Source organism: Sporosarcina koreensis (assembly GCF_042655825.1).
Lineage (GTDB): Bacteria > Bacillota > Bacilli > Bacillales_A > Planococcaceae > Sporosarcina > Sporosarcina koreensis.
In genome coordinates this window covers 55,770-113,440 of record NZ_JBHSNP010000008.1, presented here as the reverse complement: position 1 = coordinate 113,440, position 57,671 = coordinate 55,770, and the positions used below count along the sequence as shown (strand labels likewise).

The following is a 57,671-nucleotide window of genomic DNA, read 5'->3' as shown; positions in this document are numbered from 1 at the left end:
GTCCATCGACGAACAATCCCCTGATATCGCGGCGAGTGTCGATCAGGCGCTTGAGGCCCGCGAAGGGACAATGAGTGATGAAGAGCTTGAAGCGATTGGAGCAGGGGACCAAGGTTTGATGTTCGGTTATGCTTGCAATGAAACGCCGGAGCTTATGCCGATGCCGATCAGCTTATCCCATAAGTTGGCACGCAGGCTGGCGCAAGTTAGAAAAGATGATACGCTCGACTACTTGCGTCCGGATGGAAAAACGCAAGTGACGGTGGAGTATGATGAGGATAATAATCCGGTGCGGATTGATACGATCGTCATCTCGACTCAACACCATCCTGATATCACGTTGGAACAAATTCAACAAGACATTAAAGAACATGTCATCTACCCTGTCGTACCGGCAGAATTACTTGATGAAGAGACAAAATACTTCATTAACCCATCTGGCCGTTTCGTTATCGGCGGACCGCAAGGGGATGCAGGCTTGACAGGTCGGAAAATCATCGTTGACACATATGGCGGCTATGCACGTCATGGCGGCGGTGCATTCTCCGGAAAAGACGCGACAAAAGTTGACCGTTCAGCATCCTATGCTGCGCGTTACGTAGCGAAGAACATCGTAGCGGCTGGGCTCGCGGATCGTTGCGAAGTTCAATTGGCTTACGCAATCGGTGTTGCAAAACCGGTTTCAATTTCCATCGATACGTTCGGAACAGGCAAAGTCGAGGAAAGCAAACTCGTCGAAATCGTACGTGAGCTATTCGACTTACGTCCGGCAGGCATCATTAAAATGCTCGACCTGCGCCGCCCGATCTATAAGCAGACTGCAGCATACGGCCATTTCGGACGCACTGACGTCGAACTCCCTTGGGAACAGACGGACAAAGCGGAAGAATTGATTGCGAAAGCAGGATTGACTGTTTATGAGTAAATGAAAAGAAGCAGCACATCGATAAAAGATGTGTTGCTTTTTTTATGACTATAAAGATGAAACTACCCACTTAAAATTGCAAGGGCTCAATTATTTGCACACGGGTTCGATTATTCTATCAAGGGTTCCATTATTCCAACAAAGGCTCCATTAACCGTGCAAGGGCTCAATTATTGGGGAACTTTATGGGAATTCATAGCGTTTATTATAGTACTAGAAAAGTGAGGCAGGCGATTCAATAATGGCGATCAGCTTTTTAGTGTTGCTCGGATTTATCGGTTTAGTTGCTTGTGCCATCGTGGCAGGAATCATCATTTTGTTAGTTTCCAATAAATAAAGGTGCTGCCCAATTGAGCAGCACCCATTTTACTTAGTCCAGCTTCGTGTAGCAGCCGCTCGGGGTCATAAGCCAAAGTTGCTGTGTGGCACAGATCGCCACTTCGCATCTTCGTCTTATGCCTGTAGCAGCTAACCGCCACACTCCGCTTTTTACTTAGTCATTTCCTTATAAATCCGGCCCTTTTCAACATAACTGTTCAAGACGCGTTCCATCTCCGCCCGGTCGTCGTCATTCAATTCTCGGACCACTTTTGCAGGTGAACCGAGCGCAAGGCAGCCTGGGGGAATTTTCTTACCGGGCGGGACGAGGCTTCCCGCCCCGATGAATGCTCCTTCGCCGATTTCAGCTCCGTCCAAAATGATGGCACCCATTCCGATGAGCGCGCCTTTCCGGACGATGCAACTATGTAGAAGTGCTTTATGGCCGACTGTTACATCATCTTCAATCAATAAAGTCTTTCCCGGACTTTGATGCAGACAGCTTAAGTCCTGGATGCTGACCCGTTCTCCGATGATCGTCGGGGCGACATCTCCTCTGATGACCGTATTGAACCAGATGGAACTGTTTGCTCCGATTGTTACATCGCCTGTTATCGTTACATAATCCGCTACATAGACGGAAGGATCGATTTGCGGCGTTTTTCCGTTGTACGAATAAATCATGAAACGTCTCCTCTTTTCTAAAAATCATGTATAATTTATCGTAACACAAAACTTTCATTTACATATAGGGGAGGTGAGTCCATGTGGAAATGGGAAGCGGAAGGGCAGCCAAAAGCGGTTGTGGTAATTGTCCATAATGCTTACGAACATCATCGGCGTTATGCGTGGCTCATTCAAAAGCTGCGTACTGGCGGGTTCCATGTCGTCACCAGCGATTTGCCGGGACATGGTTCCGAAAGCGGAAGAAGAACCCATGATGAACCATTCGAGTCCTATGTGGACCATGTGAAGAAGATGATCGACATTGCACTCCAGGATAATCTGCCTTTATTCGTGCTTGGACATGGGCTTGGCGCCACGCTAGTCATGCATATATTACAGCGTGAAAAACTGGAATGCGCAGGCTTCATTTTCAGTTCCCCTTGGCTCTCCATGAAGCATCAGCCATCCAAGTTTTCGGGGGTGCTGACGAAGCTTTCAAGTTCCATGAAAGTGAACCATGACATTACAATTGAAATGCTGACGCGCAACTATGATATGTACGTAGAGTTCCAGAATGATCGAGACTATAGCTCCGTTATCGTTACATCTTGGTACCGGGAGCTGCTTGCCATGATGAAATCGATCATGAGTCATGAAGAAAGCATCTTTGACACCCCGATTCTTATGCATACAGGGGAACATGATAAAATTTCAGATGTCTCTTTTGCGAAGAGATGGCTGCTGAAACAGCGGCTATCCGAATTTCAATACAAGGAATGGAAAAGGCTGTACCATGATCTTTATCAAGAGCCTGAGCGGGAAGAAGTGTATTTGTATGTTGAATCATTCATGAACAATGTACTCCGATCGCTTGGCTATATTGTTTAACTCAAAACCATAAGGGGGAGTGGTTATTTTGACGACTATCGGGTTTGTAAGGCATGGCGTGACTGCGTGGAACAAGGAAGGCAGAGCGCAAGGCAGTTCGGATGTCCCTTTGGATGACGAAGGGATTGAAATGGCAGAGCGTGTCGCAGAGAGGTTATACAAAGAGCAATGGGATGTCATTTATACAAGCCATTTAATAAGGGCGAAAAAGACGGCAGAAATCATTGCGGCAAAAATGCCGGATATGGAGCTCATTGAAGATGCTCGGTTGCGTGAAATTAGCGGCGGACTTATTGAAGGGACGACCGAGGCGGAACGCATTGAGAAGTGGGGGGAGGATTGGAGACAGCAAGACATGGGATTTGAAACACATGAATCCATCGTTTCCCGCGGCATGGAGTCCATTGAGGACATCAAGAACAAGCATGCCGGAAAAAGAGTGTTGGTCGTCAGCCATGGCGGTTTAATCAAAAGGCTATTACAAGAACTGATCACTGATACGAAATATGATGCAAATCTGGACAACACCTCATTGACAATTGTCGAATTAAAAGACGATCAAAATTCATGTGAGCTTTTCAATTGCACTGCACATTTGCAAATGTCGGCAGAATCTTGATAAAAAATCTTTCAGGTTCTTTATGAAATAAACGATTCATACCTTGAGTAGTCTATACTATATACTTAACTAAACTGTAAGATCGGGGGCTTTCAATTGAACAAAGAAACAACTTCAGAAATCATGTCATGGATAAAAGCCATTGTCGTCGCTTGCGTACTCGTATTTGTCATTCGGCACTTCCTCTTCTCACCGGTTATTGTATCCGGTCAGTCAATGGAGCCGACATTTGAATCGGAAAATCGCGTAATCATTTCGAAAATCCATAAGCTGGATCATTTCGATCTTGTCGTCTTCCATGCACCCGGCCAGAAGGAAGATTATATTAAACGCGTAATCGGCTTGCCGGGAGACACTGTTGTCATGAAGGATGACAAGCTCTTCATTAACGGTAAAGAATATAAGGAAGACTATATCCAAGCGAATAAGGAACGGCTTTTTGAGAATCAGAAATTGACGGAGGACTTTGAAGTGACCGTGCCGGAAGGCCAGCTGTTCGTATTGGGCGATAATCGTAGGAACAGCACGGACAGCAGAGCGATCGGATGTATTGACCAGGAGTCTGTTGTCGGCAAGGTCGGTTTCAGGTTTTATCCATTCAACTCAATCGGCGTTCCTAAATAAATGATGATTAACTATTCTCCTTTCGGGTATTCCTATACAGACTACCGAAGAAGGAGCGATTGATTTGTCTAAAGAAAATAAAAACAAAGAGAGCAACAGCAACAAAGACAATACGAGAGCCCAATTGTCGGGAACCGAGTATACCGACGAACAGCGGCATACGAACGAAGTCGCCTCCACTGCATATAAAGGCAGCAAAAAGGAAAAAGTGGACATCCAGAACGATCGGCTCGAATCAGGCGGCTTTTAGTACCGAACCTCTGCAGAAATTGCAGAGGTTTTTTCATGGTGCCGACTCTACATAAAATCATTCGTATGGTAAATTAAGAACATCGTTACAAGAAGGAGCACCTATGCAATGACTGATTTTTTTACAAGAAAAAAGAATGAATTAAATATAGAATTGAACGACATACAGAAAAAAGCCGTTATGCAGACGGAAGGGCCGTTGCTTTTATTAGCATGTCCCGGATCCGGAAAAACAACGACGATGATCATGCGGATCGGCTATTTGATCGAGGAGAAGAATGCAAATCCAAAACGCATCAAGGCGATTACGTTCAGCCGGGCATCCGCACGCGATATGACAGAGCGATTCAAACGGTTTTTTCCGCAGCATTCCCCAGTCGATTTTTCGACCATCCATAGCCTCGCATTTACAATTACCCGCACCTATTTGCAGAAGACGGGAGTCACTTTCGAATTGATCGAAGGCGGAGGGAAAAGCAATCCGAAACAGTCCCTCACTAAAATGTTTTTGCTGAAACGCCTCTATAAAGAAGCGCTTCGTGAAGAGGGTACGGAAGACGAATTGACCTCGCTGTCGACATTTATCAGTTATCTTAAGAACAGGATGATCCCTTTGAACGAGTGGGAGCAAGTACAGGCGCCTTTTGACAAGGCGGGCAGCATTGCCTTGAACTACGAGCAATTCAAATCGAAGACGGAAGGGCATCTCCTTCTCGATTTTGATGATATGTTGTCCATCGCGGAGCAGGCGCTGCGAGTCGATGAACAGCTTGCCGAGCAGTTCCGCAAGCGCTTCGACTATATTCTCACAGATGAAAGCCAAGATACATCCCTTGTTCAACATCGAATTGTCGAGCACCTTGCAGCACACCACGGCAACCTATGTGTCGTGGCGGATGACGATCAGTCGATCTATACGTGGCGCGGGGCGGATCCAGAGTACTTGCTAAACTTCAAGCAAGTATATCCCGATGCGAAATTGCTTAGGATGGAGCAGAATTATAGGTCCTCAAAAGAAATCGTAGAAACCGCAGCCCATTTCATTACACGCAATAAACACAGATATAGAAAAGAGATGCGGACGGCAAATAAAGAGGCGGGACCGATTGTCATGAAACAATTCGAAGACCCGAAACGGCTTCTGGAATACATCACGTATGAATTATTGGATGAGCAAAACCTGGAGGAAGTCGCTGTTTTATTCAGAAATAACTCCTCTTCCACGATGTATGTCAATGAACTCCATCGAAGGGGAATCCCTTTTTACATGAAGGATGCGGATGACCGATTCTTTTCCCATTGGGTCGTTGAAGATATGTTGAATTTCATGCGGCTCAGCTTCAATGTGGAACGGAAGGACATATTCGCGAAGATCGCCATGAAAATGAATTTATTCATCTCTCGGGACATGCTGTCCAAATTCATGAATCAAACGACATCCGGGAATGTGTTTGAAGCATTCATCCAAACTGTGCAATTGAAAGGCAGCCAAATCGAAAAATTGGATACTTGCATCGATGTCTATAAACGAATCCCTGAAATGCGGCCCGCCCAAATCATCCGGATGATCCGCTATGAGCTCGAATACGAGGAAGCGTTGAAAAGCCGGGCCGCAAAATTCGGCTATCGGATCGATCAACTTCTTGGTATCCTGGATACACTCGAAGGGATCGCATCCCAAGTGAGGACGATGGTCGACTTTGCGAACCGATTGAAGGAATTGGAACAGGCGGTGCAACAGGCGAAATTCAATCCTCCTGCCAATGCATTGACATTGTCGACTTTCCATAGCGCCAAAGGGTTGGAATTCAGGCGCGTGTTCATGATCGACTTAGTGAAAGGGATCATCCCATCCGAAGAAGATGAAACGGAAACGATGTTGCTGGAAGAGGCTAGACGATTGTTTTACGTCGGGATGACAAGGGCGAAAGAACGGTTGGAATTGCTTTCCTACCGGGAGTCGAATGGGAAGTCCAAAGAGGATTCTAGATTTTTGAATGAAGTGCGAGGGATTTTAATGAAGCCGGAAGAAGAGCCGACTGAAAAACTGAAAAGAGCCGACTTGTCGACATTGCCGGATCCGGATGGCATCAGCGATAAATCAGAATTAGTCATCGGCATGCACGTCTTGCACCGTGTTTTTGGAAGAGGGATCATCAACGGAATCGGTGAAGAAGAGATCCGGATTCAATTCGGGGAAGCAGAAAAGCGGCTGGCACTTGAAACGATTTTATCTCGGCGTCTATTGAAAGAGGTTGAACTATGAAACAAGCCCTTTTTGTCGGTATTGCAGGAGCGCTCGGAGCGATTTGCCGAGTTGGGATTGGGAAGCTGTTTGTCGGATCGCCGGATTTTCCGATGGCGACATTGACTGTCAATCTGCTTGGGACATTCATCCTCTGCCTTCTTAGTGCCGGCGTCATTCAACGGCTGACCGCCGATCGGCAGCTTCAGACCGCGATTACGACAGGCTTTTTAGGTTCCTTTACGACGTTTTCCACGTTCAGTTTGGAAACGGTCACCCTCCTGCAAGACGGTCAAGTGATGCTTGCTATTGTTTATATTGCTGTGAGTATTATCGGCGGGTTTGTTATTGGACTGTTTGGTATGAAAATTGGCCGAAAGATGGTGAGCGCATGACAGTAGCTGAAGCGGTTGTCATCGGTTTAGGCGGATTCATTGGAGCGCTCCTACGATTTTTCATTTCCGCTAGGATGAATAAAGGGGAAGGCATTCCGGTCGGTACTTTGGCTGTCAACTTGACGGGCTCTTTGCTCATTGGCCTCCTCGTCGGATTGGATTTGCCGAAGCTATTGACAGTCTTTCTAGTGTCAGGTTTGATGGGCGCTTTGACGACTTTCTCAACACTAATGAAAGAATTGATTCAGTTATGGAAGAGCGGGCAAATAAAGGAAGCGACTCTCTATAGTATTTGGACATTCGGGTTCGGAGCCCTATTAGCTTATGTAGGTTTTGTCATCGGCCAATTTTGCTAATTTGCTGTTTGTTTGGGGAATCTCTTGACGGGAATAGAGTAGGAGACTACTGAAACCGAATGGAGGAAATGAACAAATGGATAGAAACCATTCTGTAGATGCAAACAGCAAAGACAATCAATTGGAGCATTATCGATCGATTGACAAGGGGAAGAAATTGACGACGAATCAGGGGCTGAAAGTTTCGGAGGATGAGCATTCCTTAAAAGCCGGATACAGGGGACCGACTCTTATTGAAGACTTCCACTTCCGTGAGAAGATCACTCATTTCGACCATGAGCGGATTCCAGAGCGGGTTGTTCATGCCCGGGGATTTGCCGCACATGGGGAGTTCGAGTTGTACGAGTCGATGAAAAAATATACGAAAGCCGCTTTCTTACAGGAAGCAGGTTCGAAGACTCCCGTTTTTACACGGTTTTCGACAGTGGCGGGAAGCCGCGGGTCCGGTGAGACGGTTAGGGATGTCCGTGGGTTTGCCGTGAAGTTCTACACGGAAGAAGGGAATTACGACCTCGTTGGCAACAACATGCCCGTGTTCTTCATCCAGGACGCCATCAAATTCCCTGATCTCATTCACGCTGTTAAGCCAGAGCCACATAATGAAATGCCGCAAGCCGCTTCCGCACACGACACATTTTGGGATTTCGTTGCGAATAACCAGGAATCGGCGCATATGATCATGTGGCATATGTCCGACCGAGCAATCCCAAGGAGCTTCCGGATGATGGAAGGCTTCGGCGTGCATACGTTCCGTTTCGTCAATGAAGAGGGACTTGCGCATTTCGTGAAATTCCACTGGAAGCCGAAACTCGGCGTACACTCGTTAGTTTGGGATGAAGCGCAAAAGATCAACGGAAAAGATCCCGACTTCCATCGAAGGGACTTATGGGAAGCGATCGAAAGAGGAGATTTTGTTGAATTTGAATTAGGCGTTCAGCTCATCGAAGAGAAAGATGAATTCATGTTCGACTTCGATATTTTAGATCCGACGAAAATTTGGCCAGAAGAGCAAGTGCCCGTCAAAATCATCGGTAAAATGACGTTGAACCGGAACGTCGACAATGTCTTTGCGGAAACCGAGCAAGTCGCGTTTCATCCTGGTAATGTCGTGCCGGGCATCGACTTTACAAACGATCCGTTATTGCAAGGGCGGTTATTCTCCTATACGGATACACAGTTGATCAGATTGGGAGGGCCGAATTTCCATGAACTCCCGATCAATCGTCCGGTTTGTCCATTCCATAATAACCAGCGCGACGGATACGGCAGGCAGACGATCAATGTCGGCCAAGTGAGCTATCATAAAAATTCATTGGCAGACAATACGCCATCCGTTTCATCGGAAGAGGAAGGCGGCTATGTCCATTACCAAGAAAAAATCGAAGGCCGAAAAATACAGGCGCGCAGTGAATCATTCGCGGACCATTTTTCACAGGCGAAGCTTTTCTGGAACAGTATGTCACTTACCGAGAAAAAGCATATCGTAGATGCCTTCAGTTTCGAAATCGGCAAAGTGAAGAGCATGAGTGTCAGACAGCAAGTCGTAGATATGTTTGCCAATGTGGATGTCGGGTTGGCAACGGCGGTTGCTGAAGCCGTAGGGGCTGAATTTCCGACAGATATAAAAGAATCACCTGTCACGGAATCATCTCCTGCCTTGAGCCAACTGAACACGACAATGCTTCCAGATACCCGCAAAGTTGCAATCCTGATCGGAAACGGATTCGACGGGAAGGAAGTGGAATCGCTAGTCTCCTCATGCTTGAATGCTGGAATGAGCGTCGACCTCGTCGGAGAGAAGTTCGGTGTCCTGTACGGTGAGGGTGATTTAATGGTTGAAATCGATGAAACCTTCTTGACTGTCCATCCGACATTGTATGATGCGATTTATGTAGTCGGAGGAGAAGCCGATAATATGAAGAAATTTACGATGGATATTGTCGATTTCATCAACGAGGCCTATAAGCATTACAAGACGATCGGCATTGCGTCCACAGGAAAAGTGTTTTTCGAGGCGTCTGACGCGGAAATGGGTGCAGGTATCATTATGAATGAAGGTTCCGATGTATTCGCGGGCGACTTTATCGATGCAGTTGCTGCACATCGTCATTGGAGCCGGAAAGTATACGGCTGGGAGGAGTAGGATCACTTAGCTGTCATGCCTGTCAATTTGACAGGTATGGCGGCTTTTTTGTTTTCGATTGGAAAATTGGTCGGATTGACTGTTGACTTATCCGGCAGGGCTGGTAATATACAATAATAATCATTCATAAGTGAAACGAATACGTAACGGAGAGTCGACATAGTAATCCTGTTGTGGGCAGCAAAAAGAGACTGAATGGATGGTGCAAATTCAGGCAGCAACAGGCATGAAGTACATCGGCACGGGTTTCTCCGATTTGAAATGAAGCGGTCGGCAGGCTATCCTGCCGTCAAACAGGGTGGTATCGCGGAGAGCTCCTTCGTCCCTTATCCAAGGGATGGAAGGAGCTTTTTCTGTTTATGATAAATACTAGGAGGAATGCATTATGTTTCATATAAAAGCGATTCATACGCCCGCAGTTTGGGAATCGGTTCTGCTCGTTTTCGGCATCGTGGCGATGATCAGCGTCAGTTTAATAAAATTCGAGTCCGTTCCTCATTTGCCAATTCTGTTTTCAATTTTATTGTTGATCGGTTACGGCCTTTTGAAAAGGATTCCTTACAAGAAACTTGAAAAAGGTTTGGTGGAAGGGGCCGGAGCCGGCATGGGGGCAGTCTTCCTCTTTTTCTTCATCGGCATTCTCATCAGCAGCTGGATGATGAGCGGGACGATTCCGTCGTTAATTTACGCAGGCTTTCATTTAATTACGCCTACATTCTTTTTTGCGATTGTCTTCGCCGTCACTGCAATCGTCGGCATCTCGATCGGAAGCTCGCTGACAACTGTGGCGACGGTCGGTGTGGCGTTCATCGGAATGGCGAGCGTCCTTGAGCTGTCGCTTCCGATTGCGGCGGGTGCTATCGTTTCGGGTGCATTCTTTGGCGATAAAATGTCGCCGTTGTCGGATACGACCAACCTTGCGTCGTCGATTGTGGGAGTCGATCTGTTCGAGCATATCCGCAATATGGGATGGACGACGGTTCCAGCTTTCGTTATATCATTGCTTTTGTTCGGTGTATTGTCGCCATCCGTGACGACAGGGGAGTTCGATAAGATTGCACTGTTTCAAGAAACGTTGCTGGAGACTGGGATGATCCATTGGTATACGGTCATTCCGCTTGTCGCTTTGTTTGTATTGACGATTGCAAAAGTGCCTGCTTTTCTAACGTTGGCAATCAGCTCGGCAGTGGCGGTCGTCCTTTCATTCCTTCATCAAAGCATTGGATTTTCGAAAGTGCTTGGCATATTGTTTAGCGGGTATGTTTCATCTACGGGTGTAGAGGACATTGATGCATTGCTGACGCGAGGCGGCATGGAAAGCATGATGTTTACAGTCGCTTTAGTGTTATTGGCGCTCAGCATGGGCGGGTTGTTGTTTACGTTGGGGATTGTCCAGAGTTTATTGGCACAGATCGAAATGCTGTTGAAGAAAGTGTCTTCCGTTATTTTTGCTTCCGCGATGACGGCGATTGGCATAAATGTTTTGATCGGCGAACAATATTTATCGATTTTATTGACAGGCCAAGCTTTCCAGACACAGTACGAAAAACTTGGCCTTGCGAATAAAAACCTGAGCCGTGTCATGGAAGATGCGGGAACGGTCGTGAACCCGCTCGTTCCGTGGAGTGTATGCGGCATTTTCATTACGAACGTGTTAGGCGTTTCAACAATTGCCTATTTGCCATTTGCATTCTTCTGCCTGCTATCCCCGATTTTGACGATTTTGTTCGGGTATATGGGGAAGACATTGACGCGCATTTCATAAGAAAATGAAACACCGAGGATACCGGTCCTCGGTGTTTTGTCATTTATCCAACTGAAATTCTTCTGTATAATTCGTCGCTTTCCGTAGTGCTTGTTCCTCCGTTGGAATCCGTACCGTCATCATCCAAATATTGAGGAGGGAAAATACAAAGGCGGTGAAAATAGCATTGAATAATAGCGGCAGCACGAGCAGTTCCGTGGCGACGATCATATAATTCGGATGACGGAGCCATTTATATGGACCTTTTCGGACGACTTGTGCATTCGGCAGGACGATGATTTTTGTATTCCAAAACTTGCCTAATGACGCAAGACACCAAATCCGCAGTATTTGTGCTGCTAAAAAGATCCCTAACCAAATTGGCCAGATTGCGGAAAGCTGGCGGTGAAAGAAGAAAACTTCCGAAATGAGCACAATAAAAAAGAATACATGCATCGCAACCATATAAGGATAATGGGATGCGCCTGCCTCAAACGCACCTTGGCTTTTCATCCATTTTTCGTTGCGATTTGCGATCATCAATTCGATGATCCGTTGCAATATGATGATGGAAAGGACAATCCCGATAATCATTGCAGACACCTCAATCCCATTTCAACAATAGCAATTCACCGCAAAACCCCGGTCCTAGCGCGGCCATTAATCCGTATTCGCCAGCAGTAGGTTCTGACTCCATGAATCGCTTGAGGACATAGAGGACTGTCGGGGAGGACATATTGCCGTGATTCCGAAGCACGTCCCTAGAAATATCGGTCATTGAACTGTCAAATCCTAACGAATCCTCATACGCCGTCAATACTTTTTTTCCACCGGGATGTGCAACGAAATGGGTGATATCGTCTTTATCAAGATGATAAGAATCAAGGAATTCATGTACAAATGGCCCGAGCCAATCGGTAATGATGGCCGGTATGCTTTTCGAGAAAATGACATAGAGACCATTGTTTTTAATATCCCATCCCATGACATCCTCGGAATTAGGCATCCATTTTGAAGTCGTGCCGATGATCGAGGGGACAGGGATGTTAACCGCAATTTCAGACTGATCCCCTGCAATGAGCGCACATGCAACACCGTCTGAGAATAGAGATACTCCGACAAGGTTGCTTTTCGAATAATCATCCTTTTGGAAGGTCAAACTGCAAAGCTCGATGGAGAGTACCAGCACATTCGCCTTGGGGAAGGCTTTGCAATACTCGAATGCCCGGCTCACTCCTGCTGCCCCTCCAGCGCAGCCTAATCCCCATATCGGAATACGCTTCACATCATCACGGAAAGGGAGCCTGTTCATGATGCGGGCCTCTATGCTGGGTGTGGCAATGCCTGAACTTGAAATGAAGAAAATGGCGTCGATTTCTGAAGGGTCGACGGTGTTCGTCAATGTGGTGGACTGTTGCAGGCATGCTTGTACAGCTTGAACACCGAAATCGATTGCGTGGCGGATATACAAGTCGTTCCGCTCTTCAAAACCATGGGCTTGCCCATACCACTCAAGTGGCATGCAAACATCCCGCTTCTCGATATCGCCGTTTTGAAAGACTTTCAACAGTCGTTCAATATCTTTGAATTTACGGCTGAAAAGAGAGCGGGTCAATTCAACAGCTTCCGCTTGCTTCACCTCATGGGGAGGCAGGAAGGTGCTGACGGAAAGGATTTTTGGCATGGATAGACCTCCGATATCTTTATTAATCTCTAACCTTTGCAGTCAGTTACTAAACATAGTTGAAGTTTGTTGGATGAAGAATGGGAGTTGCAATTATAGTAGTTTATGAATAGAGGGAAACGAATATGAAAGCCCGGCAAAAGAGCGGGCTTCAATCGGATGGAGAAAGTAGCATCCTGCATAAATGACGTAGTTTTTCCTTGAATTTTTCATTGCTTTCTTTTGATCGTTTCTTAGGGCCGCGGAGTCGCCCGCCCGCCATTCGGATTTTCTGTGCGGCATGTCTAGCGAATAAAAGCTGGTCAATATTTTCGTTCGTATACAGCCTGCCGTTCTGATCGATCGGGTGTCCTTGCTTTGCAAGAACCATGGCGGCCAATCCATAATCCTGTGTAACGACGATATCCCCTTTTTGCACTTTATTGACAAGAACAAAATCGACAGCATCCGCACCCTTGGAAACGATGATCGTCTCTGCCCCTTCGCGATGCATTTCATGGGCCGTGTCACAAATGAGCGTACAAGGAAAATTGAATTGCTTTGCAATGGAAATCGTTTCATTTACGACTGGACAGCCGTCTGCATCCACAAAAATCATAACCATGGCAAGACCTCTTTTCAATTGGAGTATGAAAGCGATGTTCTATCATCATACTGTACATCGACTGATGCCTCACTATATCATATTCATTCGTTTTCTTTTCATTCGAAGAGGGAATCGGAAAACGTCATAACTCGCATAAACAGTGAAAGAGGGCGGAAACCGCCCTCTTTTTTATACTTATCTAACAGTTATTCTTCCATTATCCGATTTCAATCGAATTTGGTGCAATTCAGCGCCGAAGCGGCTGCGTGAATTCCGTTCACCGTAAACATCGATCCGTCCATGTCCGGTTTTCGCTAAAATGGTCGCATTCGTTGCCTTCTTTGTTGTCGTAATTTCAATGCTGCCGTTATCCGTTTGAAAATCGATGTTGCGGTCCAAATGTTCACCGGCGAGGACAATCCGCCCATTGTCGGTAATGGCCGTAATCTCACCGTCGACTTGGTCGAACTCGATGCGCCCATTGTCCGATTCCGCGTAGATCGAATCGGCTTCGACATGTCTCATCGTCACCCGTCCATTATCCGTTTGTGCCTTCAACCGTTCAGTCTGAACCTTCGAGATTTCAATTCTTCCGTTATCGGTTTCTGCGTGAAGTGAAGTGGCTGCCAGTTCAGTTAATTCAATTCGCCCGTTATCCGTGCGCGCCTCGATATTTTTACCGATCAACTTCTCAGCATTAATACGGCCATTATCGGATTTCATTGAAATGGATTGATAGAGCTTTTTAGGGATGAACACGTTTAAAGCAACCTCCTTCGTATTGAAATTGAAGATGAATAACCAAAGTCCTTTCTTTTTCAATCTGATGCGCAAGGTATCTTCGAAAACGTCTGCAGAAAACTCCAGCTTGTCATTGACGTTGATCAGTTCAATTTTTGTCTCAGAGCTATCCGAAGGAAATACGGAAAGCTTCCCATGAAAAACTTCGATATCTACCTTCGTGAAGCTGTCGTCTTGGATCGTTACCACTTCACTTGAAGGGGATGTTGACAACCGGGTCCCTTGTGAGACTTGAAGGTCTTCAAATGGATACGCATCCAAGAGCTCAGTTGCAATTTTCTGAGGCGATCCCAGGGAAGCCGCAATTTCGATTTCCGTTTTTCCGTCATCCCGACCATTTGAAAAGTATTCACGGATATCTTGCAGAATATCGTTTCTTTCATCTGCAGGCAAACGTTTCAAAGCGTTTTCAAGCTCATTGATAAATTGGTTTTCAGTCATGGCGAACGCCCTCCTCGATTAATTTATTTACACCTTCCGTGAAATTGCGCCACTCTTCCAGCTGCTCATGCAAATAATCCCGCCCGGCATCTGTCAACTTGTAATACTTACGAGGGGGCCCTTCCGTCGATTCCTGCAAATAGGTCGTGAAATAGCCTTCCTTTGTTAACCGGCGCAACAGTGGATAAACAGATCCTTCAGAAATGGATATCTGATCAGAGATTTTTTGTACCAATTCATAACCATAGCGATCTTGTTTATCCAATAGAACTAGGACGCATAAATTTAATACGCCTTTTTTAAATTGAATATTCACCACTAGCCCTCCTTTTTCAGTACTGTGTAATGAATACTACTGTGTTAAGTGTAATATATCATATGGTATTATTCATTGCAAGGTACTGTGAGAAAAAATTTCCACGAAACTTTTTTATCGATCCGACGTATAAAAGGTAGACATCTATGTGAGGAGGAAATGAAATGGAAGGAAGCTATTTCGTTGGATGGGGAACACTTGCATTAATCAACGCGGGGATTGCGCAAGGGAAAAATAGAAGCGGGCTCAATTGGTTCCTTTTATCTTTGTTATTAGGTCCGGTCGCGACGTTCATTCTTGTAATGGTCGGTAAAAGATAACTTTTTCAATAATGATGATATATGGTAAACTATTTCTGTACTCGAAATAAATAGATTTGGGGGAATGGAAATGGCGGAAGTTAAGATCATCTTTGCAAACGATGAATTGATTAGCGGAAATGAAGCGCGGAAAAAATTTGTGGCGCAACAGAAGGCTGGCCATTGTTCAGTTTTGATCGAAGACACGCAGTATGTCGTCATCAAGGAAGCTGAAAAGGCGAATTTGGAAAAGGTCCGTTCGACAGCGGGCAACATTGCGCGTGACTTGGCTTCACAAAAAGTGGAGAAGGCAACAGTGCAGGCAGGCGTCTTAGGGAATGTGTTCGCCGGCTTAGACAAAGAAGAAGTCTACACAGCTTTCGCAGAAGGTTGGGATCTCGGATCCTATCAATTCCTCTCGTATAAATCTGAGACAGAGCGATTCAACACGGAATTGCAAGTCGATGAAAGCGATGTGCAGGCAGCTGTTCAAACAGGAAAAATCCGTGCAGCGGCAACCGCTTTCTCTCGTGACTTAATGAATGAATTGTCAGACGTCCTAAACCCCGAAACGTATCCGGAAGTATTGAAGGAAAAGTTCGAAGGGAAAAACGTTGAAATAACGGTTCACGGCAAAGAGCAGCTTGAAGAGATGGAAATGAACGGCCTTATGACAGTTTGCCGTGGAAGTAAATACAACCCATCATTTGTGGAAATCCGCTATGAAGGGGATACTTCTAAACCACTAGTAGCCCTTGTAGGAAAAGGGGTTACATTCGATACTGGCGGCATCAGCCTGAAAAGCGGCAAAGATTTAAGCGATATGCGTATGGATATGGGCGGTTCTGCTGCAGTTGCAGGAGCAATGCAGCTGCTCGTCGATTCACAGGCGAAAGTGAATGTCGTAGCTTTGATTCCGATGGTAGAGAATACACCGGATGCAAATTCCGTGTTCCCTGGTGAAGTGATCCGATATAAAAACGGCAAAACAGTCCAAGTCGGCAATACAGATGCAGAAGGACGCCTCATCTTAGCAGACGCGCTAATCCGCGCTGGTGAATTAAATGCAGAGTATATCGTTGACATCGCAACGTTGACTGGTGCAATTGTAGCTGCACTAGGTTCAGAAATCGGCGGCGTCTTCGGTGATGAAGAATTGTCGTTCGTCATGAAAAAAGTCGGCGATCAAAACGGTGACTTTGTCTGGCCGATGCCATTGGTTGAAGCATACGACAAATCATTGGCAAGCGATTACGCAGATATGAACAATATCAGTTCATTGAACGTTGCGGGCTCGATCACTGCAGGTCTTTTCCTACGCCGCTTCGTTCCTGAAAACAGCAAATGGCTGCACGTGGACATGGCGGGCATGATGAGCAAGTCAAGTGCATCGGGCTACTATGCAAAATCTGCAACAGGCTACGGTGCAAGGCTGTTGGCGGACTACACTGTGGAAATTTCAAAATAATAAAGAACAAAGAGGATATATGTTCAATTTGAATATATATCCTCTTTTTGAATTGTAAATTTAGTCTATTATGTATAGAATGTATGCAAATATCTGTTTTATTTGAAAGGTGATTTTTCAAATGATTGATAACAGTGAATCGACCGAATTACAATTGCTTAAAGTACTCAACAAATTATATCCAGTAACGTTACTAACAGTTCAATCAGTAACAAATGAGATGTTCCGATGTACTGCCAAACAGGACGTTTATTTTGCCAGAATCACCAATTACAAGTCTTACGATGAACAGCTTGAAGAAGTTATGTATACGAATTTCTTGAATAAAGAAGGGTTGGCAGTATCACCAACAATTTCTTCATTGAATCGGAATGTGGTGGAAAGAATAACACTCGGCAATAAAGATGTGCTAGCCGTTCTGTACAAAGCAGCGCCTGGTATCCATTTACCAAGAGAGCAGTGGAATGCCGATGTATTGAAAGAATTAGGCCGGCAAATCGGTAGATTGCATCGTTTTTCGAAGAAATTTGAAGAGATCCATCCAGTGAAGCATATCAACGATTGGTATGAGAATGAGGAGTATGCCTTTCTTAAATATATCCCTGAAGAAGAAATTGCGATTAGAAATATTGCTCAAGACGTTTTATCAACAATTAAAGCGTTGCCAAAAAACCGTTTGAATTATGGATTGTTACACGGAGATTTATGGTTGGAAAACATACTGGTTGAGAGTGATTCGAAGTTGACAATGGTTGATTTTCAAGACTGCGAGAAAAACTTCTACATTTTCGATTTGGCAGTTCCCATTTACAGTGCGATCGAGTATTCGTTCGTGGGAGGCGGCAACATCGTCGACTACGGACGGGAAATCACAAAAGCAATCATTGACGGATACCAGGAGGAACATGACCTTCCTGCTGAAATGCTTGAACACCTTTCATTGTTCATTAAGCTAAAGGAAGTCTTCGAATACAGTCTAATGCATATGTACTGGAATAAAGAAAAGTTAACGGAGGAGCAGATTCGAATCATGAACCATTTTAGGATGAGGATTGAACGAAATCATTCGCTTTTAGATAGGTAACACTAGAACGTATTTTGGTTAGGGCACAAATAAAAATATATAAAGGGGAATTTTCCATGATCTATGTAGTAAGGCATGGACAAACAGATTGGAATAAAGATCGAAAAATGCAAGGAAGAATGGGTTTACCGCTAAACGAGCATGGAATACAACAGGCTAAAGCTTTACAAGATAAATTACAGAAAGTAAAGTTTGATTTTGTATTTTCTTCTCCGCAAGAAAGGGCCGTGCAAACAGCGGAAATTATTACCGGGGTACAAGCTGTTGTGGATGATCGTTTGGATGTATTTGATCTAGGCGAAGCTGACGGGTTACCGGTTAGTGAAGTCAGGATGGCTGAATTCTTACCGGATTCATCTATTTATAAAGGTATTGAAGAAACAACTGAATTTGTAAGTAGAGTTTTCGATTTTATGAAAGATCTTGAAAAGCAATGTGGGGACAATGAACTTAACGTTCTCATAGCAGGTCACAGATGTACCACTGGTTGTATTGGCGCCTATTTCAAAGGAATCCCTACTGATGGCAATGTATTGAAATTTTCCTCGGACACGGGAGATTATAAGACATATAATTTTTAGAGTTTATTACTCACATAACATAAAGAGGGGGCAGTGGCTTTGGGACAAGATACAGCAAGTTTTAATACACCGCCTAAACATTTTGTTTCAGCTGCAACGATTGTACTCAATGATCAAAATGAAATTCTATTAATTAAAGGACCAATGAGAGGTTGGGAAATGCCAGGTGGAATCGTTGAGGAAGGCGAGTCTTTGAAAGATGCAGCAATTAGGGAAACTAAAGAGGAGTCAGGGATTGATATTGATGTTCTGAAATTCTGTGGAATATTTCAAAACGTGAAAAAATCAATTTGTAATACGCTGTTTCTAGCTAAACCAATTGGAGGCAAAATAACAACTTCACCAGAGAGTTTAGAAGTAGGTTTCTTTCCTATCGAACAAGCTTTAGAGATGGTGACACTGGGGAACTTCAGGCAAAGAATAGAGTATTGTCTTAATGACAGTAGGCAACCATTTTATGTGGAATTTTAGTTTACATGGCGAGGAAGTATAATCTTATGCCATCAAAACATTTAAAACTAGAAACCTATATTAACAAGTATATAGAGTTGTGGGACTTTTACGGGGTAATCCAAGTGATTCAAAAAGGAGAAGTGCTTTTTGAAAATGCATACGGCTATGCAAGTATCGAGTTTGGAATAAAAAATGATATGGATTCGCGCTTCTCCATCGCTTCCTTGTCAAAACAGTTTACGGCCTTTGCGATTATGCTCCTCTATGATAAAAAAATGCTGGACATCGATAAACCTGCAAATTTATACCTCCCTTCCGATATGCAGATTGACGAATCGATCACTATCCATCATTTATTATCACATACTTCTGGTTTATATAATTTCACAAACTTTGAAGATGATTTTTTCGCTGGTTACAATAGAATGGATTATTCACGAATTGATTTTTTTCAGAAGTATATTAATAAAAAGCCTACAAAGCCAGAAGGGACGGAATTTGATTATAATAACTCAAACTATAATTTGCTTGCTTGGATCATTGAAAATGTTTCAGGAGAAACATACGGTGATTTTCTACGAAACCATATTTTCTTTCCTTTACATATGTTAAACAGCGATGTTGATGACGGTAGTAAAACGATTAAAAACAGATCGAGCAATTACGTAAAAGATTTTGACGCAACTATCAAAAGCCCGTATTTTAATGAGAAATTTAGTATCGGGGCAGGCGCTATCGTTGTGAACTGTGAGGATATGTACAAATGGTTTATGTGTTTGCGGGACCGAAAACTACTTTCCGAGAAAGTGTTTATTAGGTTTTTTAGCGTTAACCAAAATAATTATTGTTATGGACTTGAGCATCATCACGTTTATGGAACAAACAGATATTCGCACGGCGGAGACCACCTTGGAATCAGTACGTTTATGCAGAGTTTTTTCGAAGAAGATATTTGTATCATCATTCTTTCTAATAATGAAGCGATAAATCAGTACAGACTCGGAAATGCAATTTCAGATATTCTCCATCATGTTGAAGTAGCAGCACCGACTAAATACCAAGAGGTTCCACTCAATAAAAGTCAGCTTGAAAAGTATTGCGGAACATATTTAAAAGATAAGATTGAAGTGGAATCTATTAATGGCAAATTATACTTCACAAGATTTGCTGGCAATCTCCATATTGAAATTTACCCAGTAGGTGAAGGGGAATTTGTTAGAAGATATTATGATCAACTCAATCCATACAGTATCATTGAGGAAGAAAATGGCTATCTGTCGTTTTTTGGATATGTAAAAGAGACCTTGTAGCAAGGAGGAACCTATTTGAAAGTCAGGCTTTCGAAGTACGATGAAAATTGGGTTCAAATGTTCAATGAGGAAGCTCTAGTTTTGAGGAGCATATTCGGGGAGGAAATCATCAAATTTGAACATTTTGGGAGCACTTCTGTTCCGGGTATGAAGGCAAAGCCTGTCATTGATATGATGTGTCTCGTAAAAGACATTGAGAAAATCGATACGTTTAATGAGCAGATGCTTTCCCTAGATTATGACGTTGCGGGTGAATGGGGAATTGAAGGCCGGCGTTTATTCCGTAAGGGCGGGGAAGACAGAACCCATCACATTCATGTTTATCAGCAGGGTAACCCTCACATCCAAAGACACTTGGTACTACGAGATTATTTGAGAACCCATCCCAAGGAGGTTGAACGATATACATATTTAAAAGAAGAATTAGCTCAACGATATGATGACACAGCTTTATACAGCAAAGCAAAAAAGCCATTCGTAAAGGAATTGGAACAGCGTGCGTTGGATTGGTTTGAAAATCAGAAACCATAATCAAAAATCGCTGTAGGTGATCAGTAAACTTGGCGAGCGCTCATAACCCGCTGTATTGAATAATGAACGGAGGTCAGTCATTTGATCAATAAACTTCAGAGTGAAAGAGTCATGCTCCGAGAAATGGAAGAAAACGATTGGATAGATGTTCACAAATATGCTTCACAAGAAATGGTTTGTAGGTACCAGCCTTGGGGGCCAAATTCAGAGCAAGAGTCTGAGGAGTTTGTGAAGCAGGTTATCATTGATGCCAAAAAGAAACCGAGAAGCCGATTCGTCTTTGCAATAACCTTAAGGGAAAACGAAGAAATGATTGGTGCAGGTGAGATAAATATTCGGGACTATACGAATAGAGTCGGCGAAATAGCATACATAGTGAATCCACAATACTGGGGGAAGGGATATGCAACAGAAGTGGCGAAACTATTAATTGCATATAGCTTTACTGATTTAAAACTACACCGCATTTTTGCAACGTGTGATCCAAGAAATATCGGTTCATTAAAGGTGCTAGAGAAAACGGGAATGAGTCAGGAAGGTAGAATGCGTGAGGTTTTATTAATAAAAGACGGCTGGCGGGATTCGTTGTTATACAGCATCTTAGAACAGGAGTGGATAAGGGAATAATAATATTTCTGATATCAATATGAATGGAGTTATCTGTAAAAATAAAAGAAAAAAGGGGATTTAACATGGAAAACTTCCATTATGAAATTGTGGAGAGACCCGCATACCGAGGAATCGGATTGAAATGGGAAGGCCCGTACACAGAGGTTAGTACTTTGAAAGAACTTATTACTAGCGTGAACGGTAGAGTAGCGGAATTGGATCATGCGACTAAACCAAAAATGCAATTAGGATTATCCTATCATCTTCGGCCGGATGGATTTGTGCATTATTCCGTATATGAAGTTAGTGAAGATCAACAAGTTCCCGATGGAATGATCGAAATACATGTACCGGCGATGACGTACTTAACGACACATCATGAAAAAGGTCAAAACATCGGCCAAACTTATTATAATATCCTTCAATGGCTGGAGGAAAGTGATTATGAGCCTTTTATTGAGCCGCATGTGGAATACTACGACAGTTTGCCGATCAAACATGAAAGATACCCGGATGATCGTGATCAAAACGATCCCCATTTTGACATTTTAATTCCTATTAGCAAAAGGATGTAAATTTAATTCTTACATCTATTAGTGGAAGAAGAAAGGACATAACCTATTTTAGTATGACTAAAATGTTATGTCCTTAAGGTTATTTAATAAACTTCTCAATGGCATTGCAACCAGCAGGGATGATCAAACAACTAAGAAACAGAACACCCACAAATCTGTTCATTCATTCCACCCCTTTGTTTACATGAACACTCCTCATTCATTCACAAACAACAATTTGCCGCTCGAACGTCCCCTTTTTCGCTACACAGCGGTCTACAATCGTAAAGCCGGCTTCCAAAATCATATGATCCATCGGCTCAATCGTAACAACGATGAGTCTTGAAGTGATCCGCCTGGCGTCTTTTAAAATATCCTGTTGACCTTCAGCGGTAATATGCGTGAACAGATTATAGGGCATATCGATAATTGCCGCATCATATGTATCCGTCACTTCGGATATGGGGCCTTTTACGACTTCTCCCTCCAGTCCGAAGTGGGCGAGGTTCTTTCTAGAACCATGGCACACGAGAGGGTTAATATCCCGGCCGACAATATCGATGCACATTGAGCGCGCTTCGACCAAGACAGTTCCGATTCCGCAGCAAGGATCGATTGCCCGGATCCCTTCAGGGTGGGGGACAGCGATATTAGCAACGGCCCTTGCAACTCGTGTGCTCAGAGCAGTGGAATACATATGCGGTTTTTGCATATGAAACCGCCAAATCGGCTCGCTTTCCTGCAAAATGCCGAAATACCAAACCCCTTCAAGCATAACAATCCCGAAGTGTACCTCCGGCTCGAACAAATCTGCTTCCCCTTGGATTACTTCACCGATCTCCCGCTCAATGCTACGCCTCTCCGGCTGGCGAAGTTTGGCAGTCGAGTCAAGCGCGATCGAGTTCAGGCATGTCACTTTGAATCTCTTATGGCTTACAAATGCGGATGCTTGCTCTATGATTTCGTCCAAACCGCTTCCGGAAAACAGGACTTCCAGACGCTCCTTCATGAAAGGGCTCCTGCTCGGATCGATTTCCAGCCTGCTCTTGATCACGTTCGACGGACTGTCAAAACCGAAAAAAGCCCTCATTTCCAATCGGCATAGATCGTGTTCATCCACTTGCCGCACATATGTGTAGATGAATTCCTTGTTTTCCACTTCAAATGCATGCTTCAATTTGCTGCCTCGATTGCTTCAAGCAAATTGAAGATGAATCGATAAGCTAGGTCCATGGCATCTTTTATTGCCATATCTTTATGAAAGCCGTCCAGATAATCGAGCGGTATATTGACGTCCCATAATCCATCCTTGTCGGAAAACATGGCGCTGAATGTTTTTGAACCGACATTCGCAGCCAAATACTCCTTCAGGAAAGCACTCCATTTTTTCTGTACTTTCAATCCGAATAAAACGGTGGACGTTTCGAAAACATCATCCATTTCAAAAGCGATGCCATCGACCCCGATCGTTTCAAAGGCATTTGATTCAACATATAAAAACTCATCAGCGTTTTTGGTGAAATAGGAGACCGGTTCATTCATGAACGACTCAGGCTCTTCTTTGATCACTTCTTCTGTCTCTTTCAAGCATCTTTCAATGACTGGAAAACTCCATTGTTTATGTTCAATTTCCGTATTTTCCTCAATCAATCCTTGCTTGACTGCGTACGCTTGTTCAATTGGAAACAGTGCTTCATTCTCAGTGACCAATTGCGTAATTTTTTCTTTCAACATCATAGACACTCCTTTTCACTCACCAGTATACATCACTACATAGTCCCACCGCATTATTCGTCAGGATACCATGGGTTCAAATGGATGAGCACTTCATCCACATCCGCATGTTCACTTATGATTAAATTACGGATTTTACTCGAAATATCATGGCCTTCTTGGATTGTCAATGTTCCGGAAATGCCGATCCTCAAGTCGACGAGGACATAATGTCCGTGTTCCCGTGCACGCAATCGATCAATCCGTTTCACTTCAGGGACAGTGCGGATCAACGCTGCAAATTCACGAAGACGTTCTTCTGGCACGTTCTTTTCCATTAGGATATCCATCGCTTCTTTCCCGATTTCATAAGCGAGTCTAAGGACAAGCACCGAGACGATCACTCCTGCGAACGGATCCCCGTAGGATAGAAGAGGGATATGATAGGCATCGCCAATCAAAGCCAAACCGATACCGACAACAGCGGCAAGAGAAGCATAAACATCCGCTAAATGGTCGTACGCTGTTGCAATGAGACCTTTACTGTTCACTTTTTTCCCGACGCGCATCGTATACATATAAAGAGCTTGCTTCCAAATCAAGGAGATGATAGCAGTGATCAAGGCAATGACACTCGCCTTCGCCGGCTCCTCAAAAAATGTTTTGACAGCTTCATAACCGATATAGATAGCGGCAATCCCTAAAATGATCGCAACAAGCCCTGAGCCAATGACCTCTGCTTTCCCATGCCCGTATGGATGATCATCATCTGCGGGACGCTGTGAAAACCGCATAGACGTCAATGCAGCAGCAGAAGCAACTACGTCACCAGCGTTATGGAAACCGTCCGCGAGCAAGACGGGACTGTTGAAGAGGACACCAACGAGAATTTTTAATACCGTTAACACAATATTGCTCATCAAACTGATCCAAATCGCAAAGACTGAAGCGATGGAGTGGTTTTGATTCGTTGTCATTTATCTTGCCTCCAAGCCGATTTTCCCCTGGGAAAGAAAAACCCCTGACATATTGTTGTCAAGGGTAGGGGAGAATAGTATTTATTGTTGCATTTTTCTTTTAATATTATCATGGCCATCACTCTTTTTTTCGTCAGTGAATCAAGCATAGCACTACTTTAGTAAGCGAGCAAGGAATAGGAGCCGCTCCGGATTTCATTGCAATTACTGATGTTGTTTATTATAATACAAGATAATGAATAAAAATACATAACGGAGGTTGATACTACATGAAGCTTTGGGGAGGACGTTTTACAAGCCGTGCCGATGAAATTATGGAGCAATTCAACACATCATTGCCTGTCGACTATAGATTGTATAAAGAAGATATCGCGGGGAGTCTCGCGCACGTCACGATGCTGGTCCATTGTGACCTGCTGACTCCGGAGGAAGGAGAATTGCTCGTTCAAGGACTTGAGTCGATCCTGCATGATATTGACAACGGCGAGCTAGTCATCGAAGGGGACTATGAAGATATCCATTCGTTCGTGGAGATGCATTTGACGGAAAGAATCGGGGAAACGGGGAAGAAGCTCCATACCGCTCGCAGCCGAAATGACCAAGTGGCGGTCGATATGCGCCTTTATGCAAAGAATAAGGCGGTTGAGGTGATGGACGGGCTTCAAGGACTTATCGATTCCCTGCATGCAAAGGCCGCAGCGAATAACGTCATCATGCCGGGATACACGCATTTACAGCGAGCGCAAGTCGTCACATTCAGCCATCATCTGGGTGCGTATGAGCAAATGTTCAAGCGTGATAAAAAGCGTGTCGGCAATGCACTCGAACTGCTCGATGAAAATCCGTTAGGATGCGGGGCGCTTGCGGGGACGACACATGCAATTGATAGAGATATTACAACGAATCTATTAGGGTTTGCGAAACCGGTCGATAATTTTCTTGACGGGGTGAGCGACCGGGATTATATGCTGGAGCTCATGTCCGATTTCTCTATCATCATGATGCATTTAAGCCGTTTAAGTGAAGAGCTGATTTTGTGGAGCAGCCAGGAATTCAAATTCATTACGATGGCGGACGCCTACTCGACAGGAAGCAGCATCATGCCGCAGAAGAAAAATCCGGATGCGGCGGAGTTGATCCGCGGTAAGACAGGAAGAGTTTACGGCTCCCTATTCGCTTTGTTGACGACATTGAAAGGCCTGCCGCTGACGTATAATAAAGACATGCAGGAGGATAAAGAGCAGTTTTTCGACGCGCTCGATACGGTCCTTGATTGCATGGAAATCATGTCGAAGATGATCGACACATTGACGGTGAATGCAGACAATATGAAAGCCGCCATCAAGGCAGGCTTCCTGAATGCAACCGAAGTGGCGGATTACTTGGTAGCGAAAGGCACTCCATTCCGCGACGCCCATGAAATCGTAGGGAAAATCATCATTTATTGCGAAGCGGAGAAGAAGGCGATCGAGGATTTAACCGTGCAGGAGCTTGCCGTCTTCAGCAATGAAATCGGGGATGACATTTACGATTATATCGACTACGAAAACATTTTGACGAAAGGGAATAAGGGGTTAATGAAGGAAGTGGGCAAGTAAGCGAATAGTCCGCGAAGCCAACGCTCATAAAAGTCGGTTTCGCGCTCATAAATCCTGTTTGACGCTCATAAACTTCTATTCCGCGCTCATAAACAACGGTCAAACGCTCATAATTTCGAATCCGCGCTCATAAACAACAGTTCTGCGCTCATAAATACCAGAAAGCCAGAGGGAAAATCCTCTGGCTTTCATCATGCCTTCCGAATTCTATAATCGATTGTCAAAAAAGGTACCGAAAAAATCCACATTTTATGCTTGGCGAGTAGCGAGCCATTCGTTTCTTCCCAGACGACGAAATTCTCCTCCAGCGGCAGTTTAAAATACCTTCCTAGCTTTGAAGTCAAATAGATTCCCGCGTCTGATGTCGGATCTGTTTTCCTACTCGTTAGTTGTAAGTCGTCCCCTTGTTCAATCAGCTCCAACACGCCTGTCATCGTAGAAAAAGGAAGCGGCAAAGCGATATTCATGAAATTCCGTCCTTCATTCGAATGATGAGATGAATAAAGGGCGACGAATGCATACTGTTTGTCAACCTTCCGGATCCATGCCCGGACATTCTCTCTGTCATCCAAATCAGGTGCAAGAGTTATAATATCCCCAGTCATTTCCACTTCATGCCGATGGAGCGGCAAATTGATCTGCTCCGTTATTCGGCTGATAAATGAATAAAGGAATGCAAAAGGCTTGAACCAACGATGCCAATGAATAGTGGCAAACAATCGGTAATCGATCGTGTTTTCATAAAAATCAATGATGCGAGGCGACACCTTTTTTATTCCATATAGTCTCATGTCATCGACAAGCCCACGATGTCTTCCCGGAGCTCCAAGCTGTTCAACACGCGGTTTTCCTCTTACCCGGCTAATTGGGAAACTTGGTTCTTTATAAATAGAAGTTGGAATGGACAACGACCAGCCAATAATGCCGAAAAGCGCAAAGACGATACAATTCAAGACACCGTGAAAACGGAGCATGAAATCAATCGTAATGGAGGTGAGGCCGAATCCATTCCCAAGTACGTAAAGGAGCGAGAACAAAATTGTCAGTCCGAGGGATGAAAATGAAGTGACGACAAGCCACTTTTGCATCCGATTCGGAAAGCTAGTCTGCCATGCGATGCCAATCATTCCAGCTAATCCGACGATGTATAGAAGGACAGAAAACAACTCGATCCACCGGGAAAAGGTTATGCCGATCGCCACGACCATTGGAGCAGCCAACAACATGATTGTGAAAAACGAATAGGACCGCGGCTTATAAAGCCTACCAAGCAGTCCGATGAAAATGGGCAATAGGAAAGCGGAATAATGAAAATGAATGCCCGTCAGCCACGTCAATAACGGCGTGAAGCCCGTATCAATATCCGCAACGTAAGCAAAATACCAACCGCCGCCGAGTGCTATGTATAGTAATCCGAAAATGATTGACAACTCTTCGATCCTGGTGATACCGTTATGCAAAAACCGGGATAATCCGTAAAGCGCGATGCATACAGTGAACGCAAAATAGATGAATGCCGGGACGGCAGCCCAATCTGGTGCAAGAATTTGTATAAGTGCAATCGAAACGTAAGCGGGAATCGCCAAATGAAAATAGTATTTGGAAAACCAATCCCCGCGCTTCATGACAAAGCGAAGGGCGATCGGTACATAGACGATTTGCGCAATTGTCAGCAATAAAAAGGGCCACGGGTCCTTACTGAAAATAGCGATAAACATAAACAATAGAAAGTGAATAAGCACGAATTTACACATTTTGCACAAACTCCCCTTCATAGGAAAACAGATGGCCAACTAGTGGATTGCGTACGTTAACATTTATTCGGTAAATGGCATCCGTTTCATCATAACGTTCTGTTACCGTCGCCAGACCTTGCAGGAGTTTCGGCAAAGGCAATTCGATTTTTCCAAGAACGAGCCGTTGATTCAATGAATGGATTGTAATCGCGCCTTCAGCGGACACTTCAAATGCCAAGTCCGAATAGACCAAAGGGGGCTCCCCGAGATAATCTTTAATGACAAGACGCTTTTCATCCAAACTCATTAATGCATTGAAATAGCGTTTTTTCGTGCCGAAATGAAAGACGCGCTCCCAATGGATTTGACTCTCGCCATTGGGTCCTAGACGCGCGGTGTTCTTAATTGAAAACGGAATGTTGTTCCCGCGTTCTGGGAAAAGCAGCTTCCAATTGACACCGAGTCGAAAAAGGGGATAAAGCCACTTCGGGCCGCCTTTGATTTCTTTCATTATGCCTGTCGCTTCAAATGAACGTTCACCGGCAAAATCATAACGCTTCTGCAGCATCGGGTGTATACGGGCATAGTCTTCGCCAAGAACTTGTTTATATATAGACAATCGATTCACCTTTTTCTTTTACAGCTTTTTGCAGTCGGAATGTCATTACAACTTAAATATCCGATGAGGGAGAGGACAAACAGCGGCAGATTGAATGTTACGGGATTGAAAGGATGTATGGCTGCTTCTGGCGCCGCAACGAGTGCCGCAATAGTGAGCAATGGAAAGACTGCTAGCTGCATGGCGAATAGATGCTTTTTCTTCTTATAGAAAAGCCAAAGAACACCGAACAGCATTTCTGCAATGCCGATGCCAATTAACAATGCGAGTGGATTCTTAAATGGAATCGCATTCGCCAGCATCCGCATTTCTTCAGGATGCTTCCCGATGATTTTTGGGATAAGCCCGTGATACATCCAAATGAAGGCGAATAAAAGAGTGAGTCCATACGTCGTGAAAAAGCGGGAGTATTGGGAACGGGGAGCTTCCCCTTTCTCAAGCCATCTTTTCAGTACATCAAAACTGAGGGCGGTACCCCAACCGATGATCGGACGAAAGATGAATGCATCAAACACTTTTCCAAGCGACCCGAAATTCGCATCATAATCATATTGCGTGAGGAATTTCGTGCCTTGTTGCTGCGGTTCATATTTCCAATACCCTTTGCCTTCCTTGATCGGCGAAAACCATTGATTGGTTCCGAAATGAAGGGAAGATGAACGAGTACCATCTGCTTTGTTGAACGTCCCCGTACTTTTGCCCCAGCCTTCAATAGTTAGCAGGGGAGTGACGCTTCGTTTGTATGTAAACATTTGCGGTTCATCATCTTTTTTCGGCAAATAGGTGATGGAGGAGAACCGTACATCCCATTGTGAATGCAAGTCGGGACGTTGAGAGGCATTCCATACGTCATCTATATCTGAATCAATCTCTATTTCCACATATATCGGCTTCTTTTTCATAATATTCACCTCATAACTAAGACGATGTGGAAGGGGGAATGTTTCGTTTCTGCTTATCGATCATTTTCACAAATTTATCGGTCATTTCCCGACAGTTATCGATCAATCTGACATAGTTATCGATCAATCTGACATAGTTATCGATCACTTTGCAACAGTTATCGGTCAAGTTTACAAACTTATCGTCATTTTGAGACTATAGGCTCATATAATTCGCTTGCTCACACGAAAAAAAGGAGCCGCTAAGCTCCTTTTTTCATCCCATTATATTGTAGCCGCCATCGACGTAAATGACTTCGCCGGTTACACCGCTGGAAAGATCGCTTAGCATCGCAATTGACATCTTCGCGACTTCCTCGTTTGTAATATTGCGCTTCAACGGAGCTTTTTCTTCGATTTGCCCCAAGATCGTGTTGAAAGATGGAACGCCTTTCGCGGAAAGGGTCCGGACGGCGCCAGCGGAAATCGCATTCACACGGATTGCCTCTTTCCCCAAATCGTTCGCCAAGTAGCGGACGGACGCCTCAAGCGCAGCCTTCGCAACACCCATTACATTGTACCCGTCAAGCACGCGTTCAGCGCCTAAATAGCTCATCGTGATGATCGATCCGCCTTCCGTCATGAAACGACGGGCTTCTCTAGCTGTCGCCACCAACGAATAGGAGCTTGAATCCTGTGCGAATGCATAACCGCTTCTCGTTGTTTCGACAAAGTCGTTCTTTAAATCTTCAGCGTGAGCAAAAGCGATCGAGTGAACGATTCCATGGATTGTTCCAAGCGCTTCACCGATTGAAGTAAATGCATTCCGGATGCTTTCATCTTCATTCACATCGCATTGGACAATCATTTTCGGCTCAAGGCCATTGCTTTCCAATGCTTTTTCAAGCTTGGCAAGGGAACGCTCCTTGCGATACGTGAAAATGACATTCGCTCCGACATCAAAAAGGGACTTCGCAACGCCCCATGCAATGCTTCGCTCGTTCGCCACACCCATCACGACAATATTTTTTCCTTTAAGCTTCAATAAATCTTCCATAGTGACCTCCTCAAACGGTAGAAATCTATCACCTAATATTAGTACCTGATAATAACAATAGTATAGCATATCCTTCATTAATTCAAAACTCCAATTCTCAATGGGGAGCATTAAATTTGATACAAAATTAATATTAATACAGTTGACTTTATATTTATGCATACGTATACTAATCCTAACGATTAAAGGAGTGGGGACATGAAGATAGGAATCATCGGTGCTACCGGCTATGGCGGACTTGAATTGCTTCGTTTGCTGCATAATCACCCGGAAGTGGAACAAATCGATTTATTCACATCATCGGATGAAGGGAAATCGTTTTCCTACAAATTTCCGCATACAACCAATTTGTATGATCAACCTCTTCTAAAAATCGATCATGACCAGTTGAAGAGCTATGATGTCCTATTTGCCAGTACGCCAGCAGGGGTGACGAGCCGCTTGCTGCCGCCGCTTATCGGCAAAGGACCGAAGCTGATTGATTTGTCGGGAGATTTCCGGTTGAAGGACACCACCGAATATGAACGTTGGTATAAGAAAACAGCTGCACCAACTGAAGCGATCGAGCAAAGTGCATACGGTTTGACGGAATGGAATTCACAAGAAATCCGGAACACGCAGCTTATTGCAAATCCCGGCTGCTATCCGACTGCAGTTCTTCTTTCTTTATTGCCATTAATAAAGGAAAAATTGATAGATGCCACAGCTCTTATTATCGATGCAAAGAGCGGTGTGTCAGGTGCAGGGAATACACCTGGCCCGATGACACATTTCAGTGAGACGAATGAAAACTTAACCATCTATAAAATTCATGAGCACCAGCATATCCCGGAAATCGAACAGGGAATTGAACTGTTTGGCGCTCAAAAGACACCGGTGACATTTACAACACATCTCATTCCGATGACGAGAGGCATTATGGCAACAAGTTATGCGCCAATAACTTCAGGCGTTACGGAAGAGCAACTAGTTAACTGTTTAAAAGAAACATATGCAGGACGGCCATTCGTGAGGATCATGAATGAATCAACGGAATTTTGCACGAAGCAAGTAGCCGGCTCAAACTACTGTGATATCCATGTGAAAGTGGATCCGCGGACGAATCGGGCAACGATTATTTCGGTGATTGATAACTTAGTGAAGGGGGCTGCCGGGCAGGCGGTCCAAAACATGAATGTGCAATTCGGATTGGATGAAACGACGGGTTTGACGCAAGTTCCATTATTTATTTAAAGAGGAGGAATTGGTATGGCGGTAGCAGTTCAACAAATGAAACTCATTTCAGGAAAGAATATCGCGACACCGAAAGGTTTCAAAGCGGTCGGCATCCATTGCGGACTGAAGCATAAGAAATACGATTTGGCGGTGTTGCTCAGTGAAGTTCCTGCGAGCGTGGCGGGTGTTTTCACGACGAACGCCATCCAAGCGGCTCCTCTTGTCGTGACGAAGGAAGTTGTGCAGCAAACTGGGCAAATGCAAGCGGTCATCATCAATTCCGGCAATGCGAATGCATGCACCGGGAAGCAGGGCATGTGTGACGCGCTCACGATGCAGGAGAAGACGGCCGAGCAATTCGGCATCGCTCCGAATCTGGTCGGCGTTGCGTCAACAGGTGTCATCGGTGAGAAGTTGAATATGGAACCTTTGCTGAAAGGGATCCAGCAACTTAATCCGACGAGCACTCTTGAAGGCTCCATCCAGTTTTCACAAGCAATCTTGACGACGGATACCGTCATGAAAAATACAACGTACCGTACGGAAGTGGATGGCAAGGAAGTCATCATCGCGGGAACAGCGAAAGGTTCCGGGATGATTGAGCCGAATATGGCAACGATGCTCGGATTCATAACAACCGATGCGAAAATCGACTCCGTTCATTTACAGGAAGCGTTGAAGTCTATAACTGACGTTACATTCAACTCGATTACGGTCGATGGGGATACGTCCACGAACGATATGGTCCTCGTGCTGGCGAACGGCTTGGCAGAAAACAAACCATTATCTCCCGCGCATCCTGATTGGGATTCATTTCTCCAAACATTGCATGCGGTCGCACAGGATCTTGCAAAAATGATTGCAAAGGACGGTGAAGGGGCGACGAAACTTATTGAAGTGGAAGTGGACGGTGCCGTAACGGACGCCGAAGCTAGGAAAATAGCCAAGACGGTAGTCGGCTCTCCCCTAGTCAAAACGGCAGTGTTCGGCTGCGATGCAAACTGGGGAAGAGTGATTGCAGCCGTCGGATATAGTGGAGCGTCCGTCGATCCTTTAGGAATTACGATTAAAATCGGCGACACGCCGGTCGTGAAAGACGGCGAACCGGTCATCTTTTCGGAGGAACAGCTGCTTCATTATTTAAAACAGCCTGAAGTTAAGATCTTCGTAGGTCTGAATAAAGGAAGCGGCCATGGAATAGCATGGGGGTGCGATTTGACATATGACTACATCCAAATCAATGCTTCATACCGATCGTAAGCGGATTGTCATCAAGCTCGGGGGCAGCATGCTTGAAGGGCTGCAAAGCGGCTTTTTCCAGAAGTTACACGAAATGCAGGGTGAAGGCAAGAAGATCGTCATCGTCCATGGCGGGGGACCTTCCATCAATGCCAAGCTACTTGCGAATTCCATCGAGTCCATTATTGACAATGGCATCCGGGTCACTTGCGAAAAATCGATTGCCATCGTGAAGGATGTATTGGTAGGCGAAGTAAATCCATCGCTCGTTCACAAGTTGAACCGTGAAGGCATTGAAGCGATCGGGCTTAGCGGGTTCGATGGCAAGCTATTGACGTGTACATTGCTCGATGAAGAACGATACGGTTTCGTCGGGGACATCATGTCTGTGAATGAAGGTCTTCTTGAAAAATTACTAGATTCCGGAATCGTCCCGGTCATCTCTTGTATCGGAGCTACTGATTCAGGAAAACCCCTTAACATCAATGCCGATACAGTCGCAAGCAAAGTGGCACTCGCGATTGGGGCAACAAGTCTTATGTTTGTGACGGACACACCGGGAATCGAAATCGGAAATGCAATTCAAACAGCCGTCGCGCCAGGTGATATAGCGATCTGGATCGAAAACGGGGACATATACGGCGGCATGATACCGAAAGTGCGAGCTGCAGTTGACTGCTTGGATGCAGGCGTGCCATCCGTCCAAATTGCCGATCAGCATTTGGCAGGCACAACAATCGGATTTGAGGAGGTGCTCAATTGAGTACTTTATTCAACAATTATGCACGGCGACCGTTACACATTGTAAAAGGCGCGGGAACAGTCGTTGAAGATGCAAACGGCAAGCAGTACCTCGATTTTACAAGCGGCATCGCTGTCGTCAGTTTAGGTCATGCGCACCCTGCAATCGTCAATGCGATTCAGATTCAAAGCGAAAAGCTATGGCATATCTCGAATTTATTTGAAAGCCCCGAACAGGAAATGCTCGCTGCTTCATTAATAAAAAACACGCATTACTCCCATGGCTTTTTCTGCAACAGCGGAGCGGAAGCGAATGAAGCGGCGATCAAGCTTGCGAGGAAGCATACAGGCAAATCGACGATCATCACATTCGACCAATCTTTCCATGGCCGGACATTCGGAGCGATGGCGGCGACAGGTCAGGAGAAGATCAAGCAAGGATTCGGCCCGATGCTTGAAACGTTCAAGATAGTGCCATTCAATGATCCGGCGAAATTGGAAGCAGCTATTGATGACGATGTAGCTGCGATCATGCTCGAAGTGATTCAAGGCGAAGGAGGTATTCACGCCGTCAATCCGGAGTTCGCTACCGTCATTTCAAAAATATGCGCGTCGAAAGGGATTTTATGCATTGTCGATGAAGTGCAGACCGGCATCGGAAGAACCGGTACCCGTTATGCATACGAGCAGACCGAATTGAAGCCGGATATACTGACACTTGCAAAAGGATTGGGCGGCGGCTTTCCGATCGGGGCGATGCTTGGAACAGCCGATCTATTCGATTCATTTGGGCCAGGGACTCATGGTACAACGTTCGGCGGGAATCCGCTTGCTGTCGCGGTAGCTCAAGAGGTCGTGAATCATGTTTTCGAAGAGGGCTTTTTGGAGGAAGTTCGTGCAAAATCGGATGCTCTAATTGGTAAGTTGAGAGGAATCCTGCCCGACCATTTCGATATTCGTGGCCAAGGCCTACTCATCGGCATCGACTGCAAGGAAGATGTCGCGCCTTTCATTCGCCAAGCGGAAGAAGCGGGGCTGCTTGTTGTGCAGGCCGGCTCCAATGTAATCCGTCTGCTACCTCCGTTGACTGTGACTGAACAGGAAATCGATCAGGCAGTAGAAATATTAACTTCGATTTTGCTCGTGCAGACGACTACGTAATATAAAGCGGATCTCACATGCTTGAGAGATCCGTTTTTTTATGGAATCGGAATGGTTCATTAGTCCCGATATGAGCATAACTAACCCCAACTCGAGCATAACTCGCCAAGATTGCGCCATAACTACCTCAAATTCGCGCATAACCGGCCAAGATTGCGCCAAAACACCCCTATACTCGCGCAAAACGCACTCCTAGGAAAAATTAATGTAACTTTTACCAATGCGCTCCGTCTGATTCATTGAATACTCGAAATGAGGAGAGAGAACATGAAAAAATTTGGAGCATTGGCATTAACCGCATTATTGGCAGGAAGCGCATGGGCACCCTTTGTCGTTCAGGCGAACGGGGACGTGATTCAGGTGGGAAATGAAGAAGTGAATGATGCTACTGATTTCGTCAGAGCGACAGGGGTCATTACCAATATCGAGAAAAGGGATAACGATCTAATGGTAACTGTTGAAGACGAGCAGGAGCTTATCACGATTTTCCGAATCCAGGACAAGACACTTTTATTCAATAGCGGTACAGCAGACAAAATGAAACCCGCCGACTTGAAAAAGGATATGAAAGTGGAAGCGTACTACGATAAAAACAAGCCGATGATCTTGATTTATCCAGCCCAAATTACACCTGAACTATTTATCGTCAACGATGAAGAAAAGGCTGGCAGCGTGAAAGTCGGTAAATTTGATAAAGACTTCCTCAGTTTGGATAAAGAATTAAAGCTGAACATTGGAGAAGAAACGACATTCGTGAACCAAGAAGGCAAGAAAATTGAAAAGGCTGATCTGAAAGGCAAGGAGTTGGTAGTGTTTTATTCAATTACGACAAGAAGCTTACCACCTCAAACACCACCGACAAAAATTATCGCACTTAATCCATTGTCCGAAGAAGTTGGGGGGAATCCAATTCCAAAGTCCGTTTCTGACATGATCGAAAACGACCATTATATGAAAGATGGCGTGAAGATGATCCCATTGCGTAAAGTTGCAGAAGAGCTTGGTTACAACGTGCTTTCCCAGTCGAAAATAAACGGCGCGCTACTTACAAAAGGAAATGTCTCTTTGACAATCACTCGCGGAAAGAAAATATACGGATTCAATAAAAGCCTTCAACAATTCGCTGTCGCACCCGAGCTGATCGGCGGCAATAAAACATACGTCTCCGAAGATCTCCTGGAAGTCCTGCTAGGTGAATAACAAATAATAGAAGCCTGAAACGCTTGGACCGTCAGTAGACGAGCGTTTCAGGTTTTTTCTATTTGGGAAAAGAACAATTTATACTATTATTGGACTTCGGTTCTACAGACATTGATGTAAGCTATATATAAATAAAAAGGGTTGCCTGGCATTCATTACGAAGCCAGGCAACCCTTTTTACTTATCTAGCTTCGGTCGCTAACCGCTCGGGTCATAAGCCAAAGCTACTGCGTGGCAAAGTGCGCCACTTCGTATCTTCGTCTTATGCCGTTCGCGGCTAAGCAAGCGACCTCTGCTTTTTTTACTTATGACAAACGCTCTTTAAAATCCTCATAGCCGAATTCCTTGATGACCTTCGGACCGTCTGCAACGGTGTTCAGCACGATTGCAGGCAACTCCATCCCATTGAATGTGTTGTTTTTCACCATGGAATAATGGGCCATGTCACAGAAGACAAGCCTGTCACCTGCCGTCAGCGGATGATCGAATGAGTAATCGCCGATAACGTCGCCTGCGAGGCAAGTCGGTCCGCCGAACCGGTACGTGATCGCTTTCTCATTCGGCATCCCGGCGCCGACGATTTCGGGACGATACGGCATTTCGAGAACGTCCGGCATATGGCAGGAAGCCGAAGTATCCAAAATGGCAAGCGGCATGCCGTTATGCAATGTATCCAAGACAGTCGTTACGAGGAAACCGGTATTCAAGGCGATCGCTTCGCCAGGTTCTAAATACACATCCAGTCCATATTTATCTTTCATGAACATGATGGACTCGATCAGTGTTTCGATATCGTAATCAGGGCGGGTAATATGGTGACCGCCGCCGAAATTGATCCACTTCATGCCTTTCAAGTACTTGCCGAATTTTTCATCGACGACTTGAATCGTCCGGGCAAGCGTGTCCGAGTTCTGTTCGCACATCGAATGAAAATGCAAGCCGCTGATCCCTTCAAGTTCATCCGGTTCGAAATTCTCAAGCGTCACGCCAAAACGTGAAAAAGTGAAGCATGGATTATACATATCGACTTCAATCTCCGAGTATTCAGGGTTGATCCGAATGCCGCATTCGATCGGTTTCGGGTAGTTTTTCACTTTATCCCTGAACCGTCTCCATTGATCGAACGAGTTGAACACAAGATGATCGGAGTACGATAGGATTTCTTCAAAATCAGCTTCAGTGAAGGCAGGGGAGTACGTATGCACTTCTTTCCCCATCTCTTCAAACCCTAATTTCGCTTCCAACAATCCGCTTGACGTCACCCCGTCTAAATACTGTCCTATAAGTGGATAGACGGAGAACATCGAAAACCCTTTTTGGGCCAACAGAATTTTACAGCCCGTCCGGTCAATGATTGACTTTAGTAATTCCAAGTTTTTGATCAACAGCCCTTCATCGACAACATACGAAGGGGAGGGGACAGCATATGGATCAAAATTCAATTTCATTTGTTGCACGCCTCCAATCAATCGATCAGTTCCGGGTTGAAATCTTCCTGCCAAGGCAGACCGTATTCGTTCAACGCTTCCATGAACGGATCCGGATTGAACTCTTCAACGTTATAAACGCCAGGTTTTTTCCATTCGCCTTTTAGTAAAAGCATCGCACCGATCATCGCTGGAACGCCCGTCGTATAGGAAATCGCTTGTGAACCGACTTCGCGGTAGCACTCCTGGTGGTCGGAGACATTATAGACATAATACGTTTTCTCTTCGCCGTCTTTCACGCCTTGGAAAATACATCCGATGTTCGTTTTTCCTTTTGTGCGTGGCCCGAGGGAAGCCGGATCAGGAAGTACCGCCTTCAGGAATTGCAATGGAACGATTTCCTGTCCTTCGAAATTGATCGGCTCAATTGATGTCATCCCTACATTTTCAAGCACTCTCAAATGCGTCAAATATTTTTCAGAGAATGTCATCCAGAAACGGATTTTCTTGATGCCTTTAATGTTTTGTGCAAGCGACTCCAACTCTTCGTGATAGAGAAGATAAACATCTTTAGGACCGATTTCCGGCAGATCGTATACACGTTTTTCGGAAAGTGGCGGTGTTTCGATGAACTCCCCGTTTTCCCAATAGCGGCCGTTTGCCGTGATTTCACGGATGTTGATCTCCGGGTTGAAGTTTGTAGCGAAAGGATAGCCGTGATCACCCGCATTGGCATCCACAATATCGATCGTCTGGATTTCGTCGAAATAATGCTTTTGCGCATATGCGGAGAAGACACCCGTTACGCCTGGGTCAAACCCGCAGCCGAGGATTGCTGTTAAGCCTGCTTCTTCAAATTTCTCACGGTATGCCCATTGCCATTTATATTCGAATTTCGCAGTATCAAGCGGCTCATAGTTCGCCGTATCCAAATAGTGGACACCCGTTGCAAGGCATGCATCCATGATCGTCAAATCCTGGTATGGCAACGCAACGTTAATGACGATGTCCGGCTTGAAGCTATTGATTAGTTCAACCAATTCATCAACATTGTCCGCGTCGACTTGCGCTGTTTGGATTTTTGTGCGGCCGCCGTCAAGCTTTTCCTTCAATGCGTCACACTTCGATTTTGTACGGCTCGCGATGCAAATTTCTTCAAATACATCTGGTACTTGTACACATTTATGCACAACTACACTTGCTACTCCACCTGCTCCAATGATTAACGCTTTACCCAATCAAAACACCACCCAATACTATTTTTATGAATGAATTGCTAAAATCAGCTCACGAAGAACTTTACAAGCCACTGCCGTCGACACGCCGCTTTGATCATAAATCGGCGAAAGCTCGTTGACATCACAGCCGACGATATTGAGGCTGCTGACTGTCAAGATCGCTTGCAATAATTCCATGAAACTGACGCCTCCAGCTTCAGGCGTTCCCGTGCCAGGGAAGACGGAAGGGTCCAATACATCCAGATCGATTGTCAGATACACCGGTTTCCCTTGTAATCTTTCAACGATATCTTCGAGACCATTAAAATTGAATTTATTCGTGAAGACACGATCTTTCCCCCATTGGAACTCGCTGCGGTCCCCGGAACGGATGCCGAATTGGAAGATCCGGTCGTCTCCGACAATATCCCATACACGGTGGATGACGGTCGCGTGCGATAGTTTCTCATCGAGGTAATCATCACGCAAATCCGCATGCGCATCGAATTGAATAATATGCAAATCAGGGAATTGCTCGGCGACAGCACGGACCGATCCGAGCGTCACCAAATGCTCTCCGCCGATCATGCAAGGGATTTTGCCGTCTTGCACAACTTTGCGCGTGTACTCCTCGATTTGACCTAGAGCTCTTTCTGTATTCCCGAAGCTTAACTCAAGATCTCCGCCGTCATAAACGTTGATGTCTTCCAAATCTTTATCCTGATAAGGACTGTACGTTTCGATTCCGAATGATTCGCCGCGCATCACTTTGCTTGCGAATCTTGTTCCTGGCCGGAATGACGTCGTCGAATCGAAAGGGGCGCCGAAAACGACGAGGCCAGATTCGTCATACTCATTGTCACATCCGATGAACGTTTCGATATTTTTATTCAACATCTTTCAATTGCTCCTTTACATAGTTCGGCAGTGCAAACGAGCCGACGTGGATGTCGGTGTTATAATACTTCGTTTGCAATCCGAGCTGATTCCAAGCATCTGCATCCAAATCTTTAATCGGATCATACTTTTTGGATGCAAAACCGAACAGCCAATGCCCCGATGGATACGTCGGGATATGCAATTGGTACACTTCACACACCGGGAAGAACCCGATGATCCGCTTATGTGCTCGCTGCATGCCAAGCGCATCTTCCTCATAGAAAGGGCTCTCATGTTGATTGACAAGGATGCCTTCATCATTCAACGCCTTATAGCAATTGCCGTAAAACTCCCGCGTGAACAAGCCTTCTCCAGGTCCGAATGGATCCGTCGAATCGACGATGATCAAATCGTATTCATCATTGCGGGAACGGACAAATTTCAGTCCATCCTCGAAATGGAGATGCACTCTCGGATCATCGAGCTTGCTTGCGGTTTGCGGAAGGAATTCCCTGCATACATCGACGACCATTTCGTCTATTTCAACCATATCAATATGCTCGATTGAATCGTATTTCGTCAGTTCACGGATTGTTCCGCCGTCCCCGGCCCCGATGACGAGCACTTTTTTAATGCCAGGATTCGTTGCCATCGGTACGTGTGTGATCATATCGTGATAAATGAATTCATCTTTCTCAGTAACCATGACATATCCATCCAATGTAAGGACACGGCCGAATTCAGCGGTTTGGAACACATCGATTTTTTGGAATTCGCTTTTCCCTGTGTAAAGATGTTCAATGACTCTCATCGAAAATTGGACATTCGGCGAATGATTTTCTACAAACCATAAATTCATTGCTCCGCCTCCTTCAACACATTGATATGTTCGATTTTACTATCTTCCGTACCCGTCATGAAACTTCCTTTATCCTTGCAGTATTGGATATATTGCAAAATTTCCGGAGTGATCCGTTCACCTGGAGCCAAAATCGGTATGCCGGGCGGATAGGCCATAACGAACTCGCTGGCAATACGGCCGGCACTATCATTGATAGGAAGCGTCTCCTTCGGTGCATAAAACGCTTTTTGTGGCGTATAGACGACTTGTGGCGTGATGTATTCATGATCGAACAAGCCGCTTTTATCTTTACTATAGCGCCTCTTGATCTCAGCAAGCGCCGAGACGAGGCGCTCAAGGTCCAGACGGCGGTCTCCGACGGATATGTATGCCAGAATGTTGCCGATGTCCCCGAACTCGATTTGGATGTCGTATTCATCCCGCAAAATGTCATACACTTCGACGCCTGCCAGTCCCAACTCAAGCGTATGGACGGACAGCTTCGTCGTATCGAAATCAAAAATCGTATCGCCATTCTTCAATTCCTCCGAAAAAGCATAGTAGCCGCCGATCTTATTGATTTCATCTCGCGTGTACTGTGCCATTTCACCGACTTTCCGGAAAATCTCCTTGCCATTCAAGGCGAGGTTTTTCCGTGAAATATCGAGGGAGGATAGGAGCAAATACGAGCCGCTCGTCGTTTGCGTCAAATTGATGATCTGTCTCGTATAGCCTTCACTTACTTCATTATTAATCAAAAGCAATGAACTTTGGGTCAATGAACCGCCCGATTTATGCATGCTCACTGAAGCCATATCGGCACCGACGGACATCGCGGAAGCAGGCAGGTCGTCACTGAAGTAGAAATGTGTCCCATGCGCTTCGTCGACAAGGACGAGCATTCCGTGGCGATGGGCAAGATCGGTGATTGCCTGCATATTTGAACAGATGCCATAATAAGTCGGGTTGTTAATCAGAATCGCTTTCGCATCGGGATGCTCGAGAATCGTTCTCTTCACATCCTCAACTGCCATGCCTAAAGGGATGCCGAGCTCAATGTTAACTCCGGGATTGACATAGACAGGGATAGCGCCGCTCAGGATCAATGCATTGATGGCGCTGCGGTGCACATTGCGGGGCATAATGATCTTTTCGCCCGCCTTGCATGCCGTCATGACCATCGCCTGAACAGCTGATGTCGTCCCGTTCACCATGAAAAAGGCATGCTTCGCGCCGAAAGCTTCGGCAGCAAGCTCCTCGGCTTCCCGGATGACCGAAACGGGATGGATCAGATTATCCAACGGCTTCATTGAATTGACGTCCACCGTCATGCAATTCTCACCTAAAAAAGAGGTCAGCTCCTCATTTCCTCTGCCACGTTTATGGCCGGGAACATCAAAAGGAACGACCCGCATCTTTTTGTAATTGTTTAGAGCCTCCATAATCGGGGCTTTCTGTTGTGAAAGAATGTCCAACACCGTCCTCTCACTCTTCGTATATATTGGAACCGCTGAAAATTTCAATCATCTCTTTACGCAAGTTGTTTGTAATGTTGAGCCTTTCTTTCGGAGGTATCTCATACACATCCGTGTTGAAAAGGTAATTTTGTAAATTGATGTCTTTGATCAGCAGTTTTGTATGAAAAATATTTGATTGATATACATTGACATCGATGGCGTCATATTTTTGCAACGTCTCACTGTCGATATAATCTTGGATTGACGTCATTTTATGGTCCATAAATAACTTCTTCCCTTTATCATCACGGGTAAAACCGCGTACGCGATAATCTGTCGTGATAATGTCCGAGTCGAAGCTGCCGATCAGATAATCCAATGCGTTCAAAGGGGAAATTTCACCACAAGTCGACACTTCGATATCGACACGGAAAGTGGCGATTGAATTGTCCGGGTGATATTCAGGATACGTATGGACGGTGACATGGCTTTTATCCAAATGGCCAACAACCGAATCCCGGGTCTTCAAAATATCGATTTCCCCGCGATTGCAGGATTCATCGATCACGGCGACGGGAAGCGTCTCTTCCGTAATAAGGATGGTGACACTTGCACCTTGTGGATCATAATCTTGTTTACTCACATTCAACACATGAGCACCGACAATTTCCGTAACATCGTATAGGATGTTCGTTAATCGTTCAGAATTGTACTGCTCATCGATATAGGCAATATAATCTTTTTGTTCCCGCTCACTTTTTGCATAGCTCACATCATAGATGTTGAAGCTAAGTGTTTTGGTGAGGTTGTTAAAGCCGTATAACTTCAGCTTATTTTCCAACCCGAATATCCCTCCTTTATTCGACAAAATCATTTTAATTATAAAGTAAAAAACTTCCGCGTCAAGATAAATTATTTCCGTTTTGCCCTCCGTTCAAACACCCCCTATAGTAGTAGGTAAATGAAGGAGTGCCTATGCTTTTAACGTTAGTCTATGTGAGGTACAATATCAAGTAATTGGACCATTCAGACTTTTAGGAGGGGGATAAAAATGTACGAACAAAAGACAAAGGAAACGGATGCAAGTGTCATTGAATTCATCGAAGCGGTGGATAGTCCGAAAAAGCGGGAAGATGCATATCGATTACTGGACATCTTTACGGAGACATCCGGCTATGAAGCGAAAATGTGGGGGCCGAGCATCATCGGCTTCGGATCGTATCATTATGTGTATAAAACGGGACATGAAGGGGACGCCCCATTAGTCGGCTTTTCGCCCCGCAAAGCGAAGACGAGCCTCTACTTCGCTCCGGGAGATCACGAACGGGAAGCGCTTCTAGCGAAATTCGGAAAGCATACATCAGGAAAAGCGTGCGTGTATATTAACAAAGTGGAAGACATTGATATCGAAGTCTTGCAACAGCTCATCAAACAATCGATTCACTTCCTTCGAAAAACATATCCGGAAAATTGATTCAAGCGGCAAAACGAATAGTTTCGTTTTGCCGCTTGTTTTGTATGCCTCATTTTACCGAGCCTACTCGCATACAATGATTGAAACCAGGCCCTGAATGGAGGGAAACGAATGGATATTTTACGGAAGTTGGAACATTTCCGTGAAGAGGAAAGCAAGCTGAAGTGGGAAGGGACCTTTGCCGAGTACCTTGATATTCTAAGGGAACGTAAAGAAGTTGCGCAAACGGCACATTCGAGAGTGTATGAAATGATTAAAAGCCATGGAGAAAAGAAGGAAAACGGTTATACAAAATTCCGCTTTTTTGAAAATGAAATCTTTGGTCTCGAGGATACAATCGAGCGGCTTGTGAACGAGTATTTTCATCCTGCAGCGAAACGGTTGGATGTAAGAAAGAGGATTTTATTGCTAATGGGTCCCGTCAGTGGTGGGAAATCGACCATTGTGACCTTGTTGAAACGTGGATTGGAACAATATTCAAAGACGGATGATGGTGCGGTCTTTGCGATTAAAGGATGCCCGATGCATGAAGATCCATTGCATTTGATCCCGGAATATTTACGCGATGATTTCTATGAAGAATTCGGCATTCGCATTGAAGGAAGTTTATCCCCATTGAATACGATGCGTCTTGAAAAAGAATATGACGGCCGGATTGAGGATGTGCTCATCGAAAGGATCTTCTTTTCGGAAGACAAGCGGGTCGGTATCGGAACATTCACACCATCTGACCCGAAATCACAAGATATTGCAGATTTGACAGGAAGCATCGACTTTTCGACAATTGCCGAATACGGCTCGGAATCGGATCCACGCGCATACCGTTTCGACGGTGAGTTGAACAAGGCAAATCGGGGATTGATGGAATTTCAGGAGATGCTGAAGCTTGATGAAAAATTCCTTTGGCATCTTTTATCGCTGACGCAAGAAGGAAATTTCAAGGCAGGCAGATTTGCATTGATCAGCGCGGATGAACTGATTGTCGCCCATACGAATGAAACAGAATATCGTGCATTCATTTCCAATAAAAAGAACGAGGCGCTCCATTCCAGAATCATCGTCATGCCGATTCCTTACAATTTGAAAGTGAGCCAGGAAGAGAAAATCTATGAAAAAATGATACGCGAAAGTGATATGGCGCATGTGCATATCGCTCCGCATGCCCTAAGAGTCGCCGCCATCTTCTCCGTGCTGACGCGTTTGAAAATATCGAAGAAACAAGGAATCGATATTGTGAAGAAAATGCGGCTGTATGACGGGGAGAATGTGGAAGGCTTCAATACCGCCGATTTGGAAGAATTGAAAAAGGAATTCCCGAATGAAGGAATGGACGGCATCGATCCGCGATATGTCATTAACCGCATCTCGTCAGCCATCATTCGAAAAGAAGTGGATGCCATTAATGCGCTCGATGTACTCCGGTCCTTGAAAGAAGGACTGGATCAGCACGCTTCCATTTCAAAGGATGACAGAGAGGAATATTTGAATTATATATCCATCGCGCGCAAGGAATTCGATGAAATTGCGAAGAAGGAAGTGCAGAAGGCATTTGTCTATTCGTATGAAGAATCAGCCCGTACATTAATGGATAATTACTTGGATAATGTCGAAGCATTTTGCAATAAACATAAAATGAAAGATCCGCTAACTGGCGAGGAGATGAATCCCGACGAAAAGCTCATGCGCTCCATTGAAGAGCAGATCGGAATATCTGAAAATGCGAAAAGGGCGTTCCGTGAAGAAATCCTCATCCGTATTTCTGCATACGCAAGAAAAGGCAAGCGGTTTGATTATAAATCCCATGAGCGGCTGCGCGAGGCGATCCAGAAGAAATTATTCGCTGATTTGAAGGATGTTGTTAAAATCACAACGTCATCGGCAATGCCTGACGAAACACATTTGAAGAAAATCAATGAGGTTGTCGCAAGGCTCATTGATGAATATGGCTATAATTCAATTTCAGCTAATGAATTATTACGGTACGTCGGCAGTCTTTTGAATCGATAAGCAAACCCACCCATATCAATATCCTGCCAGTCGTTGCATATAATAAAAAAATGAGTGGACTGGAGTAGGTGAATAGAAATGCATGAAGAGCAGAGCGAATCATTTGTCGTCTCCCAGGAAAACTGGTCGCTTCACCGAAAAGGATATCAGGATCAGAAACGCCATTTGGATAAAGTGAAGAAAGCAATCCACAATAATCTGCCTGAGCTGATCAGTGAAGAAAGCATCGTCATGTCAGATGGCAAGGACGTAATAAAAATTCCAATACGATCTTTGGATGAATACAAAATAAGATATAACCACAACAAATCGAAGCATGTCGGCCAAGGCAGCGGGGATAGTCAAGTGGGGGACATTGTCGCGAGTGACGGAAGTCAAAGTCCGGGTCCGGGCAAAGGAAAACAGGCAGGCGATCAGCCGGGCCAGGATTATTATGAAGCGGAAGTGTCAATTTCAGAAATCGAGGAGACGCTATTCAAAGAGCTTGAATTACCGAATCTCGAAAAGCGGGAACAGGCGGAAATTACGGAAGAGGATATCACATTCAATGATATCCGGAAGAAAGGGCTCATCGGCAATATTGATAAAAAGCGGACGATCATCGCAGCATTCAAACGGAATGCAATGGAAGGCCATGCCGACATCATGCCGATCCATAATGATGATTTACGTTTCAAAACGTGGGATGAAATCGTCAAACCGCAATCAAAAGCGGTTGTGCTCATGATGATGGATACGAGTGCTTCGATGGGCACTTTTGAAAAATACATGGCAAGAAGCTTCTATTTCTGGATGGCGAAGTTTTTGCGGACGAAATATGAAAAAGTGGATATCGAATTCATTGCCCATCATACGATCGCGAAAGTCGTATCGGAAGTCGACTTTTTCTCGAAAGGGGAGAGCGGCGGGACGATTTGCTCGACCGCCTATGAAAAAGCGCTCGATCTCATTTCACAGAAATACAATCCATCCCGCTATAATATTTATCCTTTCCACTTTTCGGATGGGGAAAATATGTCCTCGGATAATGGAAAATGCATGTCGTTAGTGGAAGAGCTTATGGAAGTATCTAATATGTTCGGATACGGGGAAGTGAATGCGCATAGCCGCTATTCGACACTGATGAATACGTATAAAAAAATCGAAGACCCGAAATTCCGTCATTATGTACTGAAGGAAAACAAGGATGTGTACTATGCATTGAAGAAGTTTTTCCATAAACGCCTGGAGGGATCCGTATGACGGAACATAAGGCGCTGCAATATGCTGTGGAGGAAATAACGGAGATTGCGAAAGGGTTCGGCTTGGATTTTTATCCGATGCGCTATGAAATATGTCCCGCCGATATCATTTATACATTCGGCGCTTATGGAATGCCTACACGGTTTTCACATTGGAGCTTCGGCAAGCAGTTCCATAAAATGAAGCTGCAATATGATTTAGGGCTCAGTCAAATTTACGAACTCGTCATCAATTCCAATCCTTGTTACGCATTTTTGCTGGAAAGCAATACGTTGATTCAGAACAAGCTGATCATCGCGCATGTTCTGGCGCATTGTGACTTCTTCAAAAACAATTCCCGTTTCGCAAATACGAGACGGGATATGGTCGAAAGCATGACGGCAACTGCCGAGCGGATTGCCGATTATGAAATGCTTTATGGAAATGATGAGGTCGAACGCTTTTTGGACGCGGTGCTTGCCATCCAAGAGCACGTCGACCCGTCCCTTGTCAGATGGCGCCACGGGAATGAAGAAGTCGACGTTGAGAATGAAGTGCCGATTGTCAGGAAAACAGCATACGATGATCTGTGGGAAATGGATCATAAAAGGTTGAAACCTCCAGAGGAAACGAAACGGAGAAAGACACCCCCTGTCCCTGAAAAGGATCTGCTGCTTTTCATCTTGGAAAACAGCAGGGAACTGGATGAATGGCAACGGGACATCTTAACGATGATCCGCGAAGAAATGCTCTACTTCTGGCCGCAAATGGAAACGAAGATCATGAATGAAGGATGGGCGACTTACTGGCATCAGCGGATTATAAGGGAAATGGATTTGACGACTGACGAAACAATCGAGTTTGCAAAGCTGAACGCCAACGTCATCCAGCCTTCCAGAACGTCCATCAACCCATATTATTTAGGCCTGAAAATCTTCGAGGATATCGAACGGCGATACGATCATCCGACGGGGGAGATGATCGAATTAGGGGTGAATCCCGGATCCGGCCGCGAGAAAATGTTTGAAGTGAGGGAGATGGACTCAGATATTTCTTTCATCCGCAACTACTTGACGAAAGACCTCGTTCAAAAAGAAGATTTATATGTATTTGAGAAAAAAGGAAGCCATTATAAAATTTCGGATAAGGAATATCGGAACGTGCAGAACCGCCTCATCGCGCAGCGGGTGAACGGGGGCTTCCCTTATATTGTCGTACACGACGGCGATTACGTCCGCAACGGAGAATTGTATTTGGTCCATAAATACGAAGAAACCGAGCTGGATGTCCCTTATTTGGAGAACGTCCTTCCTTATATCCACCAGTTATGGGGCCGCATCGTGCATTTAGAGACATATGTCGATAATAAACAAGTTGTGTTTTCATATGATGGGAAGAAAGTTCATAGGAGATTTGCATAGGGAGTGGAAGCCGCCGCATATGTGGCGGTTTTTTGGTGTGTCGAGTTGGGTCCTTAGTCACGAAATGACCGATAAACCCTGGGAAATGATCGATAAATCTTTCTGACTCCAAATTCGAAAGACTATTTATAAAACCAATTCTATTATTTCTATATTTACTGTAAACTGAAGGGAAAAGGGGTGAAATAAGTGAGATTCAGAGAGGCCGTACTAGGCGATGAAGAAGGAATCGCACGTGTACATGTCGATAGCTGGAGGACAACGTATAAGGGAATCGTTTCCGATTCCGTTCTGCAAAATCTATCATATGAACAGCGTGCCGAAAATTGGCGAAGAGGAATTGGGAGCAACGCCTTATATGTTGCTGAAGACGAAAGCGGTAGCATTGTCGGCTTTGCAACAGGGGGCAAAGAACGGTCCAGCAACTATGAGGCGGATGGGGAATTATATGCAATTTATTTATTGCAAGAAGTACAAGGTCAGGGAATCGGCAAGAAACTGACGCAATTAATTGCACAAAACCTGAAGAAACAAGGATTCACCTCCATGCTTGTCTGGGTACTCGAACAAAATCCATCGAAGAAATTCTATGAATCGCTTGGCGGACTACCTATTGATGAGACGATGATTGACATTGGGGGAGAGGATTTCAAGGAGATTGCTTATTACTGGGACAACATTGAAGCATTATCATAAAAATTATTTATAAATGAAGGAAGATGATCCAGTATGAACGTACCAACTTCATTCCAAGACAAAATAATAAACTGTTTCGGCGAAGCGGGTGAGAAATGGCTAGAGACATTGAAAGATAATCTGACCGGCATTGCAGAAAGCTGGGGGCTGACACTGGAAAGCCCAGTGACGAATCTTTCCTATAACTATGTCATCCATGTAACCGATCAAAACAACAATCCTTACATATTGAAAATGGGCTTGCCGGGATTCGATTTCAGCAACGAAATCCGGACATTGCGGCTCTACAATGGGCAAGGATGTGCAAGATTAGTGAGAGCTGACGAGGAGCGGGGGGCCATGCTGCTCGAAAAACTTCAACCCGGGATGATGCTTTGCACAGAAACAGATGAGGAGATTGTCATACAAACCTTTTGTCACGTATGGAAACAGATCCGTCGACCATTGCCGGAAGACGGTGACTTTCCAACTGTCCTTCACTGGGCAAGCGCCTTCACGAAATACCAAAGCAATTACCCTGAAAACGACGGACCGATTCCAAATGAATGGGTTGCGATGGCGGCAGATTATCTACATGAAATTCAACAGACCACAAAGGAAATCGGGCTGCTACACGGCGATTTGCATCATGAAAACATCTTATTTTCAAACGAGAGAGGTTGGCTTGCGATTGATCCGAAAGGCGTTGGCGGAGATCCATACTTTGACGTCGTTTCGTTCATGATCAATCACCTGTTCACAAAACCGGATCCGGAAGCTTTATTGAAGTTGCGCGTCGAATTGATTTGCGAACTTTTGCAATTCGATCGCGAAAGGTTCCTGAAAGCTGCAGTTGCCATGTCCACTTTGTATGCTTGCTGGTCTGTGGAAGACAAGGATCCGGATTTGGATAAAACCTTTCAATGCGCGAAATGGTTCAATGATCTATTAGAAGAGAAATAAAGCTTGTCATCTAGTAGACGAATGAATCATTTCGCATCCTCCCGCATAACATAGCGTGAGGAGTGATGAGATTTGGAACGACCGTCATATCGGGGAACCTTCGAACCTTGGATTTCCCCACTTGACCCGTGTCCGCCCATTAGGGTGAAGACGTTTGTATTGCCACCTCAACTTTTCATGGATTTTCAACCGCCGGGACTTGAGCAGTTCACAACAGAGCAGGCACTCCGCCATGGAACACTTTGGCCGCTATTAGCCGATGGATTCTCTCGTGAGGAGGGTATTTCGTGAATGCATTCGAAGAAGAACGTCAAATGATGAAGCGCATGCAGGAAGCCGATTTTGTCGTCGTCGAATTGACATTATACACGAATACACATCCTGACGATAAAGAAGCATTGGACCAATGGAGGGAAGCCATCAAGGAGGCTGCCCGTATTCGAAGACAATTTGAAAACAGATACGGACCCATTTCACTGAATTCCATTCCTTCTGAACAGGCAATCGAAGCAGGCTGGCGCTGGAATCAACCACCGTGGCCGTGGCAACGGTGAGAGGGGGAGACTGAATGTGGGTCTATGAAAAAAAGCTTCTATATCCAGTGGAAGTGACTACGTGCAATCCGAAATTGGCAAGGTACATCATGGAGCAATACGGGGGAGCGGACGGAGAGCTCGCTGCCGCTCTGCGCTATATGAACCAGCGGTATACTGTTCCTGACAAAGTGATCGGCGTGTTGAATGACATTGCAACTGAAGAATTCTCTCACCTGGAAATGCTCGCAACAATGATCTATAAACTGACGAAAGACGCCTCACCGCAGCAATTGGAAGAAGCCGGGTTAGCAGCGCATTTCGTGAACCATGGCCATGCGCTCTTCTATGAAAATGCAGGCGGGGTACCTTTCACATCGACATATATCCAAGCAAAAGGCGATCCGATTGCGGACCTTTATGAAGATATCGCAGCAGAAGAGAAAGCGCGGGCGACCTATCAATGGCTCATTGACCTTTCAGATGACCCGGGGTTAACCGATGCACTGAGATTCCTTCGTGAGCGGGAAAATATCCACTCGTTACGTTTCCGGGAATCCGTTGAGATTCTAAAAGAAGAAAGAGATCGTAAGAAGATATTTTAAGAACGTTGCCTGTATCTCCATGGGGATGCAGGTTTTTTTGCATGCAATGAAAACAGTTAGGGTATTGCATAAGAAACTGAATCCTAAAGCAATACTAACCGTATGAATAGGTAGAACAGTAAAGGAAGGTGATCCAGATGAGTCGACAATGGATGTCAGACGAGGAGTTTGACAAGATTTTCGAAGAAAAATCCGCGGAAATCAATGAACAATTGGAAAGCGAAATCCTGATCGCCATGATCGGTGATGTGAATGCCGGCAAATCTTCAACGATCAATCGTCTAATGGGGGACGAAGTGGCGCAGGTCGGGGCAAAACCTGGTGAAACGCAGGAAATCAAAAGATTTTCATATAAAGATAAAATCATCTTCGTCGATACCCCTGGACTGGACGATATTTATAGCGAACACTCAGAGGAAACGATGAAATTCTATAAGCAAGCAGATCTGATTTTATTCTTCTTAAATGCGGCAGGAACGGTATTATCGGAAACGGAGCTCAAATCATTAAAGAGAATCGCGAAGGTGAATAAAGACCTCATTCTTGTTTTAAATAAAATCGACGCCGCAGATGACATACCGAGTCTCGTGAAATACGTGCAGGACCATACGGGGTATGAATATCCGGTAACCCCGATTTCATCGCGGACCGGTGAGAATATCGGGATGCTGCAAAAAGAGGTTCTTACATTATTAGAAACCAAAAAAAAAGATATTTTAATGGCGGCAAACATGGCAGATAAAGCTGCCATCGCCAATCGGTGGATTCTCGCAGCAGGAGCATCCGCAGCCACAATCGGGGCCGTCCCGATTCCGGGATCCGACTTCGTTCCATTGACTGCGTTGCAGGTCAGTCTCATGCTCAAACTTTCAACGTTGTATGGGAAACCGATCTCAAAGGACAGCGCTAAGGAATTGATCATCGCTACGATAGTCGGAAATATTGGGAAGACGGTTTTCCGGCAAATTGTGAAGCTTGTCCCCGGAGCGGGCATGGTCGCGGGGGCTAGTGTCGCAGGCGGAATGACGATTGCATTAGGACATGCCGTCAAATATGCACATGAAAATGATATAGAACTGACCCCGAAATCGTTAAAACCGATCTATCTGATGTTCTTGAAAAAGGCGAATAAAAAAGAAAAGGAAAAATAATTTCCAAGGAACGATAGATCAGCTCTAGCGCAATGGCCCCTTGGCCCAAGCCAAGGGGTTTTCCTGTATACTGGTTTAAAATACAAAAGGACTGATTCCAATTAAAATAGGTATAATCGGAAAAGGAAATCTTGGTACATATCTTCTTCAAAAAATAAACAAAGAACAACTTCTACCCAATACTAAAATCACCGCAATTTTAGATGAGCGAGAGAAAGCTAAAGTTGAATTGCCTGCATTCGCTGCTGGATACGAATGTGCAGCATTCCATGACATCGATTCATTCTTACAATCAGACATAGACATCGTAGTAGAATGTTCGAATATCGAAGCGGCTCAAGAATATTCGCTTGAAGTTATCGAAAAGAAGGATCTGATGTTAATCAGCATCGGGGCATTCGCCGGTTCGACCTTTGGAAAACTGATAGAGCAGGCGGCTAAAACTAGTGGAAACCGTGTCTACTTGCCGTCAGGTGCGATTGGCGGATTGGATGTCCTGAAGGCAGCCAAGTTTTCAGGCGGTATCGAATCTGTCACATTAACGACTCGAAAACCCGCTCATTCTCTGACCTCAGAGGGAATTCCTGCGGAACAAACGCTGTTTGACGGCCCAGCCCGTGACGCGATTGTACAATTCCCTAAAAACGCGAATGTCGCAATCGTGTTATCATTGGCGGGCATTGGTGTCGAAAAGACCCAGGTTCGTATTATTGCAGATCCTGAAGTCACTCGAAACATTCACAGGATTACAGCGAAGGGATCTTTCGGCGAGTTCGATCTGACTATAAAAAACAACCCGTCCCCGGATAATCCAAAGACGAGCCATATAACTGGAGCGAGTATTTTAGCGGCGCTTGCAAATATCAACAGTGCAGTGGTAGTAGGTTCATAGAAGCCTATTATCCCTGCACTCTTTCTTTTGCCGGATTGCAATTCGGGTCGGGAGTTCCTGCCGACTCTGCGAGTTTCATTAAATAGTAGCATTCTTCGCGCGCCATGTGATCGGCCAACAGTGGAGTGAGTGTTCCGAGTGTCTCTTTTTTCAGACCCATTTCCTCGAGTTCTTTCAGAAACGTCTTGAATATTGTCATTTCCAAGTACACATCACTATGGAATTTATCCAAAGCTGGGAACTTCGCTACATTGGCCCGCAAAAATCCGGTCATTTCAACTGCCTTCAAGTAAAATGCTTCCCATTCCTTCGTAAACTTCATGCTTTTCTTTTTCAATTGTTTCTCTACGCGGTCCAAATTTGCGTCAATCGCACCCGCGTGCTCAGCTGCATCAAGCAGCCAAAGGAGGTCATGGTGAAGTGGATGGACGGCTGGCGGTGTTTCACCCTTTTCCAAATAGGAGAATAGCCGGATCGCTTCCTCAACTTCATTGACCATATGGTTGAGGAGGGAAGGGGGCAATGAAATTTTGATGCTGCCGACCAATTGTTCCTTCAAAATGGCAAGCTTAAACTCGCGTATCGCTTCACTTTCCGTTTTAGAAAGACTCACCAACGACAGCAGTTCGTCTTGATCCAAAGTTTGTTTTGACCGATCCAGTAATTTATCGAAACGATCTATGAATGCCGAGGCGGTGTCAATCCAAGCCGTTTGCCCAGGTGCAAGTGAATCGTGCATGAAGCGGCTATGATCTCCCAATATTTGAAGCCAAAAATGCAGTTCATTCAATGCCTCCTGTTGAAATGAATTATCCAAAACATCACCTCCTGATTTTCTACTTACTATTCTATGGACGAATAAATAATTTAGAACACCATGATTCCAAGGTATTCCACTTCATCCTGGACTATGGTTAAATAGTAATAGGTCAGATATTCCGAATAATAGAGAAAAATCAGTGAGGGAAGTTGGAGGGGAGAAAATGGTGAAATACGCGGTTGAACAAGTAACGGACGATCATGTGGTGAAAGCTCTTGAGAAGAATCTTGCCATTATCCGGTATGATTTGGATCATAAAATTGCTTATGTCAACGATATTTTTGCAAATGCAATGGGGTACACGAAAGATGAAATGATCGGCGTCCGGCATGACGATCTTTGTTTCGATGAATATGTGAGGAGTGTCGAGTACGACAAGTTCTGGCGGGAGTTGCTGCGGGGGATAAGCCAGCATGGGAAAATTGAAATGAAGGCTAAGAATGGCGAAAAAGTTTGGCTTGAAGCTACGTATATGCCGGTATTCAGTCATGACGGCAGAAAGGTGATCAGCATTTCCAAAGTGGCCTCGAATATTACGAAACGGCAAACGTCCATCACATCCGTCGTCGAAGAGTTAAGGCAAATGGCGGAAGGGTTGACCGAGCGAGCTGATATCGGAACGGAACGGAGCAAGGAATTGTTAGTGATCATCGAGGATATTGCGGCGATCTCCCATGATAATACGAAAACATTAGGGAACTTGCAGCTGCATGCCGAAAGCATCCAGCATATCGTAAAGACGATCAGGGAAATTGCGGCTCAAACGAATTTACTCGCTTTGAACGCAGCGATTGAAGCTGCAAGGGCAGGGGAGCACGGAAGAGGTTTCGACGTCGTCGCAAAAGAAGTTCGTAAACTATCGGCGAACGTGGAGAAATCGATCGTCGAAGTGCGCGAAGGGGTAGAAGCGATTACGACGGAAATCAAGAACATTTCCCAAGGGACGACGCTGGCCCAGGAAAACGTAGACCGTTGCCAGCAGCGGATTGAAGTGGCGATGGAAGACTTCCTGGCGATTGCTTCGTCCGCGTCTGAGTTGGACAATCAATCGAGGAAAGTATCAAGTATTGTATGAGACATGAAAACAGGTGAGGGAGCAAAATCTCCTTCACCTGTTTCTTCGCGTTTTCATATAAGGGCCCATTCTTCCTGGTTCAGGGTCCATTCATTCAAACAAGGGTCCATTCTTTTCGCCGCAAGGTCCATTCTTTTGTACAAGGACCCATTCTTTTCACTTCAAGGTCCATTCTTTCAAACAAGGGTCCATTCTTTTCATTCCAAGGTCCATTTAACTCGAAGAAATTGCTAATCAAAGATTCCCCGCACTAAATGTATCTCCCTCTTCCAAATTGCCCGCCTCAAATCCTTTATAAAACCATCTCTTCCTCTGTTCTGATGTTCCGTGCGTGAAGCTTTCCGGCACTACATATCCGCGCGCCCTTTTCTGGATTGTATCATCGCCGACTGCACTAGCCGCATTCAACGCTTCTTCCAAATCACCTTTCTCCAGAACGCCCATCCCTTGTGCATGATGCGCCCATACGCCTGCGAGGTAGTCCGCTTGCAATTCCAGTCGTACGGAGTATTTATTGTACTCCTCTTCACTGACGCGGCTCCGAATTTTAGCCATTTCATCGCTAATCCCTAATAGTTTCTGGACGTGATGACCAACTTCATGTGCAATGACGTAGGCCATTGCGAAATCACCGGGCGCCTTGAATTGGGTCTGTAATTCATCATAAAAACTCAGGTCAATATATAATTTCTCATCAGCCGGACAATAAAATGGACCGACTGCTGCACCCGCCATGCCGCATGCCGATTGGACACTTCCGGAATAAAGCACGAGAATCGGTTCACGGTAAACCATTCCCTCTTTTTCGAAGATTTCCGTCCAAACGTCTTCAGTATCCGCCAAAACGACAGAAACAAATTCAGCCAGCTCCTTTTCCTGTTCGGTTTCTACGTATTCCGTGGAAGAAGGGGATGTCGTCAAGTTATTGAGGATGTCTCCCGGATCCCCTCCGAGAAACATGACGAGGAGCAACATGACAATCCCGCCGAGGCCGCCGCCAACGAGCGTTTTTCCTCCCATCCCTCTTCGGTCTTCTACGTTGCTGCTTCCTCTTCTGCCTTTCCATTCCATTTGAATTTCCTCCTTGAAAACATCAATGAATATACGATTGGTTACCAATGCTTTACCCTTTTTCACTGACTTATAGGCAGGCAAAGAAAAAGATACCGAAACTCGTTCGGTATCCGATCGTATTGCGTTATTTGGAAAACATGATTTCCTTGCTGTCATGGCCCTTGAAAGTGATTTCCAACCGGATCATTTTATAATCCTTGATTCCAAACCCCTCTGCGACTTTTTTCACCAATTCGGTTTCTTCGGCTTCCGGGTCAAGATCCATTTTATCGAATGCTTTCGTTATTTTTTCAAGCGCCTTTTTGCCGTGTAACGCGACTTCCTGTTTTTTATTCAAATATTCGGCTTCGGATCTTTCCTTTTTTTCTGCGAAGCTTGCTTCCAGGGCTTTTTTCTCTTCCTTCGTTTCAATTGTCACGTGAAATTTAGTGATGCCATATGTATCGACGACATTGGCCGCTTCTTTTTTGGGAACAATATTTTGGTCGCTGCATCCGCCGACAATAAGCAAACAGCATGCCAAAGTGAAAGAAATCCATTTCTTCATAGTCATCATCTCATCCTTTCGAATCCACTAGTTCTAACATAACCGGCAACCTGACCATATATACGGGTGGGATAGGATGAAACTATTATTGCAACGTCACCATTTCTCATCAGTTTTGAATAAATTGTGTCAAACTTAAAGGGAAACCTATGAATTTCCAAAGAAAAATCGGTAAATCTTTATATAATCATGGATGAAATGATATGATGGAAGGGATGAAACATTGCAGAAATACCTCTGAGGAGCGTATATAGATATGACGAAAGAAATTGAAATTACTTATACTGAAAATGAAACAGTTATAGATGGTGGAAAATCGGGAACTTTGATTGCGGACTTAAAATCGCTTTTTAAAGGGCCTGTTCTGCTTGCCAATGCATTGCCTGTGTTTGTCGGCTTTTGGCTCGCCCTTCATTTCACAGGTGGGTCTTTACTTGCGAACGGAAAGCTGTTTTGGCTGACAATCATCGGAAGCACGATATTGATGGCCGGTGCGCTTGTCCTGAATAACTGGTATGACGTCGATATTGACACAGTTATGGAAAGGACCCAGAAGCGTCCGACCGTTACCGGAAACATTTCCTTGAAGACGGTGTTGGGCATCGGTATATCCATGTCGGCGATAGGAATGATCATGCTGCTTTTCACAACGTTGGAAGCAGCAATCTACGGATTCATCGGCTGGTTCACTTATGTAATCATGTACACGATGTGGACGAAGCGGAAATATACATTGAATACGGTAATCGGAAGCATTTCGGGAGCAGTTACACCGACAATCGGGTGGGCAGCGATTGCGCCAACCTGGCACATCGTTCCGATCATGCTTTTCATTATCCTGTTCATTTGGCAAATGCCGCATACGTTCGCAATTGCGATGAGAAAGTACAATGAATACAAAGCGGCCAATGTAGCGATGCTGCCCGTCGTTCGAGGGTTCAAGATGACGAAGCGTCAAATGTTCGTCTACATTGCATGCCTGCTTCCATTGCCGTTTTACTTAGGATCACTCGGAATGGTATTCATCGTGCTTGCTACGATATTGAATATCGGGTTCTTGGCTGTCTCGATTCGAGGCTTTTTCACAAAAGACGATAATCGATGGGCATATGTGATGTTCATCTACTCGGTCAATTATATTGCGATTTTATTTTTATTAATGGTGGCTGTCACGCTGCCTGTATTCTAATTATGAAACTGCTCCGTTCGTCGTTTGACGATGGAGCAGTTTTTTTATCTACCAATGATTGAAGTTTCACTCTTGGCTCTCAATTGAAAATATTAAGTTGTGAATGAAAGCGTTATCTTGTATAATCAATAAAAGTATCAATCAATTCTGTGAATTAGTAGATACAAAAGGGGGAGT

At 44.9% G+C, this 57,671-nt stretch carries 60 protein-coding genes (1 of these 60 only partly in view); 38 read left to right on the top strand and 22 right to left on the bottom strand.

What is annotated here, in order from left to right; all coding sequences use genetic code 11:
• Nucleotides 1–925, top strand: the 3' portion of a protein-coding gene (metK, locus tag ACFPTP_RS03615; RefSeq protein ID WP_381442309.1) for a methionine adenosyltransferase. The gene continues 284 nt to the left of window position 1, outside the view; the window shows 925 of its 1,209 coding nt (coding positions 285–1,209); the start codon falls outside the window, past its left edge; it ends in the stop codon at nucleotides 923–925.
• Nucleotides 926–1,414: 489 nt separating this feature from the next.
• Here metK and ACFPTP_RS03610 read toward each other — a convergent pair whose 3' ends face one another.
• Nucleotides 1,415–1,927, bottom strand: a complete 513-nt coding sequence (locus ACFPTP_RS03610; protein WP_381442307.1) for a gamma carbonic anhydrase — start codon at nucleotides 1,925–1,927, stop codon at nucleotides 1,415–1,417.
• A gap of 81 nt (nucleotides 1,928–2,008) precedes the next feature.
• Here ACFPTP_RS03610 and ACFPTP_RS03605 point away from each other — a divergent pair, with 81 nt between their 5' ends.
• From ACFPTP_RS03605 to nhaC, 9 genes are all read left to right on the top strand, one after another.
• The gene (locus ACFPTP_RS03605; RefSeq protein WP_381442305.1) at nucleotides 2,009–2,797 is read left to right on the top strand and encodes an alpha/beta fold hydrolase; all 789 of its coding nucleotides are present in this window, start codon (nucleotides 2,009–2,011) and stop codon (nucleotides 2,795–2,797) included.
• A gap of 19 nt (nucleotides 2,798–2,816) precedes the next feature.
• Nucleotides 2,817–3,416 (top strand): histidine phosphatase family protein, encoded by a 600-nt coding sequence (locus ACFPTP_RS03600; RefSeq protein ID WP_381442303.1) that lies wholly within the window; start codon nucleotides 2,817–2,819, stop codon nucleotides 3,414–3,416.
• A gap of 96 nt (nucleotides 3,417–3,512) precedes the next feature.
• A complete protein-coding gene (lepB, locus tag ACFPTP_RS03595; RefSeq protein ID WP_381442301.1) occupies nucleotides 3,513–4,040 on the top strand; it encodes a signal peptidase I in 528 nt (175 codons plus the stop codon).
• A 64-nt stretch (nucleotides 4,041–4,104) separates the two neighbouring features.
• A complete protein-coding gene (locus ACFPTP_RS03590; RefSeq protein WP_381442298.1) occupies nucleotides 4,105–4,290 on the top strand; it encodes a hypothetical protein in 186 nt (61 codons plus the stop codon).
• Between the two features lie 108 nt (nucleotides 4,291–4,398).
• A complete protein-coding gene (locus tag ACFPTP_RS03585; RefSeq protein WP_381442296.1) occupies nucleotides 4,399–6,555 on the top strand; it encodes an ATP-dependent helicase in 2,157 nt (718 codons plus the stop codon).
• Nucleotides 6,552–6,929 carry a fluoride efflux transporter CrcB gene (gene crcB, locus ACFPTP_RS03580; protein WP_381442294.1) on the top strand — a complete coding sequence of 126 codons (378 nt, stop codon included), beginning with the start codon at nucleotides 6,552–6,554 and terminating at the stop codon, nucleotides 6,927–6,929. Before ACFPTP_RS03585 ends, crcB (ACFPTP_RS03580) begins: the two co-directional genes overlap by 4 nt.
• Nucleotides 6,926–7,285, top strand: a complete 360-nt coding sequence (crcB, locus tag ACFPTP_RS03575; RefSeq protein WP_381442291.1) for a fluoride efflux transporter CrcB — start codon at nucleotides 6,926–6,928, stop codon at nucleotides 7,283–7,285. The genes crcB (ACFPTP_RS03580) and crcB (ACFPTP_RS03575) overlap by 4 nt, the downstream gene beginning before the upstream one ends.
• A gap of 76 nt (nucleotides 7,286–7,361) precedes the next feature.
• Nucleotides 7,362–9,428, top strand: a complete 2,067-nt coding sequence (locus ACFPTP_RS03570; protein WP_381442289.1) for a catalase — start codon at nucleotides 7,362–7,364, stop codon at nucleotides 9,426–9,428.
• A gap of 385 nt (nucleotides 9,429–9,813) precedes the next feature.
• Entirely contained in the window at nucleotides 9,814–11,193 is a 1,380-nt protein-coding gene (gene nhaC, locus ACFPTP_RS03565; protein WP_381442287.1) for a Na+/H+ antiporter NhaC, read from the top strand.
• Nucleotides 11,194–11,232: 39 nt separating this feature from the next.
• On the opposite strand, the gene ACFPTP_RS03560 is transcribed toward nhaC, so the two are convergent.
• From ACFPTP_RS03560 to ACFPTP_RS03540, 5 genes are all read right to left on the bottom strand, one after another.
• A complete protein-coding gene (locus ACFPTP_RS03560; protein ID WP_381442284.1) occupies nucleotides 11,233–11,766 on the bottom strand; it encodes an isoprenylcysteine carboxyl methyltransferase family protein in 534 nt (177 codons plus the stop codon).
• Between the two features lie 10 nt (nucleotides 11,767–11,776).
• Nucleotides 11,777–12,856 carry a type III polyketide synthase gene (locus tag ACFPTP_RS03555; RefSeq protein WP_381442281.1) on the bottom strand — a complete coding sequence of 360 codons (1,080 nt, stop codon included), beginning with the start codon at nucleotides 12,854–12,856 and terminating at the stop codon, nucleotides 11,777–11,779.
• Between the two features lie 151 nt (nucleotides 12,857–13,007).
• On the bottom strand, nucleotides 13,008–13,460 hold the full coding sequence (locus ACFPTP_RS03550) for a YaiI/YqxD family protein (RefSeq protein ID WP_381442278.1): 453 nt from the start codon (nucleotides 13,458–13,460) through the stop codon (nucleotides 13,008–13,010).
• Nucleotides 13,461–13,637: 177 nt separating this feature from the next.
• Complete coding sequence (locus ACFPTP_RS03545; RefSeq protein ID WP_381442276.1) at nucleotides 13,638–14,684, bottom strand: DUF4097 family beta strand repeat-containing protein; 1,047 nt, start codon at nucleotides 14,682–14,684, stop codon at nucleotides 13,638–13,640.
• The gene (locus tag ACFPTP_RS03540) at nucleotides 14,677–15,000 is read right to left on the bottom strand and encodes a PadR family transcriptional regulator (protein ID WP_381442274.1); all 324 of its coding nucleotides are present in this window, start codon (nucleotides 14,998–15,000) and stop codon (nucleotides 14,677–14,679) included. The genes ACFPTP_RS03545 and ACFPTP_RS03540 overlap by 8 nt, the downstream gene beginning before the upstream one ends.
• A gap of 164 nt (nucleotides 15,001–15,164) precedes the next feature.
• On the opposite strand from ACFPTP_RS03540, the gene ACFPTP_RS03535 reads away from it, so the two are divergent.
• From ACFPTP_RS03535 to ACFPTP_RS03495, 9 genes are all read left to right on the top strand, one after another.
• A complete protein-coding gene (locus ACFPTP_RS03535) occupies nucleotides 15,165–15,320 on the top strand; it encodes a hypothetical protein (protein ID WP_381442272.1) in 156 nt (51 codons plus the stop codon).
• 70 nt (nucleotides 15,321–15,390) lie between these two features.
• Nucleotides 15,391–16,767, top strand: coding sequence for a leucyl aminopeptidase family protein (locus ACFPTP_RS03530; protein WP_381442270.1), 1,377 nt, complete (start codon nucleotides 15,391–15,393; stop codon nucleotides 16,765–16,767).
• A gap of 121 nt (nucleotides 16,768–16,888) precedes the next feature.
• Nucleotides 16,889–17,851 (top strand): phosphotransferase enzyme family protein, encoded by a 963-nt coding sequence (locus tag ACFPTP_RS03525; RefSeq protein ID WP_381442268.1) that lies wholly within the window; start codon nucleotides 16,889–16,891, stop codon nucleotides 17,849–17,851.
• Nucleotides 17,852–17,907: 56 nt separating this feature from the next.
• The gene (locus ACFPTP_RS03520) at nucleotides 17,908–18,432 is read left to right on the top strand and encodes a histidine phosphatase family protein (protein WP_381442267.1); all 525 of its coding nucleotides are present in this window, start codon (nucleotides 17,908–17,910) and stop codon (nucleotides 18,430–18,432) included.
• 39 nt (nucleotides 18,433–18,471) lie between these two features.
• Nucleotides 18,472–18,903 carry an NUDIX hydrolase gene (locus ACFPTP_RS03515; protein WP_381442264.1) on the top strand — a complete coding sequence of 144 codons (432 nt, stop codon included), beginning with the start codon at nucleotides 18,472–18,474 and terminating at the stop codon, nucleotides 18,901–18,903.
• 26 nt (nucleotides 18,904–18,929) lie between these two features.
• The gene (locus ACFPTP_RS03510) at nucleotides 18,930–20,195 is read left to right on the top strand and encodes a serine hydrolase domain-containing protein (RefSeq protein ID WP_381442262.1); all 1,266 of its coding nucleotides are present in this window, start codon (nucleotides 18,930–18,932) and stop codon (nucleotides 20,193–20,195) included.
• Nucleotides 20,196–20,210: 15 nt separating this feature from the next.
• Entirely contained in the window at nucleotides 20,211–20,726 is a 516-nt protein-coding gene (locus tag ACFPTP_RS03505; protein WP_381442260.1) for a GrpB family protein, read from the top strand.
• Nucleotides 20,727–20,837: 111 nt separating this feature from the next.
• The gene (locus ACFPTP_RS03500; RefSeq protein WP_381442350.1) at nucleotides 20,838–21,353 is read left to right on the top strand and encodes a GNAT family N-acetyltransferase; all 516 of its coding nucleotides are present in this window, start codon (nucleotides 20,838–20,840) and stop codon (nucleotides 21,351–21,353) included.
• Between the two features lie 65 nt (nucleotides 21,354–21,418).
• A complete protein-coding gene (locus ACFPTP_RS03495; protein WP_381442259.1) occupies nucleotides 21,419–21,910 on the top strand; it encodes a GyrI-like domain-containing protein in 492 nt (163 codons plus the stop codon).
• Nucleotides 21,911–22,109: 199 nt separating this feature from the next.
• Here ACFPTP_RS03495 and ACFPTP_RS03490 read toward each other — a convergent pair whose 3' ends face one another.
• From ACFPTP_RS03490 to ACFPTP_RS03480, 3 genes are read right to left on the bottom strand one after another with little or no spacing between them, the layout of a single operon-like run.
• A complete protein-coding gene (locus ACFPTP_RS03490) occupies nucleotides 22,110–23,066 on the bottom strand; it encodes a TRM11 family SAM-dependent methyltransferase (protein ID WP_381442256.1) in 957 nt (318 codons plus the stop codon).
• Complete coding sequence (locus ACFPTP_RS03485; RefSeq protein WP_381442255.1) at nucleotides 23,063–23,623, bottom strand: branched-chain amino acid aminotransferase; 561 nt, start codon at nucleotides 23,621–23,623, stop codon at nucleotides 23,063–23,065. The genes ACFPTP_RS03490 and ACFPTP_RS03485 overlap by 4 nt, the downstream gene beginning before the upstream one ends.
• Before the next feature lie 53 nt (nucleotides 23,624–23,676).
• Entirely contained in the window at nucleotides 23,677–24,579 is a 903-nt protein-coding gene (locus tag ACFPTP_RS03480; RefSeq protein WP_381442254.1) for a cation diffusion facilitator family transporter, read from the bottom strand.
• 269 nt (nucleotides 24,580–24,848) lie between these two features.
• Here ACFPTP_RS03480 and argH point away from each other — a divergent pair, with 269 nt between their 5' ends.
• A complete protein-coding gene (gene argH / locus ACFPTP_RS03475; RefSeq protein WP_381442251.1) occupies nucleotides 24,849–26,177 on the top strand; it encodes an argininosuccinate lyase in 1,329 nt (442 codons plus the stop codon).
• 191 nt (nucleotides 26,178–26,368) lie between these two features.
• Here the strand turns inward: argH and ACFPTP_RS03470 are convergent, their stop codons facing one another.
• From ACFPTP_RS03470 to ACFPTP_RS03455, 4 genes are all read right to left on the bottom strand, one after another.
• Nucleotides 26,369–27,931: a YndJ family protein gene (locus tag ACFPTP_RS03470; RefSeq protein ID WP_381442249.1), complete on the bottom strand. Its 1,563-nt coding sequence runs from the start codon at nucleotides 27,929–27,931 to the stop codon at nucleotides 26,369–26,371.
• A complete protein-coding gene (locus ACFPTP_RS03465; protein ID WP_381442247.1) occupies nucleotides 27,924–28,532 on the bottom strand; it encodes a DUF4166 domain-containing protein in 609 nt (202 codons plus the stop codon). The genes ACFPTP_RS03470 and ACFPTP_RS03465 overlap by 8 nt, the downstream gene beginning before the upstream one ends.
• Nucleotides 28,533–28,537: 5 nt before the next feature.
• Nucleotides 28,538–29,434 carry a DoxX-like family protein gene (locus ACFPTP_RS03460; protein WP_381442246.1) on the bottom strand — a complete coding sequence of 299 codons (897 nt, stop codon included), beginning with the start codon at nucleotides 29,432–29,434 and terminating at the stop codon, nucleotides 28,538–28,540.
• 256 nt (nucleotides 29,435–29,690) lie between these two features.
• On the bottom strand, nucleotides 29,691–30,470 hold the full coding sequence (locus tag ACFPTP_RS03455; protein ID WP_381442244.1) for an enoyl-ACP reductase FabI: 780 nt from the start codon (nucleotides 30,468–30,470) through the stop codon (nucleotides 29,691–29,693).
• 198 nt (nucleotides 30,471–30,668) lie between these two features.
• Between ACFPTP_RS03455 and argC the strand changes: the two genes are divergently transcribed.
• The 5 genes from argC to ACFPTP_RS03430 all read left to right on the top strand — a co-directional run bounded on the left by argC (nucleotide 30,669) and on the right by ACFPTP_RS03430 (nucleotide 36,026).
• Entirely contained in the window at nucleotides 30,669–31,703 is a 1,035-nt protein-coding gene (gene argC / locus ACFPTP_RS03450; protein WP_381442243.1) for an N-acetyl-gamma-glutamyl-phosphate reductase, read from the top strand.
• Between the two features lie 15 nt (nucleotides 31,704–31,718).
• On the top strand, nucleotides 31,719–32,945 hold the full coding sequence (argJ, locus tag ACFPTP_RS03445; RefSeq protein ID WP_381442241.1) for a bifunctional ornithine acetyltransferase/N-acetylglutamate synthase: 1,227 nt from the start codon (nucleotides 31,719–31,721) through the stop codon (nucleotides 32,943–32,945).
• A complete protein-coding gene (gene argB, locus ACFPTP_RS03440) occupies nucleotides 32,908–33,687 on the top strand; it encodes an acetylglutamate kinase (RefSeq protein ID WP_381442240.1) in 780 nt (259 codons plus the stop codon). The genes argJ and argB overlap by 38 nt, the downstream gene beginning before the upstream one ends.
• A complete protein-coding gene (locus ACFPTP_RS03435; protein WP_381442239.1) occupies nucleotides 33,684–34,826 on the top strand; it encodes an acetylornithine transaminase in 1,143 nt (380 codons plus the stop codon). Before argB ends, ACFPTP_RS03435 begins: the two co-directional genes overlap by 4 nt.
• Nucleotides 34,827–35,093: 267 nt before the next feature.
• Entirely contained in the window at nucleotides 35,094–36,026 is a 933-nt protein-coding gene (locus tag ACFPTP_RS03430; RefSeq protein WP_381442237.1) for a stalk domain-containing protein, read from the top strand.
• 305 nt (nucleotides 36,027–36,331) lie between these two features.
• Here ACFPTP_RS03430 and nspC read toward each other — a convergent pair whose 3' ends face one another.
• Genes nspC through speD form a run of 6 tightly spaced genes read right to left on the bottom strand, consistent with a single transcriptional unit; the run spans nucleotide 36,332 to nucleotide 42,688 of the window.
• Nucleotides 36,332–37,468, bottom strand: coding sequence for a carboxynorspermidine decarboxylase (gene nspC, locus ACFPTP_RS03425; protein ID WP_381442349.1), 1,137 nt, complete (start codon nucleotides 37,466–37,468; stop codon nucleotides 36,332–36,334).
• A 23-nt stretch (nucleotides 37,469–37,491) separates the two neighbouring features.
• Nucleotides 37,492–38,691, bottom strand: a complete 1,200-nt coding sequence (locus tag ACFPTP_RS03420; RefSeq protein ID WP_381442235.1) for a saccharopine dehydrogenase family protein — start codon at nucleotides 38,689–38,691, stop codon at nucleotides 37,492–37,494.
• 24 nt (nucleotides 38,692–38,715) lie between these two features.
• A complete protein-coding gene (gene speB, locus ACFPTP_RS03415; protein WP_381442234.1) occupies nucleotides 38,716–39,567 on the bottom strand; it encodes an agmatinase in 852 nt (283 codons plus the stop codon).
• Nucleotides 39,557–40,408, bottom strand: coding sequence for a polyamine aminopropyltransferase (gene speE / locus ACFPTP_RS03410; protein WP_381442232.1), 852 nt, complete (start codon nucleotides 40,406–40,408; stop codon nucleotides 39,557–39,559). Before speE ends, speB begins: the two co-directional genes overlap by 11 nt.
• Complete coding sequence (locus tag ACFPTP_RS03405) at nucleotides 40,405–41,832, bottom strand: aminotransferase class I/II-fold pyridoxal phosphate-dependent enzyme (RefSeq protein WP_381442346.1); 1,428 nt, start codon at nucleotides 41,830–41,832, stop codon at nucleotides 40,405–40,407. The genes speE and ACFPTP_RS03405 overlap by 4 nt, the downstream gene beginning before the upstream one ends.
• A gap of 43 nt (nucleotides 41,833–41,875) precedes the next feature.
• The gene (gene speD, locus ACFPTP_RS03400; RefSeq protein WP_251695032.1) at nucleotides 41,876–42,688 is read right to left on the bottom strand and encodes an adenosylmethionine decarboxylase; all 813 of its coding nucleotides are present in this window, start codon (nucleotides 42,686–42,688) and stop codon (nucleotides 41,876–41,878) included.
• A gap of 210 nt (nucleotides 42,689–42,898) precedes the next feature.
• Here speD and ACFPTP_RS03395 point away from each other — a divergent pair, with 210 nt between their 5' ends.
• From ACFPTP_RS03395 to nadX, 11 genes are all read left to right on the top strand, one after another.
• Nucleotides 42,899–43,321: a DUF1801 domain-containing protein gene (locus ACFPTP_RS03395; protein WP_381442231.1), complete on the top strand. Its 423-nt coding sequence runs from the start codon at nucleotides 42,899–42,901 to the stop codon at nucleotides 43,319–43,321.
• 111 nt (nucleotides 43,322–43,432) lie between these two features.
• Complete coding sequence (locus tag ACFPTP_RS03390; RefSeq protein WP_381442230.1) at nucleotides 43,433–45,328, top strand: PrkA family serine protein kinase; 1,896 nt, start codon at nucleotides 43,433–43,435, stop codon at nucleotides 45,326–45,328.
• 78 nt (nucleotides 45,329–45,406) lie between these two features.
• Nucleotides 45,407–46,570 carry a sporulation protein YhbH gene (gene yhbH, locus ACFPTP_RS03385; RefSeq protein WP_381442229.1) on the top strand — a complete coding sequence of 388 codons (1,164 nt, stop codon included), beginning with the start codon at nucleotides 45,407–45,409 and terminating at the stop codon, nucleotides 46,568–46,570.
• Nucleotides 46,567–47,970, top strand: a complete 1,404-nt coding sequence (locus tag ACFPTP_RS03380) for a SpoVR family protein (RefSeq protein WP_381442227.1) — start codon at nucleotides 46,567–46,569, stop codon at nucleotides 47,968–47,970. Before yhbH ends, ACFPTP_RS03380 begins: the two co-directional genes overlap by 4 nt.
• 189 nt (nucleotides 47,971–48,159) lie before the next feature.
• Nucleotides 48,160–48,666, top strand: a complete 507-nt coding sequence (locus tag ACFPTP_RS03375) for a GNAT family N-acetyltransferase (protein ID WP_381442226.1) — start codon at nucleotides 48,160–48,162, stop codon at nucleotides 48,664–48,666.
• A 33-nt stretch (nucleotides 48,667–48,699) separates the two neighbouring features.
• A complete protein-coding gene (locus tag ACFPTP_RS03370; protein ID WP_381442224.1) occupies nucleotides 48,700–49,608 on the top strand; it encodes an aminoglycoside phosphotransferase family protein in 909 nt (302 codons plus the stop codon).
• A 72-nt stretch (nucleotides 49,609–49,680) separates the two neighbouring features.
• Entirely contained in the window at nucleotides 49,681–49,899 is a 219-nt protein-coding gene (locus tag ACFPTP_RS03365) for a spore coat associated protein CotJA (protein ID WP_381442222.1), read from the top strand.
• Nucleotides 49,896–50,162 carry a spore coat protein CotJB gene (locus ACFPTP_RS03360; protein WP_381442220.1) on the top strand — a complete coding sequence of 89 codons (267 nt, stop codon included), beginning with the start codon at nucleotides 49,896–49,898 and terminating at the stop codon, nucleotides 50,160–50,162. The genes ACFPTP_RS03365 and ACFPTP_RS03360 overlap by 4 nt, the downstream gene beginning before the upstream one ends.
• Before the next feature lie 14 nt (nucleotides 50,163–50,176).
• Nucleotides 50,177–50,746, top strand: coding sequence for a manganese catalase family protein (locus tag ACFPTP_RS03355; RefSeq protein WP_381442218.1), 570 nt, complete (start codon nucleotides 50,177–50,179; stop codon nucleotides 50,744–50,746).
• A gap of 137 nt (nucleotides 50,747–50,883) precedes the next feature.
• Nucleotides 50,884–51,897, top strand: coding sequence for a GTPase (locus tag ACFPTP_RS03350; RefSeq protein ID WP_381442216.1), 1,014 nt, complete (start codon nucleotides 50,884–50,886; stop codon nucleotides 51,895–51,897).
• Nucleotides 51,898–51,988: 91 nt separating this feature from the next.
• A complete protein-coding gene (gene nadX / locus ACFPTP_RS03345) occupies nucleotides 51,989–52,789 on the top strand; it encodes an aspartate dehydrogenase (protein ID WP_381442344.1) in 801 nt (266 codons plus the stop codon).
• A gap of 7 nt (nucleotides 52,790–52,796) precedes the next feature.
• Here nadX and ACFPTP_RS03340 read toward each other — a convergent pair whose 3' ends face one another.
• Entirely contained in the window at nucleotides 52,797–53,606 is an 810-nt protein-coding gene (locus ACFPTP_RS03340; RefSeq protein ID WP_381442214.1) for a DUF2935 domain-containing protein, read from the bottom strand.
• A gap of 166 nt (nucleotides 53,607–53,772) precedes the next feature.
• Here ACFPTP_RS03340 and ACFPTP_RS03335 point away from each other — a divergent pair, with 166 nt between their 5' ends.
• The gene (locus ACFPTP_RS03335; protein ID WP_381442212.1) at nucleotides 53,773–54,684 is read left to right on the top strand and encodes a methyl-accepting chemotaxis protein; all 912 of its coding nucleotides are present in this window, start codon (nucleotides 53,773–53,775) and stop codon (nucleotides 54,682–54,684) included.
• Nucleotides 54,685–54,918: 234 nt separating this feature from the next.
• Here ACFPTP_RS03335 and ypfJ read toward each other — a convergent pair whose 3' ends face one another.
• Both ypfJ and ACFPTP_RS03325 read right to left on the bottom strand, forming a co-directional pair.
• Nucleotides 54,919–55,755, bottom strand: coding sequence for a KPN_02809 family neutral zinc metallopeptidase (ypfJ, locus tag ACFPTP_RS03330; RefSeq protein ID WP_381442209.1), 837 nt, complete (start codon nucleotides 55,753–55,755; stop codon nucleotides 54,919–54,921).
• A gap of 127 nt (nucleotides 55,756–55,882) precedes the next feature.
• Nucleotides 55,883–56,305, bottom strand: coding sequence for a YusW family protein (locus ACFPTP_RS03325; RefSeq protein ID WP_381442206.1), 423 nt, complete (start codon nucleotides 56,303–56,305; stop codon nucleotides 55,883–55,885).
• 256 nt (nucleotides 56,306–56,561) lie between these two features.
• Here ACFPTP_RS03325 and cyoE point away from each other — a divergent pair, with 256 nt between their 5' ends.
• Nucleotides 56,562–57,494 carry a heme o synthase gene (gene cyoE / locus ACFPTP_RS03320; protein WP_381442204.1) on the top strand — a complete coding sequence of 311 codons (933 nt, stop codon included), beginning with the start codon at nucleotides 56,562–56,564 and terminating at the stop codon, nucleotides 57,492–57,494.
• Nucleotides 57,495–57,671: the final 177 nt, after the last annotated feature.

Excerpts from the sequence above, each read along its gene's own strand:
- ACFPTP_RS03610 (WP_381442307.1), bottom strand. The coding sequence starts at position 1,927 with ATGATTTATTCGTACAACGGAAAAACGCCGCAAATCGATCCTTCCGTC.
- ACFPTP_RS03605 (WP_381442305.1), top strand. The coding sequence starts at position 2,009 with ATGTGGAAATGGGAAGCGGAAGGGCAGCCAAAAGCGGTTGTGGTAATT.
- ACFPTP_RS03585 (WP_381442296.1), top strand. The coding sequence starts at position 4,399 with ATGACTGATTTTTTTACAAGAAAAAAGAATGAATTAAATATAGAATTG.
- crcB (WP_381442294.1), top strand. The coding sequence starts at position 6,552 with ATGAAACAAGCCCTTTTTGTCGGTATTGCAGGAGCGCTCGGAGCGATT.
- crcB (WP_381442291.1), top strand. The coding sequence starts at position 6,926 with ATGACAGTAGCTGAAGCGGTTGTCATCGGTTTAGGCGGATTCATTGGA.
- ACFPTP_RS03570 (WP_381442289.1), top strand. The coding sequence starts at position 7,362 with ATGGATAGAAACCATTCTGTAGATGCAAACAGCAAAGACAATCAATTG.
- nhaC (WP_381442287.1), top strand. The coding sequence starts at position 9,814 with ATGTTTCATATAAAAGCGATTCATACGCCCGCAGTTTGGGAATCGGTT.
- ACFPTP_RS03560 (WP_381442284.1), bottom strand. The coding sequence starts at position 11,766 with ATGATTATCGGGATTGTCCTTTCCATCATCATATTGCAACGGATCATC.
- ACFPTP_RS03555 (WP_381442281.1), bottom strand. The coding sequence starts at position 12,856 with ATGCCAAAAATCCTTTCCGTCAGCACCTTCCTGCCTCCCCATGAGGTG.
- ACFPTP_RS03550 (WP_381442278.1), bottom strand. The coding sequence starts at position 13,460 with ATGGTTATGATTTTTGTGGATGCAGACGGCTGTCCAGTCGTAAATGAA.
- ACFPTP_RS03545 (WP_381442276.1), bottom strand. The coding sequence starts at position 14,684 with ATGACTGAAAACCAATTTATCAATGAGCTTGAAAACGCTTTGAAACGT.
- ACFPTP_RS03535 (WP_381442272.1), top strand. The coding sequence starts at position 15,165 with ATGGAAGGAAGCTATTTCGTTGGATGGGGAACACTTGCATTAATCAAC.
- ACFPTP_RS03530 (WP_381442270.1), top strand. The coding sequence starts at position 15,391 with ATGGCGGAAGTTAAGATCATCTTTGCAAACGATGAATTGATTAGCGGA.
- ACFPTP_RS03525 (WP_381442268.1), top strand. The coding sequence starts at position 16,889 with ATGATTGATAACAGTGAATCGACCGAATTACAATTGCTTAAAGTACTC.
- ACFPTP_RS03520 (WP_381442267.1), top strand. The coding sequence starts at position 17,908 with ATGATCTATGTAGTAAGGCATGGACAAACAGATTGGAATAAAGATCGA.
- ACFPTP_RS03510 (WP_381442262.1), top strand. The coding sequence starts at position 18,930 with ATGCCATCAAAACATTTAAAACTAGAAACCTATATTAACAAGTATATA.
- ACFPTP_RS03500 (WP_381442350.1), top strand. The coding sequence starts at position 20,838 with ATGCTCCGAGAAATGGAAGAAAACGATTGGATAGATGTTCACAAATAT.
- ACFPTP_RS03495 (WP_381442259.1), top strand. The coding sequence starts at position 21,419 with ATGGAAAACTTCCATTATGAAATTGTGGAGAGACCCGCATACCGAGGA.
- ACFPTP_RS03485 (WP_381442255.1), bottom strand. The coding sequence starts at position 23,623 with ATGTTGAAAGAAAAAATTACGCAATTGGTCACTGAGAATGAAGCACTG.
- ACFPTP_RS03480 (WP_381442254.1), bottom strand. The coding sequence starts at position 24,579 with ATGACAACGAATCAAAACCACTCCATCGCTTCAGTCTTTGCGATTTGG.
- argH (WP_381442251.1), top strand. The coding sequence starts at position 24,849 with ATGAAGCTTTGGGGAGGACGTTTTACAAGCCGTGCCGATGAAATTATG.
- ACFPTP_RS03470 (WP_381442249.1), bottom strand. The coding sequence starts at position 27,931 with ATGTGTAAATTCGTGCTTATTCACTTTCTATTGTTTATGTTTATCGCT.
- ACFPTP_RS03460 (WP_381442246.1), bottom strand. The coding sequence starts at position 29,434 with ATGAAAAAGAAGCCGATATATGTGGAAATAGAGATTGATTCAGATATA.
- ACFPTP_RS03455 (WP_381442244.1), bottom strand. The coding sequence starts at position 30,470 with ATGGAAGATTTATTGAAGCTTAAAGGAAAAAATATTGTCGTGATGGGT.
- argC (WP_381442243.1), top strand. The coding sequence starts at position 30,669 with ATGAAGATAGGAATCATCGGTGCTACCGGCTATGGCGGACTTGAATTG.
- argJ (WP_381442241.1), top strand. The coding sequence starts at position 31,719 with ATGGCGGTAGCAGTTCAACAAATGAAACTCATTTCAGGAAAGAATATC.
- argB (WP_381442240.1), top strand. The coding sequence starts at position 32,908 with ATGACTACATCCAAATCAATGCTTCATACCGATCGTAAGCGGATTGTC.
- ACFPTP_RS03430 (WP_381442237.1), top strand. The coding sequence starts at position 35,094 with ATGAAAAAATTTGGAGCATTGGCATTAACCGCATTATTGGCAGGAAGC.
- speB (WP_381442234.1), bottom strand. The coding sequence starts at position 39,567 with ATGTTGAATAAAAATATCGAAACGTTCATCGGATGTGACAATGAGTAT.
- speE (WP_381442232.1), bottom strand. The coding sequence starts at position 40,408 with ATGAATTTATGGTTTGTAGAAAATCATTCGCCGAATGTCCAATTTTCG.
- ACFPTP_RS03405 (WP_381442346.1), bottom strand. The coding sequence starts at position 41,832 with ATGGAGGCTCTAAACAATTACAAAAAGATGCGGGTCGTTCCTTTTGAT.
- ACFPTP_RS03395 (WP_381442231.1), top strand. The coding sequence starts at position 42,899 with ATGTACGAACAAAAGACAAAGGAAACGGATGCAAGTGTCATTGAATTC.
- ACFPTP_RS03390 (WP_381442230.1), top strand. The coding sequence starts at position 43,433 with ATGGATATTTTACGGAAGTTGGAACATTTCCGTGAAGAGGAAAGCAAG.
- yhbH (WP_381442229.1), top strand. The coding sequence starts at position 45,407 with ATGCATGAAGAGCAGAGCGAATCATTTGTCGTCTCCCAGGAAAACTGG.
- ACFPTP_RS03380 (WP_381442227.1), top strand. The coding sequence starts at position 46,567 with ATGACGGAACATAAGGCGCTGCAATATGCTGTGGAGGAAATAACGGAG.
- ACFPTP_RS03370 (WP_381442224.1), top strand. The coding sequence starts at position 48,700 with ATGAACGTACCAACTTCATTCCAAGACAAAATAATAAACTGTTTCGGC.
- ACFPTP_RS03355 (WP_381442218.1), top strand. The coding sequence starts at position 50,177 with ATGTGGGTCTATGAAAAAAAGCTTCTATATCCAGTGGAAGTGACTACG.
- ACFPTP_RS03350 (WP_381442216.1), top strand. The coding sequence starts at position 50,884 with ATGAGTCGACAATGGATGTCAGACGAGGAGTTTGACAAGATTTTCGAA.
- ACFPTP_RS03335 (WP_381442212.1), top strand. The coding sequence starts at position 53,773 with ATGGTGAAATACGCGGTTGAACAAGTAACGGACGATCATGTGGTGAAA.
- ypfJ (WP_381442209.1), bottom strand. The coding sequence starts at position 55,755 with ATGGAATGGAAAGGCAGAAGAGGAAGCAGCAACGTAGAAGACCGAAGA.
- ACFPTP_RS03325 (WP_381442206.1), bottom strand. The coding sequence starts at position 56,305 with ATGAAGAAATGGATTTCTTTCACTTTGGCATGCTGTTTGCTTATTGTC.
- cyoE (WP_381442204.1), top strand. The coding sequence starts at position 56,562 with ATGACGAAAGAAATTGAAATTACTTATACTGAAAATGAAACAGTTATA.